Source organism: Gordonia sp. AC31 (assembly GCF_031844505.1).
GTDB classification, from domain to species: Bacteria; Actinomycetota; Actinomycetes; order Mycobacteriales; family Mycobacteriaceae; genus Gordonia; species Gordonia hongkongensis.
Genome location: NZ_JAUZVK010000021.1, coordinates 1 through 57671, shown reverse-complemented (window position 1 = coordinate 57671; position 57671 = coordinate 1). Strand labels below are relative to the sequence as shown.

The window sequence follows — 57671 nt, the reverse complement described above, 5'->3', positions numbered from 1 at the left end:
CCTTCATGGCCTGGATCGCGTCGTGATGACGCCGGGCGTGATAGGCCAGCGGGAAGTACGTCAGCCGCTCCGGCAGGGTGCGGTAGGCGAATCGTAGATTGCGATGAATCCGCTCGAGGTGACGCTGCTCGGCGTCGGACCAGCTCAGGCCCAGGATCTCCCGCACGCGCGGATCCATGACGCCGACGGTGGTCAGGTAGTTGAAGTTCTGGAACGGCACCGACGCGGTGGCAGCGGCCTTCTTCACGGCGGGGCGCAACGCCTTGGGCACCGACTTCGGGACGACGGGCGCGGCGCGCATCTGACCGATCAGTTCCAGCGCGACCGGGTGCCGGACGAGCTTGTTCTCGATGAAATCGTCGAAGTACTCGTCGAACTCCTCGAGGGTCTCGGGGTAGTTCTTCATCGGTACCTGGACGATCTTGGCGATGCGGCGGTTGTCCCGCAGGAGTTCTTTGCGCTCCTCGAGGGTGAAGTGCCGGCCCAGCACCAGCGGCGCGGCGGTCTCGATCGTGGGTAGCGCGGTGGCGATCACCCAGGCGTACGCCTCCGGGTTGAGTGCACTGATGTGCTTGCCCTCCGAGTTGCGCATCTGCAGCGGCTGGTGCAGCTTGCGGAGACGCTTGCCCTCCTCGAGAGCCTCCTGACCGCCGTAGGTCCAGCGCAGCACCGAGTCGGCGGAGCGGATCGCACGTCCCACGGGATCGGTGCGGAAGACTGAATACTTGTCGACGACATCGCCGATGACGGGGTGCATCACCTGCATCACGAACGCCGCCCCGTTGATCGGGAGGAACGTGTACATGCCGGTGAGCTTGGCGGTCAGCGAGTCCGGCGGGATCAGTTCGATCTCGTCGTCGCGGTGGTTGAGCAGCGGCTCGCCCGCCACGAAGTCACTCGCTGCGGGTTCGGACGCTGTCCGTTCTTCGTGTACCGCGGTCATGGTGCCCCCAACATCGGTCTCGGATACTACTAATTCGACAACATTCGTAGTCAGATTAGCGCAGGCGTTCCCGAAAACCCACCTTTTGTCGGATTTCGGCTACTGAAGCGAGTCGGCTCCGGCGTCGGGGCCGATGACCACGGTCCGCGTGGCGAGTTCGCGGTGGCGAACCGTGAAGATCCGCGTGCCCTTCTTGCGTCCGCTGCGGACCTCGCTGAGATCGAGTCCGTCGGCCGTCAGACGCGCGTGGGTCGTGTCCACATCGGTCGACCGCCATGCCACACCCCAGAGCAAGACCGGCGACGACGGCACCGGGTCGGCCGGCGGGCGGGGCGCGGCGACGACCTCGACGATCAGGTCGTCGCGCCGGAAGAACAGCTGACGGGCGTCCTGCCCGATCGGCTGGTCGAGACGGAAATCGAGGCCGAAGGTGCCGGCGAACAGCGCGACGGCGACATCGCGGTTGTCGCAGGTGAAGACCAGATGGTCGAGGCCGGTCAGATCGCCGTCAACGGCCGCCCCGGATTCGGGTCGTTCGGCGATCCCGACCGGACTGGTCTCACCCAGCGCTCCGAGGACGGTGTCCGCGAGCGGATACCCGCGCCGGCCGAGTAGACGCCGGGACGCCGTGATGTCGTCGACCGTGAAGTACACGTCGTGGGTGTCGGGCTCGCCGGCCGACAGCCGCATCGAGAGGGCGACGTTGCCGAGGTTCACCACTCGCCGGCCGTCGGCGCCCGTACCGACCTCGTGTCCGAGCAACCGCTGGTAGGTCTCGGCGGTCGTCGACGGGTCGTCGCTCGCGAGATCGACGAGTGCGTGCGGGCCGGCGGGCGGAATCGTCACCGCTTCTTCTTACCCTTCCGACGACGAGCCGGCGCCGGCGGCACCCGTCGATGGATCAGTTGCGCCGAGCTGGTGATATGCCAAGCGCGACAGGAGCACTCGTAGTAGCGCAGCTCCGGGGCGGTACCAACGAGGTGGCGACGGAGTCGATCGATGCCCTCACGAGCGTCGGCCGGTGAGGCGAACGGCAGTTTGTCAGGCGTCGGGCAGGCCGGATAGTCGATGCCGGCGCGGCGCCGGCGTCGAGGTTGCTCGCGGAACGCCGTGCGTGCCTCGACATCGCGATAGAACGCTTCGAGATCGTCATCGGAGAAGGGCACCCGTCGATTATCCCCCGAGCCGCGTGCGGGCTGGGATCAGCGGGCCATCCACAGCCGACGGCGGATGACCTGGCGCATGCGGCGCAGCTCCGCAGCGGTCAATCCCGACGGCGGGTCGGAGTCGACGAGGCGGTCGACCTGGGAGAAGAAGTCCCGATCGGTGAGGCCGAACTCCTCGACGATCTGCCGGGAGGAGCCCCCGCCCAGGGAGTACCAGTCCGTCTCGAACTGGATCATCTGCTGCTGTTTGCTGTCCATGAAGACCACCGAATCTGCGTTTTCGACCTGAAACCCGGACTTGTGCCGCGGAGCCACTCGGCTTCGGCTCCTGCGTGACACACGTCACCGACGTCGTCATTTCTACACCTGTCGACCGACAGAAGACAGCAGGCGGCCCATGCTGATTCCAAAGGTCCCGCAGATGTTCATCGCACGTTCGAAGACGGCCGCGGAGAAGCTCAGACCGCCAGTCGATCGCCGGTCCCGGCACGCGCTTCGCGCCGGTTCGCGCGGATGCTGCTGGCGAGCGACGCGCCGATGAACGCCACGCCGACGAGCCCCGTGATCACCTCGTTGATCTCGATCTCGACGCTGATCAACAGGATTGCGGCCAGCGCGCCGATGGCCCAGTGCGCACCGTATTCGAGGTAGCGGTACTCCCCCAGCGTGCCCTTGCGGACAAGGTAGATCGTGATGGACCGCACGAACATCGCGCCGATGAATCCGAGCCCCAACGCGATGATGATCGGGTCGGAGGTGATGGCGAAGGCGCCGATCACCCCGTCGAAGGAGAACGACGCGTCCAGGAGCTCGAGATAGAGGAACAGGAAGAACCCGGCCTTGCCGGTGGCGACGGTGACCGGGTGCGGACCGGAGCCGTCCGATCCGGACCTGTGTGAGTCGGGCCCGTCTGATTCCGGCCCGTCCGATCCCGGCTCGGCCATGAACAGCGAGCTGAGCCCGTCGACGGTGATGTAGGTGACCATGCCCAGGATCCCGGCGATCAGGACGGTCGCGCGGCTCTCGTCCGGCGCCAGGAACTCGGCGGTGAGAACCAGCGCGAGGGCGGCCAGTACGACCGCGAGCTGGTCGAGCTTGCCGAGCGTGGCGAGCGGCTTCTCGAGCCACGTGAGCCAGGTCTGCGGGCGCTCGGCCAGCACGAAGTTGAGGAACAGGAGCAGGAGGAACATCCCGCCGAACGCCGCGATCTGCGGGTGGGCCTCGGTGAGGATCGTCTCGTAGCTGGGCTGGCCGTCGGCGAAATGCGTCTGCCCCTCGGGCGGCGGGTTCATCGCCAGGTCGAGCGCCTCGACGGGGTTGAGACCTCCGGTGATCCACACGATGACCAGCGGGAACAGGAGACGCATGCCGAACACGGCGATGAGCACGCCGACGGTGAGGAACATCTTCTGCCAGAACGCGCTCATCCGTTCGAGGATCGTCGCGTTGATGACCGCGTTGTCGAACGACAGGGACACCTCGAGCACGCCGAGGATGGCGCACAGGGCGAGGCCGGTCCAGCCGAGGTAGAGGTAGGCGACGACCAGCGCCACGAGCGTGACGACGAGCGAGGGCGCGAAGATGCGCGCGGTCACCGCAGCTTCTCGGCTTCCCGCGCGAGTTCGAGCAGCGTGTCGGTGAGGTCGGCCAGCACGTCGTGTCCGGCACCTTCGGCCACCGCGGTGCCGAGGTCCTCCGCGGCGCACCGCAGCGCGAACATCCGGTCGCCGAAGTCGGCGGCCTCGGCCGAGGAGAGGATCACCGCGTCGTCGGGAATGGACGTGCCCTCCAGCAGCGTTCTCTGCTCGTAAGCACGCTGCCTGCACGATCGCTTGCAGTACTTCCGCCGACGCCCCATCTCGGAGTCCACCATCGTGCGGCCGCACCAGGCGCAGGCGTACGGCCGACGCCGACGCGATGCGCCCGTTTGTACGCCGTGCGTAGTGCCTGGTTCCACACCGAGACCGTACCGCTGTCACGACCGGCCCCGCTCGCTGCGCTCCCGGCGGCGGCACACACTCGCCCCGCTCGCTGCGCTCCCGGCGGCGGCACACACTCGCCCCGCTCGCTGCGCTCCCGGCGGCGGCCCCGCGGACCGCGGTGGACAACACGGGTCGTCGCCGGTGGCGAACCCACGCAGGAATGCGCGTAGAATGTTCCTGTTGACGACCCGAAAGTCGCGCGCAGCGTTGCGCGCGAACCTGGAATGCAACAGAGATCTCCCGGCAGACCGGGAGATCCGACGAAGTTGAGAGGAACCCTTCATGGCAGATCGAGTACTTCGGGGTAGCCGCCTCGGCGCGGTGAGCTACGAGACCGATCGTGACCACGACCTCGCGCCACGACGCATCGTCCAGTACCGCACCGACAACGGCGAGATCTTCGACGTGCCGTTCGCCGACGACGCGGAGGTCCCGTCGAAGTGGCCGTGCAAGAACGGCATGGAAGGCACCATCCTCGAGGGCGCCGAGCCCGAGGAGAAGAAGACCAAGCCGCCGCGTACGCACTGGGACATGCTGCTCGAGCGTCGCAGCGAGGAAGAGCTCGAAGTGCTGCTCAACGAGCGCCTCGACCTGCTCAAGCAGCGGCGCAAGGGCATCACCAACTGACACCCGCCGGGCGCCCGACGCCCGGAACCGAACAGACCCGGCAGGACATCCCTGCCGGGTCTGTTCGTCTGCTCAGCGGATCATCGCGTCCGGACGAGTCCCCAGCGCTCGAGGCGGCTCTGGACTCCCCAGCGGGCGACCATCGTGAACGCCTCGGACATCACGCCGCCACTCATCTTGGACACCCCGATCTCACGTTCGGTGAAGGTGATCGGTACCTCCCGGACGTCGAAGCCGGCACGCACCGTGCGCCACGCCAGGTCGATCTGGAAGCAGTAACCCGCGGACTCGACGGTGTCGAGCTGGATCTTCTCCAGCACGATGCGGCGATAGGCGCGGAACCCGGCGGTGATGTCGTGGACGCCCGCACCGAGAGCCAGACGGGCATAGGTGTTGGCACCGCGGGAGAGGAACTCCCGGCGCTTCGGCCAGTTCACCAGCTTGCCGCCCGGGACATAACGGGACCCGATCACGAGATCCGCGCCGTCGTTGACGGCGTCGAACAGGCGGTGCAGCTGCTCAGGCGCGTGGCTGCCGTCGGCGTCCATCTCGACGATGACGGCGTAGTCGCGGTCGAGTCCCCACGCGAAGCCGGCGAGGTACGCCTTGCCCAGGCCGTCCTTGTCGACGCGGTGCATGACATGGACCCGGGTCGCCGCGTCGGCGCGAGCAAGGTCGTCGGCGACATCGCCCGTGCCGTCCGGGCTCGAGTCGTCGACCACGAGGACATGCGCCCCTGGCAGCACGTCCTGTAGACGTCCGATGATGAGCGGCAGGTTGTCGCGCTCGTTGTACGTCGGCACGACGACGAGTGCGCCCGTGCCGTCGGCGCCGACCACGCGTTGCGGCGCGTCGTCGGGCCGCCGCTGCCCTGCCGTGGCGTCAATCCCCGATGCCATCGAGCTCCTTCGTGTCACCGGTCGCCCGTGCGGCGACCCTGCGTGGCCTGAGTGAGAACCTAGTACGCGAGCGCAGCGCAAACAAAAGCCCGGCCACCGCCGCGATGATCGCGATCACCTCCGGCCAGGGGCCCAGGCGGGTCGCGAGGGTCATGTCCTCATGGAGTGGCAGACGCCCGGTCAGCACGTCCGCGGTGAATATGCCGGACTGCTGGCTGATGGATCCGTCCGGCTCGATGACGGCGCTCACCCCACTGGTGGCCGCGACGACCACGGACCGCCCGTGTTCGACGGCCCGGACCTGTGACATGGCCAACTGCTGATACGTCATCTCGGTCCGGCCGAAGGTCGCGTTGTTGGTGGGAACGAACAGCATCTGCGCGCCGTCCCGGACGGATTGCCGAGCGGCCCGATCGAAGGCGACCTCCCAGCAGGTCGCGACACCGACGGTCACCGTCCCCGAGCGACCGGGCACATCGACCACCGTGGGTCCGGTGCCGGGGCGGAAGTCTCCGGCCATGTCCGCATACGACGAGAACAGGCGGAAGAACGGCCGCCACGGGAGGTATTCGCCGAACGGCTGGACGATGTGCTTGTCGTAGCGGTCGACCGGGCCCTGCGCGCCGTCCCAGACCAGGACCGAATTGGTGGGTCGGCCATCGGGGTTGCGGATGAGCGTGCCGACCAGGATCGGCGCGTCGACGGCCTCGGAGGCCGCGGTGATCCCGGCGGCCGCGTCTGCGTTGTCCAGCGGCGAGATGTCCGAGGCGTTCTCCGGCCACAGGACGAAGTCGGGCTGCTCTGTCTGCCCGGTGTCGATCGCCCGGCCGTAGGACATCGTGGTGCGGACATGATTGTCGAGGACAGCGCGCCGCTGGGCGTTGAAATCCAGACCCAGTCGCGGGACATTGCCCTGGATGGCACCGATCCGGGCCGAGGACGTCGCGATGTTGCGGTCGAGGCTGGCGGGGGTCGCCGCGATGGCCGCGATCGGTGCGAGCAGCGCGATGGCCACCGCGGCGGTCGCGATGCGCACCACGCCCGAGGAACGTTCGGTGGACGGCCCCGGGCCGTCGGCGTACTCGGGGTCGGAGGCGGTCGTCGTGCGCCGGTACGCCCGGGTGAGGATCACGAGCAGCCAGGCGACCGCGGAGCCGAACAGCGCGACACCGGCCGACAGCCCCGGAGCGCCGAGCACCGAGGCCAGCGGCAGCAGCGGCCCGTCGACCTGACTGAATGCGGTTCTCCCCCAGGGGAACCCGCCGAAAGGGAAGGCGGAACGGAGCGCTTCGACGAGCACCCACGACAGCGTGAACCACACCGGGGGCACCGGAAGCCGCATCGTCAGGGTGGCGATCGCGCCGAACAGCGCGAGGTAGACGGCGAGCACCGCGGCCAGGGCGAGCCACGGGAGCGGACCGACGTAGACGCCGATCCACGGCAACAGCGGCACGAAGAACGCCAGCCCGAAGACGAAGCCGATCCACGCGCCGGTGCGCACCCGGGGCGACCCGACGAAGAGTGCGGCGAACAACAGGCCGAGGCCGAGGACCGCGAGGAACCACCAGTTGCGGGGTGGGAACGCGGCCCACATCGCGACACCCGCGGCGGCGACGGTCCCGGTACGTGCGAGCCAGGACCGTGAGATCCGGGATCGGGAGACCCGCGGGGGACTCACCCGGCGTCCCGGTCGTACAGGGTCCGGCCCCGGTGCACGGTGCGTACGCAGCGCGGCAGCGCGGCCCCCGGTGAGACGTCCGGCAGCGCGGGCACCCGCGACCGCGGATCGGTCGACCAGCGCTGGACCTTCTCGTGGGATCCGGCGACGACGAGCTCGTCGACCTCCCACACCGCGTAACTCGCCGGGGCGCCGGGCGTCAGGGTCCCGGTGACACCGTCGTTGACTCCCCCGGCCCGCCAGCCGCCGCGGGTCGTCGCGGCGAACGCGCCGCGCGCCGAGATCGCGTTGGTCGGCTGATGATGGTGCACAGCGGCCCGGATGGTCGACCACGGGTCGATGGCCGTCACCGGCGCGTCTGACGAGAACGACAGCGCAACACCGGTTTTGGCCAGCATCGCGAAGTCGTTGAGGGTGGCCGCGCGGCTCGCCCCGAGACGGGCGTCGTACAGGTCGCCGGGACCGCCCCATTCGGCGTCGAACAACGGTTGCATGCTGGCGATGACGCCGCAGCGGGCGAGGACCTCGGCGTCGGCGGCGGTGACCATCTCGGCGTGTTCGAGCCGGTGCGCACAGCGGGCGAGCGCGGGCGTGCCGAGTTCGTCGGCGAGTTCGGCGAGTGCGCCGACGACCACACCGGTCGCGGCGTCGCCGATGACGTGGAAGCCCGCCTGGATGCCTGCGATCGTGCAGGCGCGCAGGTGATCGCGGATCGCCTCGGCGTCGAGGTAGCTGATACCGCTGGTGTGCGGATCGTCGGTGTAGGGCTCCGAGAGCCACGCGGTGTGGGAGCCGATGGCACCGTCGATGAACAGGTCACCGCCCAGGGCATCGGCCCGGGTGATCGACATCAGTTCGCGGGCGTGGTCGGCGTCGGTGACGGCCTGGCCCCAGTAGCGCCGGATCTCGACGGGATGGTCGAGTTCGGCGAGCGCGAGGAAGTCGTCCATGCCGCTGATGTCCGGTCCGCCGTTCTCGTGCACGGCCACCACCCCGTGGGCGGCGGCCCCGTCGAGCGCGCGGCGTTGTGCACGTTCACGATGCGCCGCGGTGACCAGCAGGCGGGCCGCGCCGCGGACGAGATGGTGGGCCTCGGCGACCAGCGGCTCCTCCGGGTGATACCCGACGGCGTCGGCCAGGTCCGGGATCAGGCGTCGCAGCGCGGTGGAAGCCACCGCGGAGTGCTCGTCGATCCGGGCGAGGTAGACCGGCCTGGTCCCGACGACGGCGTCGAGCTCGGTGGTCGTCGGGAAGCGACCGTCGTCGGGTTCGGCGCCCGCCCAGGTCGAGTCGTCCCAGCCGAGACCCCAGATGAGGTCGCCTCCGTCATGGGCGGATTCGGCGGCCACGGCCTTCTCCACCAGCCGCAGGCAGTGCGTGCGGCTCGACGCCTCGTTCAGGGTGAGGCCGTCGAGTCCGAGCCCGGTGGACGTCAGGTGGACGTGGGAGTCGACGAACCCGGGACTGACGAAGTGTCCGGCGAGGTCGATGACCTCGGCGTCGGGATGGAGTGCGCGGCCGACGTCGTCGGTCCCGACCCAGACGACGATTCCGTCGGTCACGGCCATCGCGGTCGCGTCGGGGGCCGCCGGCGAGTACACGGCGCCGCCGAGAAGCAGTTGGGTTGCCACGATCGTTCAGTGTGCCTTGCCGTCGGAGGAGGGTGGCGAGGGGTCCGGGTGCGTGTGTTCCGGGACCGCGGTGGGTTGTGCTGCGCTCGGGCGCAGATCAGGACCTGTTCAGTGGCCCTGCGGCAGACCTCGGGTCCCGTACGGGGACGACGAAGATCCCGGCTCGGGCGTGTCGGACTCCACGACCGTGCCCTCGACGACGGTTCCGCCACGTCCTGCGCCGTAGACACCGGTGGCGTACATCCCGGCCCGGTCCATCGCGGTCGCCACACGGCGGGCACCCACCGCGGCGACGGCCGGACGCATCACCCGACGGGTGGGCGGGAACAGCAGTAGGGTCCCGGCCACGGTCGACACGACGCCCGGAACGACCAAAAGGATGGTCGACACGGCGACGAGCGCGGTGTCGGCCAGCGGGGCGCGGGCGTCGACCTCGTTTCTCGACGCGCGGCGCAGCTCGTCGAAGACCTTGCCGCCCTGCCAGCGCAGGACGACGAATCCGAGGACCACGGCGGCGAGGCTGATCAACACCGCCCAGCCGAATCCGAGGGTCATGACCATCGCGACGAATGCGGCGATCTCCAGCACGGCATAGGCCGCGAACCAGCGGAGAGCCATCATGCTTCACCTGTCCTTCGGTGCCCTTCGGCACCCGTTGACGTCAGGGTCTGCGTGGACAACGAACGACGACGCGGTTTTGTCCCGGGGGGTGGTTTCGACAAGCTCAACCAGCGCTGGGCGGCTGAGCCGGCGGTGGGCGGCTCAGCCGGCGGTGGGCGGCTCAGCCGGCGGTGGGCGGCTCAGCCGGCGGTGGGCGGCTCAGCCGGCAGAGGCGTCCTCGCCGCGGCCCTCGATGTCGCCCTCGGTCTGGAGGTAGACGGTGCGCAGGGCGTCGAGGAGCTCGGCCGGCGGTTCGCGCCACATGTCGCGCTCGACGGCCTCGAGGAGACGTTCGGCGATGCCGTGCAGTGCCCAGGGGTTGGACTGCTGCATGAACTGCTGGTTCGTCTCGTCGAGGACGTAGGACTCGGTGAGTTTCTCGTACATCCAGTCGGCGACGACGTCGGTGGTCGCGTCGTACCCGAAGAGGTAATCGACCGTGGCGGCCATCTCGAACGCACCCTTGTATCCGTGGCGCTGCATCGCCGAGATCCAGCGTGGGTTGACGACGCGGGCGCGGAACACCCGGCTGGTCTCCTCCGACAGCGTGCGGGTGCGGACGGAGTCGGGGCGGGTGCTGTCGCCGATGTAGGCCTCCGGCGAGGAGCCGGTCAAAGCGCGAACGGTCGCGACCATGCCGCCGTGGTACTGGAAGTAGTCATCGGAGTCGGCGATGTCGTGTTCGCGGGTGTCGGTGTTCTTGGCCGCCACGGCGATCCGCTTGTACGCGGCGCGCATGTCGTCGACCGCGGGCACCCCGTCGAGGTCGCGTCCGTAGGCGTAACCGCCCCACTCGGTGTAGACGCGGGCCAGGTCCTCATCGCTGCGCCAGTCCCGTGAGTCGATGAGTTGCAGGATGCCGGCGCCGTAGGTGCCGGGCTTGGAACCGAAGACACGTGTCACGGCCCGACGCCGGTCGCCGTGCTCGGACATCGCGGCGCGCACGTGTGCCGCGACGAAGTTCTGCTCGTCGGACTCGTCGTCAGCGGCCGCGGCGAGCGCGACCGCGTCGTCGAGCATGGTGACGACGTGCGGGAAGGCATCCCGGAAGAAGCCAGAGATGCGGACGGTGACATCGATGCGGGGACGTCCGAGTTCCTCGAGGCCGATGAGCTCGAGCGAGGAGACCCGCCGCGACATCTCGTCCCACACCGGCATGACCCCGAGCAGCGCGAGCACCTCGGCGACGTCGTCACCCGAGGTGCGCATGGCGCTGGTCCCCCACACCGACAGCCCCACCGACGCCGGGTATTCGCCGTGGTCGGTCAGATAACGCTCGAGAAGGGAGTCGGCCATCGCGCGGCCGGTCTCCCACGCCAGCCGTGAGGGCACGGCCTTCGGGTCGACCGAGTAGAAGTTGCGTCCGGTCGGCAGCACGTTGATCAGCCCGCGCAGCGGTGACCCGCTGGGTCCGGCCGGGATGAACCCGCCGTCCAAGGCGTGCAGCACCCGCGGGACCTCGCCGGTCGTCTGACGCAGGCGCGGGACGACCTCGGTCGCCGCGAAGGTGAGAACATCCCCGACCGCGCTGGGCAGTCCCGCGGTGGCCGCGGCAACTGCTTCGGTCGACCAGTCGTCCTTCGCGCAGGCGGCGACGAGTTCGCGGGCCTGCGCCTCGACGGCGTCGACGGAACCGCGTTCGGCCGAGCCGTCTTCGACGAGTCCGAGGGCCTCGCGCAGGCCGGGCAGGGCCGACGTGCCACCCCAGAGCTGGCGTGCGCGCAGCATGGCGAGGACGAGGTCGACCTCGGCGTCGTCGCGCGGGGGCTCGCCGAGCACGTGCAGCCCGTCACGGATCTGCACGTCCTTGATCTCGCACAGCCACCCGTCGACGTGCAGCAGCATGTCGTCGAAGACCTCTTCGTCGGGCCGTTCGGTGAGCCCGAGATCGGAGTCCATCTTCGCCGCGGTCAGCAGTGTCCAGATCTGCTGGCGGATCGCGGGCAGCTTCGCCGGGTCGAGTGCGGAGATGTTGGCGTGCTCGTCGAGAAGCTGTTCCAGCCGGGCGATGTCGCCGTAGGACTCGGCGCGTGCCATCGGCGGGATCAGATGGTCGACGAGAACCGCATGAGCGCGGCGCTTGGCCTGCGTCCCCTCGCCCGGGTCGTTCACCAGGAACGGGTAGACGAGCGGGAGGTCGCCGAGGGCGGCGTCGGTCCCGCAGTCCGCCGACATGCCGAGGTTCTTGCCGGGCAGCCACTCGAGGTTGCCGTGTTTGCCGACGTGCACGATGGCGTCGGCGCCGAAGCCGGTGTCGTGCGCCGCGATCCACCGGTACGAGGCCAGATAGTGGTGCGACGGCGGCAGATCCGGATCGTGGTAGATCGCGACCGGGTTCTCGCCGAACCCGCGCGGCGGCTGCACCATGATCGCGATGTTGCCGAAGGTCAATGCCGCGATGACGATGTCGCCGTCGGGATTGTGCGTGCGGTCGACGAACAGGTCGCCCGGAGCGGGTCCCCAGTGCTCGGTGACCGCCGCGCGCAGTCCTTCGGGCAGGGTGTCGAACCACGACCGGTAGTCGCGCGCGGACAGGCGGATCGGGTTGGCGGCGAGGGTCTCCTCGGTCAGCCAGTCGGCATCCTGACCACCGGTGGCGATGATCTGGTGGATCAGCGCATCTGAATCATCGTCGGCGAGACCGGGGATCGCGTCCGGGCCGGCCTCCGGGCCGATGTCGTAGCCGGCATCGCGCATCGCGGCGAGAAGGCGCAGCAGGCTGCGCGGGGTGTCGAGACCGACGGCGTTGCCGATCCGCGCGTGCTTGGTCGGGTAGGCCGACAGCATGACCGCGATCCGCTTGTCGGCGGCCGGGGTCCGACGCAACCGGGCGTGCGCGGTGGCGATCCCCGCCACCCGTGCGCAGCGCTCGAGATCCGGCTGGTACCAGGGCAATCCGTCGTCGTCGAACTCCTTGAAGGAGAACGGCACGGTGATGATGCGGCCGTCGAACTCGGGCACCGCCACCTGGGTGGCGACGTCGAGTGGCGACAGGCCGTCATCGCTGTCCTCCCAGTCCGCGCGGGACCCGGTGAGGCAGAGACCCTGCAGGATCGGGATGTCGAGGGCGGCGAGACGTTCGATGTTCCACGCCTCGTCGTCGCCGCCGGCCGAAGCGGTGGCCGGGGTGGCGCCACCGGCGGCCAGCACCGTGACCACGAGGGCGTCGGCGGTACCGAGCAGTTCGAGGAGGTCGTCGGGCGCAGTCCGCAGCGAGGCGCAGAAGATCGGCAGCGCACGGGCCCCGCGGTCCTCGATCGCATCGCACAGCGCGGCGATGTACCGCGTGTTGCCCGCCAGGTGCTGGGCGCGGTAGTAGAGGACCGCGATGGTCGGGGCGTCGGGCCCTTCGTGGCTCGTCGCTTGCGCTCCTCGCACCTCAGGGAGCAAAGAAGGGTCGGCTTCCGCTCCTCGCGCCTCAGGGAGCGGAGAGGAGGCGGCCGGAGAACGTTCGAGCACGCCCCACGCGGGCGTCTGCTGCGGGAGTTCGAAACCGTTGCCGGTGAGCAGGATGGTGTCGGACAGGAAGTGGTGCAGATTCACGAGGTTGGCGACGCCGCCCGCGGCGAGATAGTCGTGGGCCTGGGCGGCGACGCCGGAGGGCACCGTGGAGTGCGCCATCAGATCGGGGTCGGGCTGCTGCTCACCGGAGCAGACGACGAGCGGCTTGCCGGTCGCCTCGACCGCAGCCAGCCCGTCCTCCCAGGCGCGTACACCGCCCAGGATGCGCACGACGATGAGGTCGGCGTCGGCGGCGAGACGCGGGATGTCCTCGATCAGGATGCGAGAGGGATTCGCGCCGCGGTAGGACACCGACGCGTCGGGCGACGCGTTGCCCTCGTCGGCCGCCGAGGCCGTGAGCAGGTCGGTGTCCGAGGTCGAGAGCAGCAGGATCATCGTGTCTCCTCGCCGGGTTGTCGCGCCCGGTGCGTGTCGGTGCCGTGGGTGGCGGGTGCAGTGCGAGGGACTGGTCTGACTTCCGGATGTCCGGCCGATGCCGACCCCCGGTCACAGTGGCGCGACCGCGCCGGAATCGCACCGGCTTCAGCCCGCTCGCGGTGCGTTCAGCCTACGGCCACCGCGCCCGCCGGTCGTAGGCTGGTGGGATGAACCAGCCAGCCCGGGCCGCCACCGACCGTTGCCCAGGCGTCTTCGACACGCACCCGGCGGCCGACGGCGCGTTGGCCCGTGTCCGGCTGCCGGGCGGACGGATCCGTCCGGACCAGCTGGAGATGCTCGCCCGGGCCGCCGCCGACCACGCCGACGGGCACCTGGAGCTGACGGTGCGCGGCAACCTCCAGCTGCGCGGGATCACCGACGTCGAAGCCGTCGCGCAGGCCGTCGTCGCCGCCGGGCTCGCGCCGAGCAGCAGCCACGACAAGGTGCGCAACATCGAGCTCAGCCCCCTGACCGGCCGCATCGGCGGCGTCGCCGATGCGCGTGCGCTCGCCGCGGCCCTCGACGACGCCCTGCGGGCCGACCCGGCCGCCGCCAACCTGTCCGGCCGCTTCCTGTTCGGCATCGACGACGGGCGCGGTGACATCGCCGGACGACGACCCGATGCGTGCGCGGTGATCCGGGGCGGCACTCCCCTGGCCGCGGATGTGCTCATCGGCGGGACGGCCGTCGGATCGGCCACCGGTACGGAGGCGATCGTGCGCGCGCTCATCGCGGTGGCCGCGGGTCTGGGCGAGGTCTCGCCCGGCGCCTGGCGGGTCCGCGACCTCGACGACGTCTCCCGGCGCCGGCTCACGGAACTCATCGCCTCGACGCTGGATCCCGTCATCGGGGCCGACCCGGACGCGGCACCGGTCGCTGCGGGGGAACCGATCGTCGGTTGGTTCGACCAGGACGACGGCGCGGTGCTGCTCGGCGCGGTCGTCGAACTCGGACGCTTGCCGGCCCGACTGGCGGAATTCATCGCGGGTGTGCAGGCGCCGGTCGTGATCACCCCCGACCGCGAGATCCTCCTGTGCGACCTCGGCGAAGGCGTGGCCGAAACCGTTGTCCGCGTGCTCGCACCGATGGGTCTGATCTTCGACGCCGCTTCGCCATGGGCGCAGGTCAGCTGCTGCGTGGGAGCCCCGGGTTGCTCGTCCGCGCACGCGCCGGTCCGGGACGACCTGATGGCCCGGGTGCAGGACGGCGACCCCGTCGAGGAGCGTGAACACTGGGTGGGCTGCGCCCGTGGCTGCGGGTCGCCGGCGGAATCGCACCTGTCGGTGCAGGCCACGCCCGACGGCGGATACGAACGGCGGCGCCGTTAGGCTCGTTCCCACCATGACCGAGTACCTGCGTGACGGCGCCGCGATCTACCGCCAGTCCTTCGCCACGATCCGCGCCGAGTCCGATCTCTCCGCGTTCGCACCCGACGTCGCGACCGTTGTCGTCCGCATGATCCACGCGTGCGGCCAGACCGACCTGACGCGCGACGTGGTCGCGACGCCCGGTGTCGTGGCCGCCGCGCGCGGGGCCCTCGAAGCCGGCGGCCCGATCCTCTGCGACGCGAACATGGTGGCGTCCGGGATCACGCGTAAGCGTCTCCCCGCGGACAACGAGGTGCTCTGCCACCTGTCGGAACCCACTCTTCCGGCTCTTGCCGAGAAGATGGGAACCACGAGGACCGCTGCGGCACTGGAGTTCTGGCGGCCGCGCCTGGAAGGTGCGGTGGTCGCGATCGGCAACGCGCCGACCGCACTGTTCGCGCTCCTGGACATGATCGACGACGGCGCACCGCGTCCCGCCGCCATCGTCGGGGCACCCGTCGGTTTCGTCGGCGCGGTCGAATCCTGCGCGGCACTGGCCGAACGCGACGACCTCGAATTCATCACGGTCACGGGCCGGCGCGGCGGGTCGGCGATCACCGCGGCCGCGGTCAACGCGCTCGCGACCCCGCAGGAATGATGGTGGACCTTATGAACTCTGACAGCACCGCAGCCGGACAGAAGTCAGGTCCGGGCACGCTCTACGGCATCGGACTCGGCCCGGGTGACAGCGAGCTGATGACCGTCAAGGCCGCCCGCCTGATCAGCACCGCGGACGTGATCGCGTATCACTCTGCGCGACACGGCAACAGCATCGCGCGATCGGTGGCCGCACCCTACCTGCGTGACGGCCAGACCGAGGAACGTCTCATGTACCCGGTCACCACCGAGACGACCGACCACCCCGGCGGGTATCAGGGCGCGCTCGACGACTTCTACGCCGAGAGCGCCGAACGTCTCGCGGTGCACCTGCGCGCGGGTCGCGATGTCGTCCTGCTCGCCGAGGGCGATCCACTTTTCTATAGCTCTTATATGCACATGCACAAACGCCTGGCACCGCATTTCGACGCCGAGATCGTGCCCGGCGTCACCTCGGTGAGCGCGGCGTCCGCAGCGTCCGGGGTCCCGCTCGTCGAGGGCGAGGAGACGCTGACCGTCGTGCCCGGCACCGCGTCGACCTCGGAGCTGCTCTTCCGTTTCCGGTCCGCGGACGCGATCGTGGTCATGAAACTCGGTCGGACCTTCGAGCGGGTGCGCGACGCACTCCGCGAGGCCGGGCGTCTCGACGAGGCCTTCTACGTCGAGCGCGCCTCGACGACCGTCGAGCGGGTGCTGCCGGCCGCCGACGTGAATCCCGCGGAGGTGCCGTACTTCTCGATCCTCGTCGTCCCGGGACGTCGCAACAATCCGAGGTTCGAGCCGGAGCCCGTCCCCGGTGAGCTCGTCGTCGTGGGGCTCGGACCGGGTCACGACAGCTGGACCACCCCGGAGGTCCGCGCGGAGCTGGCCACGGCCACCGACCTCGTCGGTTACACCACCTATCTCAAGCGCGTCACCCCGCGGCCGGGGCAGCGAGTACACGCCAGCGACAACCGGGTCGAGGCCGAGCGGGCCGAGTTCGCGCTCGACCTCGCTCGACGCGGCGCTCGCGTCGTCGTCGTCTCGTCCGGTGATCCCGGCGTGTTCGCGATGGCCGCCGCGGTCGCCGAGGTCGCCGCACAGCCCCGGTGGCACGAGGTGCCCGTCCGTGTGGTGCCCGGCGTCACGGCGGCGACCGCGGTCGCCGCTGCCGTGGGAGCGCCCCTCGGGCATGACTTCGCGATCATCTCGCTCTCCGACCGGTTGAAGCCGTGGTCGGTCATCGAACGGCGCATCCGAGCCGCACTCGGCGCCGACCTGGTGATCGCCATCTACAACCCGGGCTCGGCGAGCCGCACCTGGCAGGTCGGGGCCCTCAAACACACTCTCTCGCAGACGGTGTCGCCCGATCGCGTCGTCATCCTCGGACGGGACGTCGGTGGTCCGGAGCAGCAACTCATCACGACCACTGTCGCGGACTTCGATCCCGCGGTCGTCGACATGCGCACGATGATCATCATCGGGTCGTCGGCCACAAAGGTCGTGCCGCGCGCGGCCGGAACGTTGGTGTTCACGCCGCGCAGTCACCACCCGGTCGACAGCGACGATCACACCGCCGACCACTCAGCCGGACAGCTCCTCGAGCCAGTTCCGGGCGGCACCGACATCTGAAACGACCGGCGTGTCGGGTTCGGCGGGCCGGTCGACCATGATGACCGCGATGCCGAGTTCGGCCGCGGCCGCCAGCTTGGCGGAGGTCAGCGTTCCGCCGCTGTTCTTCGTGACCAGCAAATCGATGTCGTTGTCACGCAGCAGCTCTCGCTCCGACCGGTGATCATAGGGCCCCCGCGAGCGCAACACCTCGTGATGCGGCGGAAGCGCTCCGGTCGGGGCGTCGACGACCCGGATCAGGAACCACGCCGAATCGATCCCCGCGAAGACACCGACGTCCTGGCGCCCGGTGGTCAGGAAGACGCGGCGGCCCCGGGCGGCCACCTCCCGCGCGGCAGCGGGCAGGTCGGGCACACGGATCCACGTGTCGGTGTCGCCGGGCACCCACGGATCCCGGCGCAGCCGCAACAGCGGGACACCCGCATCGGCGGTGGCTCGCGCCGCGTTGCGGGTGATGGTCGCGGCAAACGGATGGGTCGCGTCGACCACTGCCTGAATGCGGTTGCTCTGCAACCACTCCCGGAGTCCGTCGGATCCGCCGAACCCGCCGATGCGCACCGGACCGACCGGTAGACGGGGGTGTTTCACCCGGCCGGCGAGGGAACTGATGAACGCGATGTCGGTGTCAGCGAGGGTCGAGGCGAGCGCACGCGCCTCCCCGGTCCCGCCCAGGATCAGGACGTGCGGAACAGGATCCGGCGGGCTCTGGTCGGTCACGACGTCGAGTGGCGATCAGCGCGGAGTTTGGTCATCCGCGCATGCGAGTACAGATAGCTGTCGGTGACGTCCGACCGGCGCGGACCGAGCACGTGACCGACGAAGATGACCGCGGTCCTCCGGATGTCGGCGGCGTCGAGGGCCTCGGGCAATCGGTTCAGCGGACACCGCACGATCTGCTCGTTCTCCCGACTGGCGAAAGCGACTGTGGCGGTGGGGCAGTCATCGCCGTAGTGCGGGGTTAGCGCCGCCACGATCTCCTCGGCCCGATGGGCTGCGAGATGCAGCGCGAGTGTCACCCCCGTCCGGGCCAGGGTCGCGAGATCCTCCCCCGGCGGCATGTCCGTCGACAGGGTGGAGACCCTCGTGATCAGTAGGCTCTGGCCGACACCGGGGATGGTGAGTTCGGTGTCGAGTGCCGCCGCGGCAGCCGCGAACGCCGGGACACCGGGCACGATTTCATGATCGATTCCACGCGCGATCAGTTCCCGCTGCTGCTCGGACATCGCCGAGTACACCGAGAGGTCACCCGAGTGCAGACGGGCCACGTCGTGCCCCTTATCGACGGCCGCCGCGATGACATCGATGATGTCCGACAACGGCATCCGGGCCGTGTCGACCAGTTCGGCGCCGTCGGGACACAGGTCGAGCAGTTCCGAGGGCACCAGTGACCCGGCATAGACACAGGTCTGACACTCCCCCAGCAGCCGCGCTCCGCGCACCGTGATGAGATCGGGCGAACCCGGGCCGGCCCCGATGAAGTAGACGGTCAACGGAGCGCCTCCAGCGAATCCGCGGCGGCAGCGTGGGGTGCCGTCTTCGCGACGGCCCACTGCACGATCGGCAGCGCGGGGCGCCAGGTGTGCATCGTGCCGAGCGGTGCGACGGTTTCGACCGACAGGCGTCGTAGGTCACCGCCGTGTCGGGCGTGCCAACGCGTGACGAGCGTCTGGTTCTCCACGGTCACCGCGTTCACGACGAGCCGCCCCGAGTCCGGCAGCCTGGCCCAGACGAGCGAGAGGATCGCCTCGTCCAGTCCGCCACCGATGAAGACGGCATCCGGCTGCGGCGCGTCGGACAGGTCGTCGGGAGCCGGGCCCCGCACCGACAGCCGATGCGCCACCCCGTGCCGGGTGGCGTTGCGCCGCAACCGATCAGCGCGATCGGGATCGCGTTCGAAAGCAACCGCCACTCCCCGGTCGTCCGCGCGCAACCACTCGATCGTCACACTGCCCGACCCGGCCCCGATGTCCCAGAGGATCTGCGCGCCGCCCGGTTCCAGCGCACACACGGAAAGGGCACGGATCGTCGACTTGGTGATCTGTCCGTCGTGTTCGTAGGTGTCGTCCGGCCGCCCCGGGAGCCGGGACCGGCGGGGTCCGACGCAGTCGAGGGCGACGATGTTGAGCGGGTCGCCGGCCCGACGGCGCCAGGTCTCGGCGGTACCGGCGGCGATCTGTTCGGCCGGCCCACCGAGCTGCTCGAGGACGGTCATCGTGGACGTACCGAAACCGGCGTCGACCAGGATGCCGGCGAGTGCGGCGGGTGTGGTCTCGTCGCGGCTCAAGACCAGTACGCGAGCCCCGTCGGTGACCTCGCCGAGCACGACTCCCGGCTCGGCGCGCACCGCACTGACGATCCGGGTCGTGGCGAGGTCCCAGCCCAGACGCGCACAGGCGAGGCTCGCGCTCGACACGGCCGGATACACCCGTACCCGGTCGGCACCGACGCGCGCGATGATGCTCGCACCGACGCCGTGGAACATCGGGTCGCCGCTCGCCAGGATGTGGATCGTGTCCGGGTGAACGGCGTCCGCGGCCTCGCTCTCGACCACTTCTGCGAGGTGTTCAGACATCGGCGACCGCCACGGTCGCAGTTCGGCGTCCAGTTCGGGCACCGCGCCGTCGAGGAGCGCCAGTTGCCGCGCAGCGCCGTAGATCACGCGGGCGCGGCGAAGTTCGTTGCGGACGGTCTCGCCCAGACCGGACCAACCGTCGGCGCCGATACCCACCACGACGAATGCGGACATCACCGCAGCGGATTCCGCGGAGGTCATCGGGGCAGTCTCCGCCACACGGCACGCGGCAGTAGTCGCATCCCGAAGAACAACGGACGCAACGTCCCCGGGATCCAGACCTCGCCGCGGCCCTTGCGATAGGCATGAGCCACCGCGTCGGCGACCTGCTCGGCATCCCGCGACAGCGGGGCCGGCTTCACCCCGGACGCCATCAGGTCGCGGGTCATCGCGCCGATCACGAAGCCCGGGCGGGCCAGCAGCAGGCGAGCGCCGGTGCCGTGCAGCGCATCCGCGAGTCCGCTCGCAAATCCGTCGAGGCCCGCCTTCGTCGACCCGTAGACGTAGTTGGCGCGGCGCACCCGGACACCGGCGACCGAGGAGAAGACGATGATGGTTCCGGAGCCCTGCGTGCGCAGTACCGAAGCGAGCGGGGTGAGCACGCTGATGTGGGCGTAGTAGTCGGTGTGGGCGATCTGAAGTGCATGCGGCACATCGGTTTCGGCGCGAGCCTGGTCGCCGAGGATCCCGAACGCGATGATCGCGATCCCGATCGGACCGTGTCGCTGCGCCAACGACTCGACGAGCGTTGGGTGGCTGTCGGTGTCGTTCGCGTCGAAGGCGACGGTGTGTACCTCGGTTGCACCGGCTTCGAGCAGTCGTGCGGACTCGGCCGCGAGGTCGTCGGGACGGCGGGCCGCCAGGACGACGGTCCGCCCGGATGCGAGGCGCGCCGCGGTGGCGACGCCGATCTCGCTGCGGCCGCCGAACAGCACGAGGGCACCGGACGGGTCGGTGTCCGGACGCGCTGATGCCCATCTGCTGCGTGACGCCATGGCTGCCAGTATCGCATCGGCCCCGCGACCGACCGTGTGCGGCGTCGCGGCTAGTTTGGTGTCATGCCTCGTAACGCCGCTGATCTCGGGCCCGATGCGCTCGCCTTCCTCGTCGAACGCCACCTCGGGACCCTCACCACGCTGCGCGCCGACGGCACCCCCCATGCCGTGGCCGTCGGGTTCACCTGGGATCCCGACGCCGGCCTGGCGAGGGTCATCACCTCGGACGGCAATCAGAAGGTCCGCAACACCGAGCGGGGTGGCTACGCGGCCGTCACCAACGTCGACGGCCCGCGATGGCTGACCCTGGAGGGTCCCGCCACGGTGCGTCGTGAGCCCGAGCGCGTGCGCGAGGCCGAGCAGCGCTACGCCCAGCGATACCGGGAGCCCAGGCCGAACCCGCGCCGCGTCGTGATCGAGATAAGCGTGAGTCGCGTACTGGGTTCGGCGTCGCTGTTCAGCTAGTGCCCACGTGTGAAGTCGGACGCTGCTTGACGTGGGCGCTGGCGTCGTCAGCAGGTTCGGTCCGGTTCATCGCATAGTCATCAAGGCCGGCCGGAACTTCCCGAACGGTGACGCACTCCGCACGCTGGTGTGACCGGCGATCTGCGACATCGAGGACAACCGGCTCGGGGTCCGAGGGTGACCTGACCCCAGATCTCGGACACGTTGAATCCGGCAACGAGCTGGAGGAAGCGAGTCGATCGATCTACGGCTCGACGACACGAGTGAGAGCGGTTTCGTCAGGACGCGGTGGACTTGTACGAGTCGACCCCCGAGGCCACGGTGCGTAATATCGCCGCCGATCTCGGCGACGAGCGCGGCACGCTGCGTCACTGGCTCGACCGCTACGGCACTGACCCGCAAGACCGTTGGCGGTCGAGTATTTCGTCGGGGAGACGAACTTGTGAGCCGTTCGGCGTTTGTCGCCGAAGCGGCTCGACACCTACCCGGTGAGGTGGCAATGCGAGCTTTTCACGATCGCGTGCTCATCGTTCACGGGTGGCGGAAGGCAGCCCTCGCGCGGGCAGCGCGGACGGAAGCTGATCATGCTATGCGTGGTCGGACTTGCTGAGCCGCGACTTCGCCGCTTGCGCCCCGAATCGGGCGTGTGTCGGAGACATCGCGTATCTGCCGATCGCTGACGGCACCAACCTGTATGAGCCACGATGACCGACTGCTACTCCCGACGGCCGGCCGGGTGGGCGGTGGCCCATCACATGCGCATCGACCTCGTCGGGTCAACGCTCGGCATCGCCGGCATCGGGGTTTCCCTCTATCACGAGGTACCGACAACTCGCTCTCGCCGAATAGCGTTGAATGACATAGCTTTTGAGATTGACGCGCGTCCATTTTGATGTACACTCGAACGTACATTCGCAGCAACGGTTCTCGGGGGAGGTGACCATGTCTGATGAATCCGCGACGCCGCAACCGCGTGCCGTCGAACTGGTGGCCGACCTCCACCGCATCCTCGACGAACTGCAGACCGTGGACCTGGCGCCGTGTACCGATACCGAGTTGGCGGATGTGGCGGCCGACACCGAGAAAGCGATCGCACGGTTGACCGTGGCCGGTGACCGGCAGATCGATCAGGTCGAGGCCCGCGACCTGCCCCGCAAAGCAGGCTGTCGGACACTCATGCAGTACATGACCCACCGGCTGCGGGTCTCCAACCCGATGCGGCGTCGTAAGCAGATGGATGCCACCGCCACCCGCACCAGCCTCGGCGGCGAGGTCCTACCACCTGAACATCCGTGCCTCGCTGAAGCGTTCGCCGCGGGTGCGGTCGGCTCCGCGCACGTGCAGGCCGCCTTGGACGTCCTCGACCGCATCCCGGTGGCCATCGACCACGACATCAAGGTCGCCGCCGAACGACAGATGGCCGAGATCGCCGCCGACCACATCCCTGCCGACATCACCCAACTCGGTGCCCGCCTGCTCGCTCACCTCGACCCCGACGGCACCCTGACCGACGACACCGACCAGAAACGACGCCGCGGCCTGTGGATCGGACGGCAACGCGCTGACGGCACCGCCAAGATCTCGGGCACCCTGACCCCCGCACTCGCCGCCCGACTCACGATGATGTTCGCTGTCTGGGGAAAACCCGGCCTCAACAACCCCGACGACCCGCAGTCTCCGTCCGGGCCCGCCGGCACCGCCGACCCCGACGCCCTGACAGCCGCCGCCGACCGCGACGGCCGCACCCCCGCCCAGACCAATCACGACGCCCTCGATGCCGCGCTGGCCGCCGGATTCGCCGACGGGACTCTCGGCACCTCGCATCGTGGGCTGCCGGTGCAGCTGATCATCAAAGCCGACCTCGGTGATCTGATTCGTGAAGCCGGCCTCGCGACCACTGCTACCGGCACCCTGCTGCCCATCCCGGACCTGATCGAGATGGCCGCCGACATCCAACCGTGGTTGGCGATCTTCAAAGACCACACCACCGTGCCGCTGCACTTCGGTAGGGGCAAACGTCTCGCCACGCGCGAACAACGCCTCGCGTCGTTTGCCCGCCCCGACGGTGAAGTGTGCTCGGCACCCGGGTGTGACCAGCCCGCCACCCACGTCGAACTCCACCACGCCCAGAAGGACTGGGCCAAGGGTGGTCTCACTAACATCGACGACCTCGCCCCGGCGTGCCCACGCCACAACCGCATGGTCGGCGACAAGCCCGGTCAATACACCACCCGCATCGCTCGGTCCGGACCCGACGAAGGTCGCTGCGTGTGGCGGTTGAACGCCGAACCCGGCGCGCCACCCAACCCCGACCGCCTCAACCGTCGACCCGACATACCCCGACGGTTCGCACACCACCTGAACACCGTGCGCGACGAGATCCACGGACCACCACCCCGGCCCGGCGATCACCCACGCCCAGACGGCCACACCCACATCGACGCACGCCGCTCATGGGCGACGATCAGCCACGTCATCGACGTCCGACCACCCCGACCCAAGTCCTCCGTCGTCGAAGCGTTCCTCGCCGAGCTTCTCGCCACCCACTAGTTCGCGTCCATAGATCAAACTCGCGATCAGCGAACTTCGACTCGCCCGACGGACCTCGATCGAATTCCAGCAGCCGAAATGACGTTCAACGGTCGGACAGGCGTGCCCGCCTCCCGGCGTCAGAGCGATGTCGTTGTCGTACGAGATGAACCGACGACGCGCGGCAGCAGTGTGAGTCCTACAGCCGGACGAGGTCGTGCGGGCGGTTGTTGAGCGACTCGCAGCCGTCATCGGTCACGACGACGATGTCCTCGATGCGGGCACCCCAGTGACCGGGCACGTAGACCCCCGGCTCGACGCTGAACGCCATGCCCGGGCGCAACGGAATGTCGTTGCCGCCGACGATGTACGGCTCCTCGTGCACCGACAGCCCGATCCCGTGGCCCGTCCGGTGGATGAACCGATCGGCCAGGCCGCGCTCCGCGAGGAGATCACGCGCCGCGGCGTCGATCGAGGACGCGCTCACCCCCGGCCGGACGGCGGCCACCGCCGCGCGTTGGGCCTCGAGCAGAGCGGCGTAGGCGTCGGCGATCTCGGCGGGCGGATCGTCGAAGCAGTAGGTGCGCGTGGAATCGGAGTTGTAGCCCGGCTCTACCGGACCGCCGATGTCGATCACGACGATGTCGGACCGCTCGATGACCCGGTCGGAGAACTCGTGATGGGGATCGGCTCCATTCGGTCCCGACCCGACGATGATGAAAGCCGCCTCGGTGTGTCCCTCCTCGAGGATCGCGGCGGCGATGTCGGCGGCCACCTCGCGTTCGGTGCGGCCGGGGATCAGCCAGTCCCCCATCCGCGCGTGCACCCGGTCGATCGCGGCACCCGCGCGGCGGAGCGCGTCGACCTCCGCGGCGTCTTTGATCATTCGTAGTTCGCGGAGCACCTCGGTCGCCAATTGCGGTGTGGCGCCGGTGTGTCGGGCCAGCGGGATGGCGTGGAGGGCGGGCATGGAGTCGGACACCGCGATCCGCGGCTGCGACGGCAATCCGGCCAATGCGAGAGCGTGGGCGTCGTCGCCGTCGACCCAGTCGGCCACCTCGATGTCGAGATCGCCGACCGCGGAGGACGACAGCGACGGGACCTCGAGCCGCGCGATCACCAGTCGGGGATCACCGGTAGCGGGGATCACCAGCGCCGTGAGCCGTTCGAAGGTCTCCGCCCGGGAACCGATCAGGTAACGCAGGTCCGGCCCGGGGGCGACGACCAGCGCGTCCAACTCCGCGGCGCGGGTGAGTTCGGCGGCGCGGCGGACCCGGTCGCGGTACACCTGCGCCTCGAAGAGCGGCCCGGCTCCGATCCCCTCGCCCGCCGTCGCGACCCGTGTTGCCCCGCTCCCAGATGCCATGCGACGAACACTACCGCCGACTCATGACAGAGTGTGGGGGTGACGGATTCGTTGATGCTGCTCGACGGCGCCAGCCTGTGGTTCCGATCGTTCTTCGCGCTGCCGGAGAAGATGACCAGCCCGGATGGGCGCCCGGTCAACGCGGTACGCGGTTTCGTCGACACGATCGCCAATCTCGTGGTGCGCGAACGCCCCACACGCTTGGTGGTGTGCCTCGATCTCGACTGGCGCCCCGAGTTCCGCACCGACCTGATCCCCACCTACAAGGCCCATCGCGTCGCGGTCCCCGACGGCGGGACCGACGTCGAGGGCCGGGACATCGACGTCGAAGAGGTACCCGACACGCTCACCCCGCAGGTCGACATGATCATGGCTGTTCTGTCGGCGGCGGGCATCGCCACCTCGGGCGCCGTCGGTTGTGAGGCCGACGACGTGATCGGCACACTCGCCTACGACGAGGCGAACGATCCGGTGATCGTGGTCAGCGGTGACCGGGACCTGCTGCAGGTGGTCGCCGACGATCCCGTCCCGGTGCGCGTCCTGTACGTCGGCCGCGGTCTGGCGAAGGCCGAGATGATGGGCCCGGTGGAGGTCGCTGAGAAATACGGCGTGCCGGTCGAGCGCGCGGGTATCGGCTACGCGGAGATGTCGATGTTGCGCGGAGATCCCTCGGACGGTCTGCCGGGCGTGGCCGGTATCGGCGAGAAGACCGCGGCGAAACTGATCACCGAGTACGGCAGCCTCGACGCCCTGGAGGCGGCTGCCGCCGACCCGTCGTCATCGGTTCCGACGCGGAGCCGCAAGGCACTGCTCGCCTCGGTCGAGTACCTGCAGGCGGCGCGGACCGTCGTCTCCGTGCGCACCGACGCCGAGACGATCGACAGCGGTTCGGACATCCTCCCGGCCGAGCCCGCCGACCCCGCGGCCCTCGCGGAGCTCGTCGAGGAGCTGGGTATCGGAGCGTCGGTGGGGAGGCTGGCCAAGGCTCTCGGCTGGCCCCAGGCCGGCTGAGGCCGCATGTAGCAGCCGGCTGAGGCCGGACGTGACAGCCTGCTGAGGCCGGACGTCACAGCCGGTCGAGTCACCTGGGGCGCGAGACCTCGTAGCGGCCGTCATCGTCGATGAATGTGACGGTGACCTGCTGCTGCTGCCCGCCGACGGTGACCGAGCACGTGAACGATGCTCCGGTCTCCACCCGCTGCCCCGACGGGCACTGGACGTCGGAGACGTCGCTGGCCTGGTAGTCCTCGGTGAGGATCTTCTGCACGCCGTCCTGCGCCGCCTGCTGATCGAGGTTCTTCGGTGCCCATCCGGGGAAGAGGAATGCGGTGATCAGCACGATCGCGGCGATGAGGAGCAGCGCGCCGCCGCCGACGAACATCAGCGTCCGGGCGGTCTTGTTCGACTTCCCGGTCGCCATTCCGCTGAACTGGTCGCCGCCCCCGTATTGGTTCTGCCCGTATTGGTTCTGCCCGTATTGGTTCTGGGCGTACGGGTCCTGGCCGGCGGGCTGCTGGCCGTACTGTCCGGGTGCCCCGTACTGACCCGCCCCGTACTGACCCGGTCCCCCGTACTGACCGGCTCCGTATTGCTCGGCGCCATACTGACCGCCGGGCTGCCCGTAGGGCTGACCGGCCGGTTGTCCGTACTGCCCCGGTTGTCCGCCGGGATGACCGACCTGAGTCGGCTGGGACTGAGACGGGGCCGACTGGGGCGGCTGGCCCGTCGGCCCACCCGGCTGCTGGTACGGGTTTTGCTGGTAGGGATTCTGTTGGTACGGATTCTGTTGCGGCTGACCATAACCCGGGTTCTGTGACCCGGGGTTGGCGGAGCCCGGGTTGGGGGCCATGGTGGTCGGGTCGGCCTGCGGGGCGCCCGTCGGAGTGGCGCCGGGGAGGTTCACGATCTCGGTCTTGCCGTCGGGACCGGACTGATCACCGGAGGGATTCGGCTGGGACGGGTTGGGGTTGTACGGGTCGGTCATGAGTCCCTCCCACTCGGCCGTTCACCCGGACGGGTGCCGGCGAACTGTGACGTCGCGGCAGTATCGGGGCAGGACACGCCGACACCGAATGCGGGATGAACGTTACCTCAGCGGCCTGGCACTATCAGCGAACATCGCGCGTGGCCCGGCGTCGCGTCGTCCGGTGAACCGACACCGGCCCACACTCGTCGGCGGAGGTCGACGGCGCGGTTCAGCCGAGCTCGGCGGCGACCACGCCGCGGCGGATGGCCTTGACCGCTGCCCGCGCCGTCCCACCGAGGCGCGTGTCGGAGCCCACGCCGAGTCGGATCTGTTCGAGCAGGTCCACGACCTGCCGGTTCCACCGCACGAAGTCGCCCGGAGAGAGCAGCTGTCCGCGTTCGCCCGCCAGCAACAGGGCCTCGCCGAGCGAACGACCCGACGCCCACGTGGCCACGGCGACCGAGAAACCGGTGTCGGGTTCGCGTGTCGGACTGACCCGATGACGCTGCTCGACCGCGGTGACCCGCGACCAGATCTCGACGGTCGCGGCCATCGCCGCACGCATCGAGCTGCTGCCGGGCAGGGCGTCGACCCCGCTGTAACTGTCGCGCCGGCTCTCGTAGACGAGTGCGGCGACGACCGCGGCGAGGTCGGGGGGTGACAACTCGTCCCAGACCCCGGCTCGGATGCACTCGGTCACGACCAGGTCGCTCTCGCTGTAGATACGGCCGAGCAGCTTGCCCGAATCGGTCACCATCATCGTGTGCCCGGTGGACTCGGTCGACTCGGCGACGCGCTCGAGATATCCCAGCTCGCTGAGGACGCCGACGATGTGATCGAAGGTGACCCCGAGGGTGGACGTCCGCTCCCCGATGCTGCGCTCGGCGTTGACGATGTCGCGCACCAGCCGGTTACGGCGTTCGGCGAGCCGGAACAGCTCGTCACCGTTGGACAGCTGATGTGCCGGGTGCGCGCGCAGGGTTCGCCGAAGGTTCGCGAGTTCGGTGTCGTCGGCGGCGTCGGCGCGCTTCTTCTGACGTCCGCGCGGCATCTCGATGCCGGTCGATCGCAACGCCGACGCCAGGTCGCGGCGACCGCGCCCGGTGCGTCGGTCGGCGTTCTTCGGCATCCGCATGTTGCCCAGCACCTCGGGCGGGTTGACGAAGTCGCGGGTACCGACGCGTCCGCACCAGGCGTCCTCGGTCAGTACGAGCGGCTTCGGATCCTGTGCTTGCGTGGCCGGTTCGATGATGACAGCCAGACCGCGGTGCCGGCCGACGGGTACGCCGATGACATGACCGCGTTTGAGTGCGGCCAGGTCAGCGGTGATGGCGTCGTGTGTATTGACCCGCTTGCGGTACTTCAGATCTCGTTCACGGCGGCGGATGTCCTCGCGCAAAGTGATGTAACCGAGGAAGCCCGCGTACGGACCGTCGTCCGAATCCGATTCGGCGCCACCGGGTTCCAGCCCCCGCGCCTGCGCGGCGCGGGCCAGCTCACCGTCGAGCTTGCGCAGCGCCCGTTGCGCCTCGTCCAGCTTTCGCGCCTGACCGACGACCGATCGATCGGCCTGGAATTGGGCGAACGACCGATGAAGCAGCTCACGCGCGCCGTCCAGGCCCAATCGGCCGAGCAGGTTGACCGCCATGTTGTACTCAGGCGAGAACGAACTCCGGAGCGGGAACGTCCGCGCGCCGGCGAGGCCGGCGACCTCCTCCGGAACCACCTCGGGTGTCCACACCACGACGGCGTGACCCTCGACGTCGATCCCGCGACGGCCGGCGCGACCGGTCAGCTGCGTGAACTCGCCGGGCGTCAGGTCGACGTGCGATTCGCCGTTGTACTTCACGAGACGCTCGAGAACCACCGAGCGAGCGGGCATGTTGATGCCGAGCGCGAGCGTCTCGGTGGCGAACACCATCCGGACCAGTCCGCGCACGAACAGTTCCTCGACCGTGTGCCGGAAGGTCGGGAGCATGCCCGCGTGGTGCGAGGCGAGTCCGCGTCGCAGCCCCTCACGCCATTCGTGCACCCCGAGCACGTCGAGGTCGGCCGGTGCCAATTCGGTGAGATGGCGGTCGACGATCGCGTCGACCTCGCCGATCTCGGCGGGTGTGAGGAGCGAGATCCCGGATCGCAGACACTGCGCCAGGGCGGCATCGCACCCGACACGGGAGAAGATGAAACCGATCGCCGGGAGCAACCCCTCGCGGTCGAGTCGCGTGACGAGGTTCGGCCGGGAGAGCGCGGGCCCGCGTCCGTCGCGCCGACGGGGCGCGCCGCCACGTCCTCGGCCACGGCCGCGCGACGACTCCCGCTCGTCGTCGGCCATCAGGATCCGGTGCCGGATCTGGCGTTTGAGCTCCGGATTGACGCGCGGACGCGTGCCGGCCTTGCGGGCCGGACCGGTGTCGGCCGGATCGAACAGGTCGAACAGTCGCTGCCCGACGAGCATGTGCTGGGACAGCGGCACCGGACGGTGTTCGTCGACGATCACCGAGGTGTCACCACGGACCGTCTGGATCCAGTCGCCGAACTCCTCGGCGTTGCTCACCGTCGCCGACAGACTGACGACCCGCACCGACGGTTCGAGGTGCAGGATCACCTCTTCCCACACCGCCCCGCGGAACCGGTCCGCCAGGAAGTGGACCTCGTCCATGACGACGTGGGACAGACCGTCCAGTGCCCGTGATTCGGCGTAGATCATGTTGCGGACGACCTCGGTCGTCATGACGACGACCGGGGCATCGGGATTGATCGAACTGTCGCCGGTCAGCAGCCCGACCGACTCGTGCCCGTGGACGGCAACGAGATCGTTGTACTTCTGGTTGCTGAGCGCCTTGATCGGCGTGGTGTAGAAGCACTTCGAGCCACCGGCCAGAGCCAGATGGACGGCGAACTCGCCGACGATGGTCTTACCCGCGCCGGTCGGTGCGCACACCAGCACACCGTGGCCGCCCTCGAGCGCCTCACACGCGCGGCGCTGGAAGTCGTCGAGGTGGAAAGCGAGTCTCGACGTGAACGAGTCGAGTTGGGTCACAGGACGTCGTCGAAGGTCTCGCGTGCCCGCGTCGACGTACGGGTGGCGTTGGCGACCGCGTTCGCCGGCGCCGGGATCGGCGATGCCGGGGCGATCGGTTTCGTCGGCGGCAGTGGGCTGGCCTCGTCATCGGAGAGGCCCGCCCATGCGGGCGCCTTCTTCGCCTTGCGCCGGTCGAAGATCCGCGCGAACTGGATCGCGAACTCGAGCAGCACGGTGAGCGCGAGGGCCAGTGCGAGCATCGTGAACGGATCCTGGCCCGGTGTCGCGATGGCGGCGAAGACGAAGACCGCGAAGATGAGCCCGCGGCGCCAGCTCTTCAACCGGGCGTAGGTCAGCACGCCGACGACGTTCAGCGCGATGATCAGGAGCGGGAGTTCGAAGCTGACGCCGAAGATCACCAGGACGTTGAGCATGAAGCCGAAGTACTGGTCACCGGCGAGTGCCGTGACCTGGACCTCGTTGCCGACCGTCAGCAGGAAGTCGAAGGCCTTGGCGACGACCAGATAGGCGAGCACCGCGCCGCTGACGAACAGGGTCGTCGCCATCGCGACGAACATGATGCCGTAGCGACGTTCGTGGGCGTGCAGACCCGGCGTGATGAACTGCCAGATCTGGTAGATCCACACCGGGCAGGCGAGGACCACACCCGCGGTCAGCGCGACCTTCAACCGGAGCATGAACTGGTCGAACGGACCGGTCGCCAGAAGGCGACACGAGTCATCCGGGGTCAGCGTCGCGCGCGACGACGCAGGCAGATCGCAGTACGGCCCGCGCAGCACGTCGCCGAGCGACGGGATCCCCAGGAAGCCGTGGCTGTACCAGACGAACCCGAAGATGGTGGTGGCGATGATGGCCAGCAGCGAGATGACCATACGAGTGCGCAACTCGTACAGGTGCTCGACCAACGACATGGTGCCGTCGGGATTGAGTTTTCGCTTGCGTTGCCGCGGGTCGAGGCGTCGGGGAATCGGGAGAGTGCGCACTGGCGATGCTCCGACGCGCCCCTAAGCCGATTTCTTGGCGTCGGCGTCGCGCTGCGTGGCCGGCTGGGTCGAGTCACCCGCGGGCAGCTCGCGTCGTGCCGGATCGGTCGCGGCCGCGTCGGCGGTGGCCTGCGCGTCCTTGTCGTCGTCCTTCTGCATCTCCTTGACCTCGCTCTTGAAGATGCGCAGCGACTGTCCCAGACCACGGGCGGCGTCCGGCAGCTTCTTCGAGCCGAACAGGATCAGCAGCACGATGGCGACGATCGCCCAGTGCCACCATGACGTGAAGCCCATGAGATCACCCTTCAGTTCGGAGCAGACAGTGTCCAATGCTACCCGACACACGCCGAGCCGGAGGGGCCCAGCCGTGGCCGGTCTCAGCGATAACGTCCGCGGGCGGCCTCCGCGGTGTCGGCGACCGCGGCGGCGACCGCCGGGTCGTCGACGACCCGCACGGCGCCGGCGAATCCGAGCAGGAATCGGGTGAGCCATTCCGGCGAGCCGTAGACCAGCCGGGCGCGGACGGGGAGACCTGGATCGGGCCGGTCCTCGACGGTCTCGAGGGGTTCGAGCGGGTAGTAGTCGAGAATCCACAGGTGATCGGCGTCGATCTCGATCTCGACGGCCGGGAGGTCGGGGTCCTCGGCGACGAGCACCGACTGATTCGACGCCGCCGCCTCGGCCGGCGGACGGCTCGGCTCGTCGAGGGCGGTCGCGGTGTCGACGCGGTCGAACCGGAACAACCGCACGCCTTCGGCCATCCGGCACCAGGCCTCGAGATAGGTGTGCTGGTCCATGACCTGCAGGCGGATGGGGTCGACCACGCGGTCGGTGACGCTGTCGCGTCCGGCCGAGTAGTAGCGCAGGCGCAATGCCCGCGCTTTCTTGGTGGCCTCGCGGATCGTCGTGTACGTGGGGTTCTCCCCCGACGGCTCGGCGGGTGCGTCGGACGCTCCCGCGACCCCCGGCACCGTCGCACCCACCGCCTGCTCGATCTTGGCGATCGCCCGCCTGGCCGCCGCCACATCGACGACCCCCGGGGTCTCGACCAGCGCCCGCAGTGCGACGAGAAGCGTGCTCGCCTCCACGGTCGTCAGCCGCAGTGGCCGGTCCATGCCCGCGGTGAACCCGACCGTGACGTAACCCTCGCTGAACTCGAGCTCGATCAGGTCGTCGGGGTAATAGCCCGGTAGCCCGCAGACGAAGAGCAGCTCGAGGTCCTTCGTGAGCTGCGCTTGCGTGACCCCGAGTTCGTCGGCGGCCTGAGCAACCGAGATGCCCCGGCGGGCCTGGAAATACGGGACCATCGCCAGCAGTCGGTTGAGTCTCGACGGCGCTGCCGCGGCCATCAGACGCTCACCCCCATCAGACGGTCGAGGCTCGCGATGACGAGCTCGCGCAACTCGGGCGGATCGAGGACGACCGCATCGCGGCCCACACCAAGCACCATCCGTGCCACCGCGGTCAGCGAGTGGATGTCGAGGGTCACGATGTCGCCGCGTTCGCCGTCGAAGTCGGCGGGTTCAGTCGTCGTCGCGGCCCTGCGGAGGCCGAATGCCCGGTCGGCCGCGACCCAGATCCGCGCGACCCGTCCGTCCGAACCGGCAGCGGAATCGACCGCCGCGGAGACGATCTGCTGGAGATCGGTGCCGGCCGGGACCACGACCGCGTCGGCGGCACCGACCGCGGCGACCGCCGTGATCCGCGACAGCCGGAAGGTCCGGGTGGCGTCGCGGTCACGGTCGTGGCCGACGACGTACCAGCGGCCCCGGTGTGACACGACCCCCCACGGTTCGACGCGTCGGGTGGTCGGGGCGGCCGCGGCAGACGATCGATGTTGGAACTCGACGGCACGGCGGTCCTGGACCGCGGCGAGCAGGCCGGCAATGACCTCTTCGGAGCCGAGCGATCGTGATGACCCGCCCGAGGTGATCCCCAGATCGTCCTCGGAGCGGACATCGAGCCCGGCGGCCCGGAGCTTGAGGATCGCCGTCTGCGACAGCGTCGAGACCTCGGGGGTGTCCCACAGCGCGGCGGCCATGGCGATCGCCGCGGCCTCGTCGGACTCCAGCGAGACCTCCGGCAACTCGTACGAGTCGCGGTCGATGCGGTATCCCTCGGCGCCGGCCGCCATCGGCGACCGGCCGGTCACGAGGGGGATCCCGAGATCTCGTAGCTCGTTCTTGTCCCGCTCGAACATCCGGTTGAACGCCTCGTCGGACTGCCCGTCGTCCGAATAGCCCGCGACGTTGCGGCGGATGTAGTCGGCGGTGACGTACTGTCGCGTCCACAGCAGGCAGATCACGAGGTTGAGCAGACGCTCGACTTTGGGGGTTGCCACCGAGTCAGGTTAGAACGTGGCCGTTCACCGCGTGCGGAGGCACGCTGGGTTCGCCGGTGACCCGGCGCTCACATCGAGGCGATGAGGCGATCGACGCGCTCGTCGACACTGCGGAACGGGTCCTTGCACAGCACCGTCCGCTGGGCCTGGTCGTTGAGCTTGAGGTGAACCCAGTCGACGGTGAAGTCACGCCCGGCTTTCTGCGCGGCCGAGATGAAGTCGCCCCGGAGCTTGGCGCGGGTGGTCTGTGGCGGCTCGTTGACCGCGGTCTTGATGGCCTCGTCGGTGGTCGCCCGGGCGACCAACCCCTTGCGCATCAGGACGTCGAACACGCCGCGGCCGCGTTTGATGTCGTGGAACGCCAGGTCGAGCTGCGCGATCTTCGGATCCGAGAGCTCCATCGAGTACCGGTCCTGGTAGCGCTGGAACAGCTTGCGCTTGATGACCCAGTCGACCTCGGTGTCGACCTTGGCGAAGTCGTCGCTCTCCACGGCGTCGAGCATCCGTCCCCACAGGTCCACGACCATGTCCATCTCGGGGTCTGGTCGGCGGTTGGTGAGGTGCTCGACGGCGCGTGCGTGATACTCGCGCTGGATGTCGAGGGCGCTGGCCTGCCGACCGCCGGCGAGGCGCACCGGGCGTCGCCCTGTCGGGTCATGGCTGACCTCGCGGATGGCGCGGATCGGATTGTCGAGCGCGAAGTCCCGGAACGCGACACCGGCCTCGATCATCTCCAGGACGAGAGCCGCCGAACCGACCTTGAGGAGGGTGGTCATCTCCGACATGTTCGAGTCGCCCACGATGACGTGCAGCCTGCGGTACTTCTCGGCGTCGGCGTGCGGCTCGTCGCGTGTGTTGATGATCGGGCGCGATCGGGTGGTCGCCGAGGAGACGCCCTCCCAGATGTGCTCGGCGCGCTGGGACAGGCAGAAGGTCGCGGCCTTGGGGGTCTGCAGCACCTTGCCCGCACCACAGATCAGTTGGCGCGTCACGAGGAAGGGCAACAGGACGTCGGAGATGCGGGAGAACTCCCCCGCCCGCACGACGAGATAGTTCTCGTGGCATCCATAGGAGTTGCCGGCCGAGTCGGTGTTGTTCTTGAACAGATAGATGTCGCCGCCGATGCCCTCGTCGGCCAGGCGTTGTTCGGCATCGACGAGCAGGTCCTCGAGAACCAGTTCGCCCGCGCGGTCGTGGTTGATCAGCTGGATGAGGCTGTCGCACTCCGCCGTGGCGTATTCGGGATGCGATCCGACGTCGAGATAGAGGCGAGCGCCGTTCTGCAGGAAGACGTTCGAGGACCGGCCCCACGACACGACCCGGCGGAAGAGGTACCGCGCGACCTCGTCCGGACTCAGGCGGCGGTGGCCGTGGAAGGTGCACGTGACACCGAACTCGGTCTCGATGCCCATGATTCGTCGCTGCACTTGACCAACCCTACTCGCGCGGGCCGCGGCGGACCGGTCGACACGCACCGGCCGCCGCACGCCGCGGCGTTCTCGTCACTGTTCGGAGGATGACGTCTCACCAGGGGCTTCGTCCGCCTCGGACGGTGTATTCGAGGACTGGGCCGCCGCAGCCTGCGGGAGGAGTCCTTCGACCGTGGACGTCGTGAGGCGCCGGAACGCGCGCCGCGGACGGTTGTGGTCGAGGACGGCGACCTCGAGATCGCCCGCTGCGAGCACCCGGCGTTCGGTCGGGGTCCCGCCACCGTTGTCGGCCGGCGCCGTCAGGGCGGTGACCGCGACGCCGATCGCCCGGCCGAGCTCCATGTCGGGCTCGTAGCTGTCCTTGAGGGCCGCCGCGATCGGTTCGGTCGCCCCGCCCATCACCAGGAAGCGGGTCTCGTCGGTGATCGACCCGTCGTAGGAGATCCGGTACAGCTGCGACCGTTTCGGCTTGCCCGGACGGGCGACCTCGGCGACGCAGAGCTCGACCTCGAACGGCTTCGCCTGCTCGGTGAAGACGCTGCCCAGTGCGTTGGCGTAGGTGTTGGCCAGCGACAGCCCGGACACGTCGGCACGGTCGTAGCTGTAGCCGCGCATGTCCGCGATCTGGATGCCGGCCTTGCGCAGGCTCTCGAACTCGTTGTACTTGCCCACCGCCGCGAAACCGATCCGGTCGTAGATCTCGCTGGTCTTGCGGAGCGTGTTGGACGGGTTCTCCGCGACGAACAGCACACCGTCGGCGAACGTGAGGATCACGACGCTGCGTCCCCGGGCGATGCCCTTGCGAGCGAGCTCCGAGCGATCGCGCATGATCTGCTCGGCACTGGCGTAATACGGGAAGGTCATCGGGCACCCCCCTCGTGCTCGGCGCTGCGGCGTTCGACGACGGCACGTGCCGCCGCCTCGATGTCGGTCGCGTCCACCTCCCGGGCCCCGTCGGCGCCGACGATGGCGGCCATCGGGAAGATCTTGCGGACCAGATCGGGCCCGCCGGTCGCCGAGTCGTCGTCGGCCGCGTCGTACAACGATTCGACGGCGATCGCGAGCGCCTCGTCGGCGGTCAGATCGGGTCGGTAGAGCTTCTTGAGCGAGGACTTGGCGAACACCGACCCCGAGCCGATGGCGGTGTAGCCACCGAACTCCTCGTGCCGGTCACCCGCGACGTCGAAGCTGAAGATGCGTCCGCGTTCGTTCGGATCGTCGTGGTCGATGTCGTAGCCGACGAGCAGCGGAATGGCCGCCAGACCCTGCAGGGCCGCGCCGAGATTGCCCCGCACCATCGACGCCAGCCGGCTGACCTTGCCGTCGAGGGTCAGCGGGACGCCTTCGATCTTCTCGTAGTGCTCGAGTTCGACGGTGAACAGCCGGACCATCTCGATCGCGATCCCGGCGGTGCCGGCGATCCCGGCCGCCGAGTACTCGTCGGTGATGTAGACCTTCTTGACGTCGCGCGTGGCGATGAGGTTGCCCATGGTGGCCCGGCGGTCCCCGGCGAGGACGACCCCACCCGGGTATGACACGGCCACGATCGTCGTGCCGTGCGGGATGTCACCGGCGCCGTCGGCGCCGCCGGCGAACGACCCCACCCGGTCGACCTGGGCCTGCGGGAGTTGTTCCGGCGCATGCGTCCGGAGGAATTCGGTGAACGACGAGATGTCGGCGCCGGCGAACGAGCCGGGGCGGAACTGGGACAGCGGGGGCAGTGAACCGAACCTGTCGCTCACTGGCCGCCCTTCTGGACGTAGGCGCGCACGAAGTCCTCGGCGTTCTCCTCCAGCACGTCGTCGATCTCGTCGAGCAGGTCGTCGGTGTCCTCGGCCAGCTTCTCGCGACGTTCCTGTCCGGCGCCGGAATCGGGGCCCACGCCCTCGTCGTCGCCGCCGCCACCACGCTTGGTCTGTTCCTGCGCCATCTGCTGCCTCCTTGAAACCGATCGCCCCTTGGCGGGCTACCGCGGTCGAGGGAGTCGGGATCGGGTGTCGCTGTCGCGGCGCTGATCCGGTGTCTCGACCCTGCGGAATCGTGTGCTCCCACACTACCTGTGGGGACGACAACTGTGGCGGAACGAAGCACATGCCGTCGGAGACGGCGAGGCGCCGCGGCCGGTCAGGTGGTGAGCTGATCCACCAGTTCGGCGGCCGAGTCCACCGAGTCGAGGAGCTTGCCGACGTGCGCCGCGGTGCCGCGTAGCGGTTCGAGGGTGGGGATACGGACCAGCGAGTCCCCGCCCAGATCGAAGATGACCGAGTCCCAGCTCGCCGCCGCGACGTCGGCGCCGAACCGGCGCAGACACTCGCCGCGGAAGTAGGCGCGCGTGTTCCGCGGCGGCTCGCTGATCGCGGCGAGCACGTCGTTCTCGTCGGTCAGCCGCTTCATCGACCCGCGCGCGACGAGCCGGTTGTACAGCCCCTTGTCGAGCCGGACGTCGGAGTACTGCAGGTCGATGAGCTGCAGACGCGGCGCCGACCACGACAGGTTCTCACGCTGGCGGAAGCCCTCCAGGATGCGCAGCTTCGCGGGCCAGTCGAGGATGTCGGCGCACTCCATCGGGTCGCGCTCGAGGCGGTCGAGCACGTCCGCCCACGTCTGCAGGACGTGTGCGGCGCGCTGGTCGTCGGAGTGCTCCTGGTCGTGGAACTTCTGACAACGCTCCAGATACTCCCGCTGCAGAGCGAGGCCGGTGAGCTCGCGACCGTCGGTGAGTGCGACCGTGGCCGTCAGCGACGGGTCGTGACTGATCGTGTGTACGGCCTGCACCGGCCGCGCGAGCTCGATGTCGGAGAAGTCGACCCCGGCCTCGATGAGGTCGAGGACGAGCGCGGTGGTCCCGACCTTCAGGTAGGTCGAGGTCTCGGCGAGGTTGGCGTCGCCGATGATGACGTGGAGTCGCCGGTATCGCTCGGGGTCGGCGTGCGGCTCGTCGCGGGTGTTGATGATGCCCCGCTTGAGCGTGGTCTCCAGCCCGACCTCGACCTCGATGTAGTCCGACCGCTGCGACAGCTGATAACCCGCCTCGTCGCCGGACTGGCCGATACCCACGCGTCCCGAACCGGTGATCACCTGCCGGGACGCGAAGAAGGTCGTGAGCCCGGCGATGACGGCGGTGAACGGGGTCTCCCGCGCCATCAGGTAGTTCTCGTGGGTGCCGTAGGAGGCGCCCTTGCCGTCGATGTTGTTCTTGTACAGCTGCAGTTTCGGAGCGCCCGGGACGCTCGCCACGTGACGAGCCGCGGCCTCCATCACGCGCTCCCCGGCCTTGTCCCAGATGACCGCGTCCATCGGGTCGGTGACCTCGGGTGCGGAGTACTCGGGGTGGGCGTGGTCGACGTACAGCCGCGCCCCGTTGGTGAGGATCATGTTGGCCGCGCCGATCTCGTCGGCGTCGATGATCGGTGCGGGTCCGGCCCCGCGGCCGAGGTCGAAACCTCGGGCGTCGCGAAGCGGCGACTCCACCTCGTAGTCCCAGCGTGTCCGCTTCGCGCGCGGTACACCGGCGGCCGCGGCATAGGCGAGAACCGCCTGGGTGGACGTCATGATCGGGTTCGCGGTCGGGTCGCCGGGTGCGGAGATTCCGTACTCGACCTCGGTCCCGATGATTCGCTGCATCCTTCGAGGGTAGATGTTCACTTGCCACCGGTCGCAACCACCGCACGTGCTGAGTACGGTCGACGCCGTGAAAGCATTCCGCCGGTTCACCGTTCGAGTGCCGCTGCCCGACCGGATCGCCGACCTCGCGCCGTTGTCGCACAACCTGCGCTGGGCCTGGCACACCCCCACCCAGGAGCTGTTCGCCACCATCGACCCGCGCCTGTGGTCGTCGACCGGCGATCCGGTCCGGGTTCTCGCCGACACCGACCCCACCCGTCTGGTCGAGCTGGCCGACGACGAGGGTTTCGTGGCACGGGTCGCCGAGGCACACGCCGACCTCGAGCAGTATCTCGATGCACCGCAGTGGTTCCAGAGGTATGCGGCCGAGTCATCGGGACAGGACGGTTCGGCGCATGACCGGGTGGTGCCCCCGGGAATCGCGTACTTCTCGATGGAGTTCGGCGTCTCCGAGGTCCTGCCGATCTACTCCGGCGGCCTCGGCATCCTCGCCGGTGACCACCTCAAGGCGGCCTCCGACCTCGGGCTGCCGCTGATCGGCGTCGGATTGCTGTACCGCTCCGGTTACTTCCGCCAAGGCCTCGATCACGACGGCTGGCAGATCGAGCGGTATCCCGTGAACGATCCCGCCGACCTGCCCCTCACGCTCCTCGCCCCGGGCGACGGCGCGGAGCCGGTGATCGTCGAGGTCGCGATGCCCGGCGGGGCGACCCTGTCGGCCCAGGTGTGGGTGGCGTCGGTGGGCCGAATCCCGTTGCTGCTCCTCGACTCCGACATCGATCGCAACGATGACGAGCCCGAAGGCGCCGCCCTGCGCGCGGTGACCGACCGGCTCTACGGCGGGGATCAGGAACACCGGATCGCACAGGAGATCCTGCTCGGCATCGGCGGTGTCCGCGCGCTCCGCGAGTACGTCCGGATCACCGGCCGGCCCGAGCCGACGGTGTTCCACATGAACGAGGGACACGCGGGCTTCCTCGGCGTGGAACGCATCCGCGAGTTGGTGGCCGGCGGGCTCGACTTCGACACCGCGGAAGCGGTGGTCCGCGCCTCGAACGTGTTCACCACCCACACCCCGGTGCCGGCCGGGATCGACCGTTTCCCCGCCGACCTCGTCGCCCGTTACCTCGACGCCGACTCCGACGGCAAATCCCGCCTGCTGCCCGGGCTGGCCGCGGCGACGGTGGCCGAACTCGGCGACGAGGCCGAGCCCGGCGTCTTCAACATGGCGCACATGGGATTTCGGCTCGGGCAACGCAGCAACGGGGTGTCGCAGCTGCACGGTGCGGTGAGTCGGGAGATGTTCGCCGACCTGTGGCCGGGTTTCGACGCCGCCGATGTGCCCATCGGCGCGGTCACGAACGGCGTGCACGGACCGACCTGGGTGGCCCCGGCGTGGCGCGACTTCGCCGACGGGGACGAGGACTCCGCGCCCGGGGTGTACGCGGGCCTGTCCGACGAGACGATCTGGCGAACGCACGAGGAGCTGCGCGCGGAACTCGTCGACGAGGTGCGGCGGCGCGCACTCGCGAGCGGCCTCGACCGCGGCTTCACCCACGCCGAACTGGCATGGACCGCCGACTTGTTCGACCCGCACGTGCTGACCATCGGATTCGCACGGCGAGCGGCGACCTACAAGCGGCTGACGCTGATGCTCCGCGATCCCGAGCGCATGCGCGCCATCCTCACCGATCCCGATCGGCCGGTGCAGCTGGTCATCGCGGGCAAGGCCCACCCGGCCGACGAGGGAGGCAAGTCCCTGATCCAGCAGGTCGTCCGGTTCACCGAGGATCCGGAACTGCGCGATCGCATCGTGTTCCTCCCCGACTACGACATCTCGATGGCGCGTTTCATCTACGCCGGTTGCGATGTGTGGCTGAACAATCCGGTCCGTCCCATGGAGGCCTGCGGGACCTCGGGGATGAAATCGGCGCTCAACGGCGGACTCAATCTGTCCATCCTGGACGGCTGGTGGGACGAGATGGCCGACGGCGACAACGGGTGGGCGATCCCGTCCGCGGAAGGGATCGCCGACGAACATCGTCGCGACGATCTGGAGGCGCAGGCGCTGTACACGCTCCTCGAGAAGACGGTGATCCCCCTCTTCTATCGCCGGGCGGACGACGGTGTGCCCCGCCGGTGGGTGGAGATGATGCGCCACACTCTCACTCGGCTCGGCCCGCAGGTACTCGCCTCGCGGATGGTCCGCGACTACACGACCGACCTCTACTGCCCGGCCGCCCGCGCCTACGAGTCCGCATGCGCCGACTCCTACGCGGGTGCGCGCGACCTCGCGGCTTATCGCCGGACCCTGGAGACCGGATGGTCGTCGGTGCAGGTGGCCGGGGTCGAGGACGAGCGTCGCGAGGACGGACTCTGGATCACCGCCCATGTGGCATTGGGAGATCTCGCGCCCGAGTCGGTCGCGGTGCAGGTGGTACTCGGCCGGGTCGGCGACGACGGCGAGATCCTGGCACCGACGTTCATCGACATGACCCCAGGACCCGACCGCGATGCGTCGGGCCGGATGGTGTTCACCGCACTGGTGCCGCCGTCGGCCTCCGGTCATCTCGGCTACACCGTCCGGGTGCTGCCCCGCCATCCGCAGTTGTCGTCGGAGTCCGAACTCGGGTTCGTACGCTTTCCGGCGACGACCGGTTGATTTCACACAGGACCTGAACCTCCGGCCGACTTCGCGCGCTGAGGAGGGAGCACGCAAGCGTGGGAGACGCTCGCTGAGGAGCGATCGAAGCGCGCGTGCGACCCCCGCCCTAATCCGAAACAACAAAACCGCTGGTCTGTGGCGTTCAAGCGGAGCGCGTCGAGGTCGACGAGCCTCGAAGGGTTTGGCGACGCATCTCGCCAGGACCCTTCGTGACGGCCTCCGCAAGCTCCGGCCTCCTCAGGGAGCAGAGGGGCCGAACCTCGCAAGCTCCGGGTCTCCTCAGGGAGCAGAGGGGCCGTACCTCGCAAGCTCCGGGTCTCCTCAGGGAGCAGAGGGGCCGAACCTCGCAAGCTCTGGGTCTTTCAGGGAGCAGCCGCTGTTCGGCCGTCAGCGCTTCTTCAATCGCAGCCGCGAATAGGTGAAGGCGAGCAGCAGCGCGCTGATCACCGCGAGCACGCCGTAGGCGAGTGCGGTATGCGCGACCGATGTCTCCCACAGCGTGATGCGCTGCGGCGCGGCCACATTGATGTTGTAGAGGTCCACGCTGCCGGCCGCGGCGACATACCCCCAGAACGACGGGAAGATCCACGACAGCTGTTCGAGTCCGATGCCGTCGAGTTTGAACAGGCCGCCGCAGAACACCAACTGGACCATCACGACGATGACCAGCGGCGGCATGACCTGCTCGTTGGATTTGACCGCCGACGAGATCGCGAGACCGACGAGCGTGCTCACGCAGGCGAGGACGGCCACCGCGACGAGCAACGCCAGCGGCGGCGGGAGGATCGGACCGCCGAAGTCGGGCAGCCCCCGACCGGCGAAGGTGATGCCGACCATGATGATCGTCTGCAGCACCGCGGCGACGAAGAACACCACGATCTTGGCGAAAAGGTATGCGCCGGGCCGCAACCCGACGGCGCGCTCGCGTTCGAAGATGTCGCGCTCCCCGACGAGATCGCGCACAGTCAGCGCGGCCCCCATGAACGCGGCCCCGACGACGAGCACGACGAGGATCTGGATCGCCTCCGCGCCGTCCTTCGGTGGCGGCGCGTTCGGGATCACCTCGAGGCGGGCGAACCCGCTCGAACCCGGGATCACCAAGGTGAGCAGGCCGAGCACGACGGGTAGCAGCACGAGGAAGACGAGATAGCCGACGTCGGCGAAGATGAGCCGTACCTGGCGTCGGGCGATGGTCGACGACTGGCGGGTGAAGCTCGTGTGCGGCACCGGTATCGGCGGACCGGGGGGACGCTGGGGCGGCGGCGGATTCGGCGCTCGGCGGTGCCGGTCCAGGTACCGCATGTGTGCGGTGTCCGGCTGATCGGCGACGTACGCGAATATCTCTGCCCAGTCGGAGGTGCCCATCTCCCCCTCGACCTGTCCGGGCGGGCCGCAGAAGGACGTCTTGCCGCCGGGCGCCAGCAGCAGCACCTGGTCGCACATGGACAGATAGGTCAGCGAGTGCGTGACCACGAGGACCACACGCCCGGCGTCGGCGAGCCGGCGGAGGGTGGCCATCACCTGCCGGTCGAGTGCGGGGTCGAGACCGGAGGTCGGTTCGTCGAGTATGAGCAGTGACGGACCCGTCAGCAACTCCATCGCGACCGATGCGCGCTTCTGCTGGCCGCCGGACAGCTTCTCCACGCGGGTGTCGACGTGCTCGGTCAGCTGCAGCTCGCTGAGCACCCCGTCGATGACCCGGTCCCGATCGGCCTTCGAGAGGTCGGGTGGCAGGCGCAGTTCCGCGGCGTAGCGCAATGCCTGCCGGAGCGTGAGCTTGTGGTGCAGGACGTCCTTCTGCGGCACCATGCCGATGCGGGTGCGCAGAGCGTCGTATTCGGCGTGGACGTTGCGGCTCTCGAAGGTGACCAGGCCGCTCGTCGGTGAGTTGAGCCCGGCCGCGATCTTCGACACCGTCGACTTACCCGCGCCCGAGGGGCCGATCACCGCGGTCAGCGTGCCCGGACTGGCGCTGAAGTCCACGTCGGCGAGCAGACGCTTCCCGCCGTCGACGACGAGACTGACCCCGTGGACGTGGAGGCCGTCGGCGACCGCGGCGCTCTCCTGCCCGCGCATCAGCGTGCCGCCGGACACCACGAAGTCGCTGTTGCCGATGGTGACGACGTCGCCGTCGGTCAGTTGCGCGCTCGACACCCGCCGGCCGTTGACGAAGGTTCCGTTGACGCTGCCGAGGTCCTCGATCACGAGGGCCGCCCCGCGGCTGGACACCTGAGCGTGGTGCCGGGACGCCAGGACGTCGCTGACGACGATGTCGTTGTCGGGCGTGCGTCCGATCCGCTGGACTCCGCGGAGCGAGATCGACTCGCGCTCGGGCGGTGTCGGCGCGCCGGGCAGGCGGTAGACCGCCGACACGTTCTGCTGCAGCGCCTGCAGATGCGGCGCGCTCAGGACTTCCTGCGGCATCGGGTCCACTCGGTACTGTCGTCCGCCCGGCGCGTGAGCGGGCATCTGCCCGGAGGCCGGGACGCCCGCGCCCGGGAACCCCGCCGAGCGAGGACCTGACGGCGGGTAGCCCGACTGCATCGGACGCGAGACCGGCGGACCCGGCCGGGACGGCACGCTGCGCCCGGGACCACTCGAGGGCGGTCGGCCGCCGGATGCGGGCACGTCGACCACGAGGTCGACGACCGGACCCGTGTTCACGTCACCGAGGCGTACCTGGGTCGTACCGGGCACCATGAACTCGGCCATCCGCCGGCCGTTGACGAAGAAGCCGTTGGTGCTGCCGATGTCGACGAGACACCAGGCCGTACCGCGCCACTCGATGGCGAGATGCCGACGCGACACCATCGGATGGTTGATCACGATGTCGTTGTCGGGCTCACGCCCCAGGGTGATGCGCGGAGCGCCGCCCAGTGGATGCGGCGCCCCACCGTCGACGATCACTCGTCCACGCGCCATCGATGTGCTGTTCATCGCCGACAACTCTAGTGCTTGACGGCGCTGTTCACGCGGTTCTGTCGAGCAGACAGCCGACCCCGTGGGAGTCGGCTGTCTGCTCGGTCGAGACCACTGTCGCTACAGGTACTGACCCGTGTTCGTCTCGGTGTCGATGGCCCGGCTCGCGCCCGCACTCTTGCCCGTGACCAGCGTGCGGATGTAGACGATCCGCTCGCCTTTCTTGCCCGAGATCCGGGCCCAGTCGTCGGGGTTGGTCGTGTTGGGCAGGTCCTCGTTCTCCGCGAACTCGTCGAGGATGGAGTCGAAGAGATGCTGGACGCGCAGACCCGGCGCACCCGTGTCGAGTTGCGATTTGATCGCGTACTTCTTGGCCCGGTCGACGACGTTCTGGATCATCGCGCCGGAGTTGAAGTCCTTGAAGTACATGATCTCTTTGTCGCCGTTGGCGTAGGTGACCTCGAGGAACCGGTTGTCCTCGCTCTCGGCGTACATCCGCTCGACGACCTTCTCGATCATCGCGTTGACACAGGCCGTGCGATCGCCCCCGAACTCGCCGATGTCGTCGGCGTGGATGGGCAGCTCCTCGGTGAGGTACTTGGAGAAGATGTCGATCGCGGACTCGGCGTCGGGACGCTCGATCTTGATCTTCACGTCGAGGCGCCCCGGGCGCAGGATCGCGGGGTCGATCATGTCCTCGCGATTCGACGCACCGATCACGATGACGTTCTCGAGGCCCTCGACGCCGTCGATCTCACTGAGCAGCTGTGGGACGACGGTGGTCTCCACGTCCGAGGAGACGCCCGATCCGCGTGTGCGGAAGATCGAGTCCATCTCGTCGAAGAAGACGATGACCGGCGTGCCCTCCGAAGCTTTCTCGCGCGCCCGCTGGAAGATCAGCCGGATGTGCCGTTCGGTCTCACCGACGAACTTGTTGAGCAGCTCGGGGCCCTTGATGTTCAGGAAGTACGACTTCGCCTCCTTGGCGTCGTCGCCGCGCACCTGCGCGATCTTCTTCGCCAGGGAGTTGGCCACGGCCTTGGCGATGAGCGTCTTGCCACAGCCGGGCGGACCGTAGAGCAGCACGCCCTTCGGGGGACGCAGCTGGTAGTCGCGGAACAGGTCCTTGTGCAGGAACGGGAGTTCGACGGCGTCGCGGATCTGCTCGATCTGGCGGCCCAGGCCACCGATGTCCTCGTAACCGACGTCGGGGACCTCTTCGAGGACGAGATCCTCGACCTCGGCCTTGGGCACCCGCTCGAACGCGAACCCGGCCTTGGTGTCGATGAGCAGTGAGTCGCCGGGACGCAACTTGCGACGCAGACCGTCCTCGCCGTCGACCTCGCCGAGCAGCGGTTCGGCCAGCCAGACCACCCGCTCCTCGTCGGCGTGACCGACGACCAGGGCACGTTTGCCGTCACCGAGCACCTCGCGCAGCGTGCTGATCTCGCCGACGGTGTCGAATTCACAGGCCTCGACGATGGTCAGGGCCTCGTTCAGACGCAGGGTCTGACCCTTGGTCAGCAGGTCGGTGTCGATGTTGGGCGAACAGGTGAGGCGCATCTTGCGGCCCGAGGTGAACACGTCGACGGTGGCGTCGGGGTGCACGTCCAGCAAGACGCCGTATCCGCTCGGCGGCTGACCCAGACGGTCGACCTCCTCGCGGAGAGCGACGAGTTGCTGTCGGGCTTCCTTGAGGGTGTCGAGCAGCTTCGCGTTGCGTGCGGTGAGGCTGTCCACCCGCTCTTGGAGATCCCCGGCCGGCCGGCCGGCTGCGCCGCGCGCAGACGAGTCCGCGCCGCTCCGCGACAGCGGCGACTCGGTGCCGCTCCGCGGCGGGGGCGGAGTGTAGGCGGGGACGAAGCCCTCGTCGGATGCACTGGCGCCCTCGGGAACCGCGCGGTCCCCCAGTGCGTCGTGGCGGTCAGATTCGGTCATTGCTGACTCCTCTCGCCGGCAATCACCCGATCCCTCGATCGGAATGCTCGCGCCGTATCCCTACGCTACCGGCCGAGACGGCGAATCGCCGTCCACCGCGCAATCGCCGGTGTTGACGGTGTGTTAAATGTGCGTCTTCGCAACGTATTCGCGATGTTTCACCGCGCAGCTCGGCGACTGGCCGTTGCTCCGCGACCGGGCTCAGCCCTTGCTCGGACGGCGCTGCGGACGCAGTGTGGTCGTGCCGTCGGCAAGGCGCCGGGCCGTGATCAGAAAAGCCGTGTGGCCTTGCATTTTGTGCTCGGGACGCACCGCGAGGCCCACCGCGCTCCACTCGCGGAGGAGCGTCTCCCAGGCCCGGGGCTCGGTCCAGCACTCCTGCTCGCGCAGGGCCTCCATCACCCGGGACAACTGGGTGACGGTCGCCACGTAGACCGTCAAGACCCCGCCTGGTTTCAACACGGTCCGCACGACGTCGAGCGGTTCCCAGGGCGCGAGCATGTCCAGGATGACGCGATCGAACCGTTCGTCCCGATCCACGTTCGCCAGATCGTCGACGGTGAGGTGCCAGTTGTCCGGCCGTCCCCCGAAGAAGGTCTCGACGTTGCGGATCGCGTGCTCGGCGTGGTCATCCCGGATCTCGAAGGAGACAACCTCTCCGTCGGCACCGACCGCGCGCAGCAGCGAACACGTCAGCGCGCCGGAGCCGGCACCGGCTTCGAGGACGCGGGCGCCCGGGAAGATGTCGCCCTCGAGGACGATCTGGGCGGCGTCCTTGGGGTAGATGACCTGGGCCCCGCGCGGCATCGAGAGCACGTAGTCGACGAGCAGCGGGCGCAGCGCCAGATATTGGGTACCGCTGGTCGCGGAGACGATGCTGCCCTCGGGCGAACCGATGAGGTCGTCATGGGAGATGGCACCGCGGTGGGTGTGGAACTGCTTTCCCTCGTCGAGCAGCACCGTGAACTTGCGCCCCTTTGCATCGGTCAGCTGAACCCGGTCGCCGACGACGAACGGTCCGGTGGTGGGCACTGGTGCTTCCTCTCGTGAACGATCCGAACCCGCGCGACTCGGCGCAGGGGTTCGTGGGCCGTGTGGACGTTACCCGACGAGGTGGCCCGGTCCTGCCTCGTGTCGCTGCGGGGAGGGCGCCGCCCGGGTGGCCGGCGAGCGGACCCGAGTGTCGGGACCTCGGACTGTCGGGCCCGGCGCCTACCCTGCGAAGGGTGAGCACGATGACCGGAGTCGGAGACGCCTCCCCCAGCACGACCCCGACAGGGACCCCGGGCGGCCCCGACTCGGATGCGCGAGGGATCGTCGGGCGCCCACTGGCGCTGTCGCCGTCCCGCGCTGCGGACTTCAAGCAGTGCCCGCTCCTCTACCGCTACCGTGCGATCGACCGCTTCCCGGAGACCCCCACCACCGCGCAGACCAGGGGCACAGTCGTTCATGCCGCGCTGGAGAATCTGTTCGACCTCCCGGCCGAGCTCCGCACCCAGGACTCGGCCGAGTTGCTGGTCGAAGGCGCCTGGGCCGCGATGTGCGAGGGCGACCCGGAGCTCGCGAAGGTCATCGGCGAAGGTGGCCAGGCCGCGTTCCTCGCCGATGCGCACAAGCTCATCGCCACCTACTACACGATGGAGAACCCGACCGCCTTCGACGCCGACGCGGTGGAGGAACACGTCGAGATCGACGCCGACGACATGCTCATGCGGGGGTTCATCGACCGCATCGATGTCGCGCCGACCGGCGAGATACGCGTCGTCGACTACAAGACCGGGCGGTCGCCAGGTGAGGCGTACGAAGCCAAGGCGTTGTTCCAGATGAAGTTCTACGCGCTCGCGATCCTGCGCACCCGCGGAGTCGTTCCCGCCCGGTTGCAGCTGATGTACCTCTCCGACGGGCAACAGCTGATCTATAGCCCGGACCGTGACGAGCTGCTCCGCTTCGAGCGCACCCTGCGCGCGATCTGGCAGGCGATCCGCACGGCCGTGGCCTCGGGCGACTTCCGGCCGAAGAAGTCGTGGTCGTGCAAGTTCTGTGAGCACCACGCCCGGTGTCCGGAGTTCGGGGGCGTCATCCCGCCGTACCCCGGTCCCCCGGCGGGTTTCGCGGCCTGAGCAGCCCCGACGTCCGCGGGACGCCCCCGCCCCGACCCATTATGTCGGCAGTCATAGAGTGACTCGGGTGGAGAACTCGTACTACGAACCCATCGATGCCCCGTCGAATACTGCCCGTGACGAGGGCGACTTCGAGTACTTCCGCCCGACCGAGGCGACGCTGAGCGTGTGGTCGCCGACGATGCAACACGGTGGTCCCCCGTCGGCCCTGCTGATGCGGTCGTTGCTGCGGTGCGAGCCCGACCCGGCGCAGCACTTCACGCGTGTGACCACCGAGATCCTCGGCCCGGTCGGACTGGGCGTCAACCGGGTCGCCGCCCGGGTTGTGCGGCCGGGCCGCCAGATCAGCCTCGTCGAGACCGAACTGCAGGTGCAGCAGGCCGACGGGACGTTCCGCGCCGCCGCCCGCTCGGTGGGGTGGCGGCTCCGCGTCGCCGACACCGCCGAGATCGCGAACGGTCCCGATCCCCTGACGCCCGGACCGGACGAGTCGAAGGCGGTGATCGGCTTCTCCGACGACAACGGCGAGGCGGTCGACTGGGGCACCCTCGGGTTCATCGGCACCATCGAGTCGGTCCGGGCCGAGGGGCGCAACGGCTCGACTCCCGCGGTGTGGCTGCGGCCGGCGATCCCGCTCGTCGCCGACGAGAAGACCGAGGACCTGGAGTCGATGTTCACCGTCATCGACGTCGCCAACGGGTTGGGCACCCGACTCCGCCCGAATCGGTGGACGTGGATGAACACCGACACCACCGTGCACCTGACGCGCGTCCCGAGCGGACCGTGGGTCGGCATCGACGCCCACATGATCGCCGGTCCGGACGGATTCGGCAGCACCTTCGCCGACCTCTACGACGCCTCCGGGCACATCGGCCGGTCGGCCCAGACGGTGATGCTCAGCGCGGCTCGGTAGCCACAAATCCACCACTGATCGGCAAACCCACCAGCCCGCAGCTGGTGGGTTTGCCGAAAATGGGTGGATTTGCCTCCGCTAGAACCGGCAGGACCGGATGTCCGTCGCCAGGATGGCCTTGGCACCGAGCTCGGACAGCTCGTCCATGAGGTTCTGGTGGTCCTTGCGGGGCACCATTGCGCGGACCGCGACCCAGTCCGGGTCGGCCATGGGTGCCACGGTCGGCGACTCGAGGCCCGGTGTGAGCGCCGACGCCTGATCGAGAAGCGAACGGGGGCAGTCGTAGTCGATCATCACGTACTGCTGTCCGAACACCACGCCCTGCACTCGGGCGACGAACTGCCGCTCGGCCTTGGTGAGGTCGGCGTCGCGTCGGGAGATGAGGACTGCCTCGGAATCGCACAGCGATTCACCGAACGCCACCAGGCCGTGCTGACGCAGCGTGCGACCGGAACCGACGACGTCGGCGATCGCGTCGGCGACACCGAGTTGGATCGAGATCTCGACCGCACCGTCGAGCCGGATGATGTCGGCGGTGATGCCATGACCGGCCAGGTCCTCGCGCACGAGGTTCGGGTACGACGTGGCGATGCGCTTGCCCGCGAGATCGGCCACTGCCCACTTCTGGTCGGCCGGAGCCGCGTAACGGAAGGTCGACGAGCCGAAGCCCATGGCCAGCTGTTCGCCCACCTCGGCGCCGGAGTCGCGGGCGAGGTCACGTCCGGTGATGCCCAGGTCGAGCCGGCCGGAAGCGACGTAGATCGCGATGTCCTTGGGACGCAGGAAGAAGAACTCGACGTCGTTGTTGTTGTCGAGGACCGTGAGGTCCTTGGCGTCGGTCCGGCGGCGATAGCCGGCCTCGGAGAGGATGGCCGACGCGGATTCGGAGAGCGCACCCTTGTTGGGTACGGCCACTCTCAGCATCTCGTTGTCCTTTTCGTGGAGTGCGCCTGCGGGCGCGGGGATGGAGCAGAACTGTGTCGTGTGGACTGTGTCCGGACCGGGTCAGCCGGTCACAGATGTCGGTACACGTCCTGCAGCGTCAGTCCCCGCTTGATCATCATCACCTGCAGCCAGTAGACGAGCTGCGAGATCTCCTCGCCGAGCGACTCGTCGGATTCGTGTTCGGCGGCGAGCCAGACCTCACCCGCCTCTTCGATGATCTTCTTGCCCAGGGTGTGGACACCGGAGTCGAGGGCGGCGACGGTACCCGAACCCTCGGGACGGCTCTGCGCCTTGTCGCTGAGTTCGGCGAACAGCTCCTCGAAAGTCTTCACGATTCCTCATTTTTGCATGTCGAGATGCGCGCGAGACCGCCGGTCCATGCACCGGCGACGTCGTCGAGGTCCAGCCCGACCAGACTGGTCCGGAAGACGCGCAGCCGACCCGGCTCGACCGGTGCTGCGGACTCGACGACGAGCGTCGGACATCCGGCCGCCGATGCCGCCTGGGCACCGGTCGGCGAGTCCTCGACGGCCAGACAGTCGGCCGTCGGGACACCGAGCAGTTCCGCCGCGCGCAGGTAGGGGTCGGGCGCGGGTTTGCCCACCGCCACCTCGTCGCCGCAGACCGTAGTGGTGAAGCGTTCACGCCCGATGGTCTCCAGGGCCACCTCGGCCAACTCCCGCACCGTGTTCGTCACCAGCACCATCGGGATCCCTGCCCCGGCCACCAGGTCGAGTGCTTCGGGTGCGCCGGGGCGCCACGGCAGGTCGTCGGCGAACAGTTCGGCGACCCGATCGAGGGTCCAGCGTCCGTCGGCATCGGGATCGCGCTCCGCGGCGGACAGACCGGCCGCGTCGTGCACCTTCGCCAATGCGTCCGGCAGCGAGTTCCCGAGAGTGGATTCGCGGAGTTCCGGGGACATGACGATGCCGTGCCGTGCGGCCAGTTCCGCCATCGCGACGTCCCAGATCGGTTCGGAATCGAGCAGCGTGCCGTCCATGTCCCACAGCACGGCAGCGGGGAGGCGCGCACCCGAGGGTGAGGTGGGGCCGGCGGTGGAGACGTCGGGGGCGGTGTCGGTCACCCCTGCATCATCGCAACCCACCGCTCGGTGGGCTCGTCGGCGGGGTAGAACAGCTCGATGGTCAGCTCCTCGAGGGTGACATCGCGTGGGGAGCCGAACGTCGTGAGGGTGCTGAAGAACGACAGCACCTGATCGCCGAGTGCGAGCCGGAACGGCACCAACAACTGCGGTTGTCCCCCGACTCCGGCACGGTCGCGGGCGAGGCGTCCGTCGAGCGCGGCGACGGTCGGATACCCCGAGACCTCCCGTTCGAGGTCGGCGAGGCGCGGGTCGCCGGTGATCCGCGCCATCCGCCGGAGCAACTCGAGCAGGTAGGTCGCCCACTCGTCGAAGTTGTGCGTGGCCCGCGCGAATCCGTCCGGATGCAGCGACACCCGGAACAGATTGACCGGTCCGGTCTGCAGTTCGGGCGGCAGCAACTCGAGGAGGGTGAGCGCGGTGTCGTTGGCCAGCACGACGTTCCAGGTCCGGTCGAGCGCCATGCCCATGTTCGGGTTGTGGGCGTCGAGCAATCGCTGGACCGACGACCGGACGTGGGCCATCGTGTCCGAGTCGAGCGGTTCCTCGCTGTAGCGGGGTGCGTGCCCGGCCGCGAGGAGCAGCGAATTTCGTTCTCGCAACGGAACATCGAGCCGCTCGGAGAGCGCCTCGAGCAGCGCCGGACTCGGGCGTGACCGACCGGTCTCGACGAAGCTGAGGTGACGCGGCGAGACACCGACCTCGTAGGCGAGATCCAGCTGGCTCAACGAGCGGCGAGAGCGCCACTGCCGCAGCATGCTTCCCACCTCGACGGTCATGGGGGTCATGGTAGGTCCCGGGCGGGAGCGCGGCGACTACCTCACGGGTAACGGTCGTCCGGCGATCAGGACCGTAGGCAGGACTCGATCAACTCCAACGAGTGTCCGATCGTCTGGGCGAGGACCTCTTCGGGTTCGCCGTCGAACACTTCCCGGGAGGCGCTGACGCGGCCGCGGTGGTCCAGTCCGAACCACACCGTTCCCGGTGCCGCCTCGTCGGGCTCGGGACCGGCCTCACCGGTCACCGCGACGACGAGGTCGGCGTCGAACAACCTCGCGGTCGACGCCACCATCGCGCGCGCCGCGGTCTCGCTCACGACCGGCCCCTCGGGCACATCGAGCAGGTCATACTTGACGTCCTTGTGGTAGGCCACGACCCCGCCGCGGAACCACGTACCCGCGTTCGGCGCCTTGCTCAGTTCGGTTGCCAGGTTCCCGCCGGTCAGCGATTCGGCGACCGCGATCCGGACGCCCGCTTCCATCGCGGCGTCCGCCACGCGCTTGCAGGTTTCCGAGAAGTCACTCACATCCGACATGTGTCGCTCCCTTCGTGTCCGCGTCGACCATCGCTGGTTGGTATCCACAGGGCCGCGCCCTGAAACGACTACCTGGTAGGTAGTGGTGCCGGCGGCGTGGGTGCGAGACGTTGGGGACATGACCCGCATAGAGAACGACCCCGTTCGCACACGGCACACGACGGTGTTGATCTCGCCGGCGATGGGAGTGCCGGCGCGTGTGTACCGGCGCTTGACGGAGGCCCTGACCAGAGCCGGTTTCGACGTCGTGATCGTCCCTCGGCGAGGGATCGAGGAGGGAAGCGAGCCACCGTCTCGACGTTCCGACTGGTCCTATGCCGACGAGGCGGACGATCTGGCCGACGCCGTGACCGCCGCCCGGACGGAAACCCCGGAGACGAGGGTCCTGGTGCTCGGTCACAGCCTGGGCGCACAGCTGGCTGCGATCGTGGCGTCACGGACCGATCGTGCTCCCGACGGGATCGTGGCGATCGGCGCCTCGGTCCCCCACTTCCGACACTACGGCGCACGCGGGATCCCGCTCGCCGCACTGGCCGCGTCGGTCACGCCGGTCGCGGCGGTTCTCGGCCGGTGGCCACGACGCGGCTTCGGCGGTCCGACGCCGCGCACGCTGATGCGGGAATGGGCGCGCATGGTGCTGACCGGGTGGGCGCCGTTCGCACTCGACTCCCGAATGCGGTTGCCGGCGTTGTCGATCCGGTTGCACGACGACGAGGTCGTGTCCGGCCGCGCCGCGGACGCCTACGACGCGGCGTTCGACAAGGACGCGATGTCGGAACTGTGTTACCGGGCCTCCGACGGTCCGGCCGGGGGCGTCGCGACGCACCTCGGATGGACGCGGACGCCTGACGGGATCGTCGAGCTGATCGCGCGATGGTGGGAATCTCACGCCGTCCAGGAGCCCGATCGGGACTCGACGCGGTCGCGTGTGCGCACGGCGGTTCGTTCCGCCCAGGCGCCGGTAGCGAGGTAGGCCAGCACGGCGATCGCCACGCCGCACGATGTCACCACCATCCAGAACGGTCGTGCGGTGGCGCTCAGGTCGTCGGCCACAGTTTCCACCCGTCCGGAGAACGCGATAGCACCGGACACCGCCACGCCCAGCGCCGTCCCGACCTGCCGCCCGGTGGAGGCCATCGCGGAGGCGAGCCCCGCCTGGGTCCGCGGCATGCCCGAGACCGCGGCATTCGTGATGGGCGCGTTGACCAGTCCGAAGCCGATGCCGAACACGAGGTAGGCCGTGCCGAGGTAGGTGAACGGGGTGTCGGGTCCGACGTCGAGGAGCAGCACTCCACCCGCCGCTATGCCGACCCCGCCCGTGATCAGCGGCATCCGCGTCCCCCGCGCAGCCACGAGGCGCCCGGAAACCGGCGCACTGCACGCGGAGGCAACCGCCATCGGGATCAGCATCAGACCTGCCCCCAACGGACTCAGCCCGCGGACTTCTTGCAGGTACAGGGTATTGAGGAAGAGGAACCCGCCGGTCGCCGCGAACGCGATGACCGCGCAGACGACCGCGACGGTGAAGGGCACACTGCCGAAGAACCGCGGATCCAGAAGCGGCTCGTCGCGGCGGAGCTCGTACCAGGCGAGGACCGCAGACGAGCACGCAGCGACCGCGAAGCAGCCGACGATGACTCCGGACGTCCAGCCCAGCACGTGCCCTTCGATGATCCCGAACGTCACGGTTCCCAACAGCACGAGGATCAGCAGCTGACCCACCACATCGGCCCGTCGAGGCTGTGGCGCCCTCGACTCAGGGACGTACCGCCGGCTGAGAACGAGGGCGAGCACGCACACCGGGACATTGAGCACGAAGATCGCCTGCCAGCCCAGGCCGGAGACGAGCGCACCGCCGACGACCGGGCCGAAGGCCAGACTCGCCCCGAATGCACTCCCCCACAACCCGATCGCCCGCGCACGCGCCTTCGGCTCGGTGAACACAGTGGTCACGATCGACAGGGCCACCGGGTTCAGCATCGAGCCACCGACCGCCTGGACGGCCCGGGCCGCGATGAGCACCTCCGGTGTCGGCGACACCGCGCAGAGCACCGACCCGGTTCCGAAAATCGCGAGGCCGACCCCGAAGATGCGTCTGCGACCGAGCCGGTCGCCGGTGGTGCCGCCGAGGATGAGCAGGCTCGCGACGACCAGCGTGTACGAGTCGATCACCCACTGGAGCTGAGACGGCGTGGCGTCGAGATCGGCGCCGATCGACGGCAGCGCCACGTTGACCGCGGAGATGTCGAGGCCGACGAGGAACATGCTCAGACAGCAGACGACCAGGATGACGCGTCGACGTCCGGTCGTGGACATGGAGCCAATGTAGAACGCCGACCCCGGGGCGGGCGCCGACCGGCTGAGGATCATGCTCACCGGGAACGAGACCGCGAGGCGCCGGGATCGTCGTAGTCTGGGCCCACGCCCACCGCCGAGGAGAAAGCCGAGGTCCCATGTCGAAGATCCTGGTGTTCGGACACCGCAACCCCGACACCGATGCCATCGGGGCTGCGATCGGCCTCGCCCACCTCGAAGCCGCGCTGGGCAGCGATGTCGAGGCCGTCGCACTGGGCCGGCCGAGTCTCGAAACCGCGTTCGCACTGGAGCATTTCGGACTCGACGCGCCGCGCGTCATCGAGACGGCCGCGCCGGCGGAGGTGATGCTCGTCGACCACAACGAGCGCCAGCAGAGCGTCGCCGACATCACCGACGTGACCGTTCTGAAGGTCATCGACCACCATCGGATCGCCAACTTCGAGACGGCGGCGCCGCTGTACATGCGCGTCGAACCGGTCGGATGCACCTGCACGATTCTCACCCGGATGTACGCGGAGAACGGGGTCGAGATCCCGCGCCCAGAGGCGGGCATCATGCTGTCGGCGATCATCTCCGACACCCTGTTGTTCAACTCCCCCACCTGCACCGACGCCGACCGTGCGGCCGCCGCGGAGCTCGCCGCGATCGCGGGCGTCGACGTCGACGAGTACGGCGACGCGCTTCTACGGGCCGGGACCGCGCTCGGCGACGAGCCGGTGTCGGCGATCATCGGACGGGACTCCAAGAGCTTTGAAATGGGCCCGAAGACGGTGCGGGTCTCGCAGATCACCACGGTCGACTCCGCCGAGGTGCTCGCACGCCGCGACGAGTTCCTCACGGCGATGGCCGCCGAGAAGGAGGCAGCCGGTTACGACCTCTACCTCCTGCTCATCACCGATGTGATCAAGGCCGACTCGGATCTGCTGGTGGTCGGCGAACCCGCCTCGGCGGTCGAACAGGCACTCGGGGTCACCGTGGCGGACGGCCATGCCTTCGGCAAAGGCGTCGTCTCGCGCAAGAAGCAGATCGTCCCGCAGTTGACCGAAGTGCTGGACGTCTGAGCGGTCTCTGGCCTCCCCGAGCACATCCGCAGTCGAGAGAGGACTCGTAACAACATAATTCGAGGACAACGCAAACCGGCACCCCCATTTACCACAACGCACCGACAAGTTGTCGTCGACGAATGCCGTTGCACAACAGAAACTTTCGAGTTGCGAGATGCCGGCTGTGCTGTACACTCGAACGTACATTCGCACCTACGGTTCTTGGGGGGTGGCCATGTCTGACGGATCAGCGACGCCGCAGCCGCGTGCTGTCGAGTTGGTTGCCGACCTCCACCGCATCGTGGACGAGTTGCAGACGGTCGACCTGGGGCCGTGCACCGATGCCGAGTTGGCCGAAGTGGCAGCCGATACCGAGAAAGCGATCGCACGGTTGACTGTTGCCGGTGACCGGCAGATCGATCAGGTCGAGGCCCGCGACCTGCCCCGCAAAGCCGGGTGCCGAACACTCATGCAGTACATGACCCACCGGCTACGAGTGTCCAACCCGATGCGACGCCGTAAGCAGATGGACGCCACCGCCACCCGCACCAGCCTCGGCGGCGAGATCCTACCACCTGAACATCCCACCCTGGCCGAAGCGTTCGCCGCAGGAGCGGTCGGTTCCGCGCACGTGCAGGCTGCCTTGGATGTTCTCGAACAGATCCCGCATGGAACTGACCATGATGTGAAAGTCGCGGCTGAACGGCAGATGGCCGAGATCGCCACCGACCACACACCCGCCGACATCACTCAACTCGGGGCCCGGCTGCTGGCTCATCTCGACCCCGACGGCACATTGGCTGATGACACCGACCAGAAACGACGCCGCAACCTGTGGATCGGCCGCCAACGCGCTGATGGCACCGCGAAGATCTCCGGCACGCTGACCCCCGAACTCGCCGCCCGGTTGTCGATGATGTTCGCCGTATGGGGCAAACCAGGACTCAATAACCCCGACGACCCCCACTCACCGTCCGGACCCGTCGGCACCGCCGACCCCGACGCCCTGACAGCCGCGGCCGACCGTGACAGCCGCACTCCCGCGCAGGTCAACCACGACGCCCTCGACGCCGCACTCGCCGCCGGATTCGCCGACGGGACCCTTGGAAAGTCGCACCGCGGGTTGCCCGTGCAACTGATCATCAAAGCCGACCTCAACGACCTCATCCGCGAAGCCGGACTCGCCACCACCGCCACCGGCACCCTGCTTCCCATCCGGGACTTGATCGCGATGGCCGGTGAGGTCCAGCCGTGGTTGGCCATCTTCAAAAACGCCACCGCCGTCCCCCTGCACTTCGGGCGCGGGAAACGACTCGCCACCCGCGAACAACGCCTCGTCTCGTTCGCCCGCCCTGACGGCGAAGTGTGCTCGGCGCCCGGGTGTGATCAGCCCGCCACCCACGTCGAGCTTCATCACGCCCAGAAGGACTGGGCCAAGGGTGGTCTCACCGACATCGACGATCTCGCCCCAGCCTGTCCCCGTCATAACCGCATGGTCGGCGACAATCCCGGCCAGTACACCACCCACATCGAACGCTCTGGACCCGATGAAGGCCGCTGCCTCTGGCGACTCAACGCCGAACCCGGCGCACCACCCAACCCCGAACGCCTCAACCGCCGACCCGACATCCCGCGGCGATTCACACAACACCTGAACACCGTGCGCGAGCAGATCCACGGGCCACCAACGCGGTCCGGCGATCACGCGCGCCCGAACAACCGGCACCACGACGACGCGCGTCGATCATGGTCGAGAACCAGCCACGTCATCGACGTGAGACCACCCCGACCCGGCCAACGACAGCTCCGACCCTCCCTCGTCGAAGCATTCCTAGCCGAGTACCTCGCACGCAACTGACTGCGCTACAGCGCAAGAGGACCCGTCGTAGCTCGTCGACCTCCTTCGTCCCTTGCTCGGCCCGGCGGCTATCGCTCCTCATACCTCAGTGTCTGCGGCCTGACGGCCGTCGTGGACTGCGAA

Annotated in this window: 49 protein-coding genes, 1 pseudogene and 1 riboswitch (1 of these 51 running past the window's edge); of the genes and pseudogenes, 14 read left to right on the top strand and 36 right to left on the bottom strand. The window is 68.9% G+C overall.

All coding sequences use genetic code 11. The features are described from left to right. From Q9R39_RS20210 to Q9R39_RS20185, 6 genes are all read right to left on the bottom strand, one after another. On the bottom strand, positions 1–943 hold the 5' portion of the coding sequence (locus tag Q9R39_RS20210; protein ID WP_058250453.1) for an oxygenase MpaB family protein. Its footprint begins 65 nt before the window's first position; 943 of the gene's 1008 nt are visible here — the first part of the coding sequence; its start codon is at positions 941–943; its stop codon lies off the left edge, out of view. Positions 944–1042: 99 nt separating this feature from the next. Further along, a complete protein-coding gene (locus Q9R39_RS20205; RefSeq protein ID WP_058250452.1) occupies positions 1043–1789 on the bottom strand; it encodes a VOC family protein in 747 nt (248 codons plus the stop codon). After that, on the bottom strand, positions 1786–2109 hold the full coding sequence (locus tag Q9R39_RS20200) for a hypothetical protein (RefSeq protein ID WP_058250451.1): 324 nt from the start codon (positions 2107–2109) through the stop codon (positions 1786–1788). The genes Q9R39_RS20205 and Q9R39_RS20200 overlap by 4 nt, the downstream gene beginning before the upstream one ends. Before the next feature lie 36 nt (positions 2110–2145). After that, positions 2146–2367 (bottom strand): DUF3263 domain-containing protein, encoded by a 222-nt coding sequence (locus Q9R39_RS20195; protein ID WP_058250591.1) that lies wholly within the window; start codon positions 2365–2367, stop codon positions 2146–2148. Positions 2368–2567: 200 nt separating this feature from the next. Beyond that, positions 2568–3704: a DUF475 domain-containing protein gene (locus Q9R39_RS20190; RefSeq protein ID WP_058250450.1), complete on the bottom strand. Its 1137-nt coding sequence runs from the start codon at positions 3702–3704 to the stop codon at positions 2568–2570. Further along, a complete protein-coding gene (locus Q9R39_RS20185) occupies positions 3701–3982 on the bottom strand; it encodes a hypothetical protein (RefSeq protein ID WP_058250449.1) in 282 nt (93 codons plus the stop codon). The genes Q9R39_RS20190 and Q9R39_RS20185 overlap by 4 nt, the downstream gene beginning before the upstream one ends. 391 nt (positions 3983–4373) lie before the next feature. Between Q9R39_RS20185 and Q9R39_RS20180 the strand changes: the two genes are divergently transcribed. Further along, on the top strand, positions 4374–4718 hold the full coding sequence (locus tag Q9R39_RS20180) for an RNA polymerase-binding protein RbpA (protein WP_058250448.1): 345 nt from the start codon (positions 4374–4376) through the stop codon (positions 4716–4718). A gap of 80 nt (positions 4719–4798) precedes the next feature. Here Q9R39_RS20180 and Q9R39_RS20175 read toward each other — a convergent pair whose 3' ends face one another. The 5 genes from Q9R39_RS20175 to cobN form a co-directional block, all read right to left on the bottom strand. Then, positions 4799–5617 carry a polyprenol monophosphomannose synthase gene (locus tag Q9R39_RS20175; protein WP_137810800.1) on the bottom strand — a complete coding sequence of 273 codons (819 nt, stop codon included), beginning with the start codon at positions 5615–5617 and terminating at the stop codon, positions 4799–4801. Further along, on the bottom strand, positions 5601–7211 hold the full coding sequence (lnt, locus tag Q9R39_RS20170) for an apolipoprotein N-acyltransferase (RefSeq protein ID WP_396275707.1): 1611 nt from the start codon (positions 7209–7211) through the stop codon (positions 5601–5603). The genes Q9R39_RS20175 and lnt overlap by 17 nt, the downstream gene beginning before the upstream one ends. 80 nt (positions 7212–7291) lie before the next feature. Next, the gene (locus Q9R39_RS20165) at positions 7292–8926 is read right to left on the bottom strand and encodes an amidohydrolase (RefSeq protein ID WP_311278040.1); all 1635 of its coding nucleotides are present in this window, start codon (positions 8924–8926) and stop codon (positions 7292–7294) included. 108 nt (positions 8927–9034) lie between these two features. Continuing rightward, on the bottom strand, positions 9035–9544 hold the full coding sequence (locus tag Q9R39_RS20160) for an FxsA family protein (RefSeq protein ID WP_058250590.1): 510 nt from the start codon (positions 9542–9544) through the stop codon (positions 9035–9037). A 201-nt stretch (positions 9545–9745) separates the two neighbouring features. Further along, positions 9746–13483, bottom strand: coding sequence for a cobaltochelatase subunit CobN (cobN, locus tag Q9R39_RS20155; protein ID WP_311278039.1), 3738 nt, complete (start codon positions 13481–13483; stop codon positions 9746–9748). Positions 13484–13554: 71 nt separating this feature from the next. Further along, positions 13555–13632: riboswitch (cobalamin riboswitch) on the bottom strand. 60 nt (positions 13633–13692) lie between these two features. On the opposite strand from cobN, the gene cobG reads away from it, so the two are divergent. From cobG to Q9R39_RS20140, 3 genes are read left to right on the top strand one after another with little or no spacing between them, the layout of a single operon-like run. After that, positions 13693–14853 carry a precorrin-3B synthase gene (gene cobG / locus Q9R39_RS20150; RefSeq protein ID WP_058250443.1) on the top strand — a complete coding sequence of 387 codons (1161 nt, stop codon included), beginning with the start codon at positions 13693–13695 and terminating at the stop codon, positions 14851–14853. Between the two features lie 13 nt (positions 14854–14866). Further along, positions 14867–15490 carry a precorrin-8X methylmutase gene (locus Q9R39_RS20145; protein ID WP_058250442.1) on the top strand — a complete coding sequence of 208 codons (624 nt, stop codon included), beginning with the start codon at positions 14867–14869 and terminating at the stop codon, positions 15488–15490. 11 nt (positions 15491–15501) lie between these two features. Then, complete coding sequence (locus tag Q9R39_RS20140; RefSeq protein ID WP_058250441.1) at positions 15502–17100, top strand: precorrin-2 C(20)-methyltransferase; 1599 nt, start codon at positions 15502–15504, stop codon at positions 17098–17100. On the opposite strand, the gene Q9R39_RS20135 is transcribed toward Q9R39_RS20140, so the two are convergent. Genes Q9R39_RS20135 through Q9R39_RS20120 form a run of 4 tightly spaced genes read right to left on the bottom strand, consistent with a single transcriptional unit; the run spans position 17053 to position 20667 of the window. Then, positions 17053–17817, bottom strand: a complete 765-nt coding sequence (locus tag Q9R39_RS20135; RefSeq protein WP_058250440.1) for a cobalt-precorrin-6A reductase — start codon at positions 17815–17817, stop codon at positions 17053–17055. The genes Q9R39_RS20140 and Q9R39_RS20135 overlap by 48 nt on opposite strands. Then, positions 17814–18590: a precorrin-4 C(11)-methyltransferase gene (gene cobM / locus Q9R39_RS20130; RefSeq protein ID WP_058250589.1), complete on the bottom strand. Its 777-nt coding sequence runs from the start codon at positions 18588–18590 to the stop codon at positions 17814–17816. The genes Q9R39_RS20135 and cobM overlap by 4 nt, the downstream gene beginning before the upstream one ends. Then, positions 18587–19873, bottom strand: a complete 1287-nt coding sequence (locus Q9R39_RS20125) for a bifunctional cobalt-precorrin-7 (C(5))-methyltransferase/cobalt-precorrin-6B (C(15))-methyltransferase (protein WP_058250588.1) — start codon at positions 19871–19873, stop codon at positions 18587–18589. Before Q9R39_RS20125 ends, cobM begins: the two co-directional genes overlap by 4 nt. After that, complete coding sequence (locus Q9R39_RS20120; protein ID WP_082652863.1) at positions 19870–20667, bottom strand: SDR family NAD(P)-dependent oxidoreductase; 798 nt, start codon at positions 20665–20667, stop codon at positions 19870–19872. Before Q9R39_RS20120 ends, Q9R39_RS20125 begins: the two co-directional genes overlap by 4 nt. Positions 20668–20730: 63 nt before the next feature. Between Q9R39_RS20120 and Q9R39_RS20115 the strand changes: the two genes are divergently transcribed. The 3 genes and pseudogenes from Q9R39_RS20115 (at position 20731) to Q9R39_RS20105 (ending at position 23682) form a co-directional block, all read left to right on the top strand. Further along, on the top strand, positions 20731–21132 hold the full coding sequence (locus Q9R39_RS20115; RefSeq protein ID WP_058250439.1) for a PPOX class F420-dependent oxidoreductase: 402 nt from the start codon (positions 20731–20733) through the stop codon (positions 21130–21132). Positions 21133–21420: 288 nt separating this feature from the next. Beyond that, positions 21421–21926, top strand: a pseudogene (locus Q9R39_RS24770) (hypothetical protein); the annotation flags it as partial. 148 nt (positions 21927–22074) lie between these two features. Next, positions 22075–23682, top strand: coding sequence for an HNH endonuclease signature motif containing protein (locus Q9R39_RS20105; RefSeq protein WP_058250586.1), 1608 nt, complete (start codon positions 22075–22077; stop codon positions 23680–23682). A 178-nt stretch (positions 23683–23860) separates the two neighbouring features. On the opposite strand, the gene Q9R39_RS20100 is transcribed toward Q9R39_RS20105, so the two are convergent. Beyond that, positions 23861–25027, bottom strand: a complete 1167-nt coding sequence (locus tag Q9R39_RS20100) for a Xaa-Pro peptidase family protein (RefSeq protein WP_311278038.1) — start codon at positions 25025–25027, stop codon at positions 23861–23863. A 54-nt stretch (positions 25028–25081) separates the two neighbouring features. On the opposite strand from Q9R39_RS20100, the gene Q9R39_RS20095 reads away from it, so the two are divergent. Then, positions 25082–26038, top strand: a complete 957-nt coding sequence (locus Q9R39_RS20095) for a 5'-3' exonuclease (protein ID WP_058250584.1) — start codon at positions 25082–25084, stop codon at positions 26036–26038. Between the two features lie 70 nt (positions 26039–26108). Here Q9R39_RS20095 and Q9R39_RS20090 read toward each other — a convergent pair whose 3' ends face one another. The 11 genes from Q9R39_RS20090 to dop all read right to left on the bottom strand — a co-directional run bounded on the left by Q9R39_RS20090 (position 26109) and on the right by dop (position 38414). Beyond that, entirely contained in the window at positions 26109–27011 is a 903-nt protein-coding gene (locus tag Q9R39_RS20090; protein WP_311278037.1) for a DUF4333 domain-containing protein, read from the bottom strand. A gap of 211 nt (positions 27012–27222) precedes the next feature. After that, positions 27223–30033, bottom strand: a complete 2811-nt coding sequence (locus Q9R39_RS20085) for a DEAD/DEAH box helicase (protein ID WP_311278036.1) — start codon at positions 30031–30033, stop codon at positions 27223–27225. Then, on the bottom strand, positions 30030–30947 hold the full coding sequence (tatC, locus tag Q9R39_RS20080; RefSeq protein ID WP_091344258.1) for a twin-arginine translocase subunit TatC: 918 nt from the start codon (positions 30945–30947) through the stop codon (positions 30030–30032). Before tatC ends, Q9R39_RS20085 begins: the two co-directional genes overlap by 4 nt. Before the next feature lie 93 nt (positions 30948–31040). Continuing rightward, the gene (gene tatA, locus Q9R39_RS20075) at positions 31041–31313 is read right to left on the bottom strand and encodes a Sec-independent protein translocase subunit TatA (protein ID WP_137810637.1); all 273 of its coding nucleotides are present in this window, start codon (positions 31311–31313) and stop codon (positions 31041–31043) included. A gap of 83 nt (positions 31314–31396) precedes the next feature. Beyond that, positions 31397–32368: a YafY family protein gene (locus Q9R39_RS20070; RefSeq protein ID WP_165630095.1), complete on the bottom strand. Its 972-nt coding sequence runs from the start codon at positions 32366–32368 to the stop codon at positions 31397–31399. Next, positions 32368–33360 carry a YafY family protein gene (locus Q9R39_RS20065; RefSeq protein WP_068969984.1) on the bottom strand — a complete coding sequence of 331 codons (993 nt, stop codon included), beginning with the start codon at positions 33358–33360 and terminating at the stop codon, positions 32368–32370. Before Q9R39_RS20065 ends, Q9R39_RS20070 begins: the two co-directional genes overlap by 1 nt. A 68-nt stretch (positions 33361–33428) precedes the next feature. Then, entirely contained in the window at positions 33429–34787 is a 1359-nt protein-coding gene (pafA, locus tag Q9R39_RS20060) for a Pup--protein ligase (RefSeq protein ID WP_004019052.1), read from the bottom strand. Positions 34788–34862: 75 nt separating this feature from the next. Continuing rightward, on the bottom strand, positions 34863–35654 hold the full coding sequence (gene prcA, locus Q9R39_RS20055; protein ID WP_311278035.1) for a proteasome subunit alpha: 792 nt from the start codon (positions 35652–35654) through the stop codon (positions 34863–34865). Continuing rightward, positions 35651–36532 carry a proteasome subunit beta gene (gene prcB / locus Q9R39_RS20050; protein WP_068970063.1) on the bottom strand — a complete coding sequence of 294 codons (882 nt, stop codon included), beginning with the start codon at positions 36530–36532 and terminating at the stop codon, positions 35651–35653. The genes prcA and prcB overlap by 4 nt, the downstream gene beginning before the upstream one ends. Next, positions 36529–36720, bottom strand: coding sequence for a ubiquitin-like protein Pup (locus tag Q9R39_RS20045; RefSeq protein ID WP_004019064.1), 192 nt, complete (start codon positions 36718–36720; stop codon positions 36529–36531). The genes prcB and Q9R39_RS20045 overlap by 4 nt, the downstream gene beginning before the upstream one ends. Before the next feature lie 194 nt (positions 36721–36914). After that, positions 36915–38414: a depupylase/deamidase Dop gene (gene dop, locus Q9R39_RS20040; RefSeq protein ID WP_058250430.1), complete on the bottom strand. Its 1500-nt coding sequence runs from the start codon at positions 38412–38414 to the stop codon at positions 36915–36917. A gap of 67 nt (positions 38415–38481) precedes the next feature. On the opposite strand from dop, the gene glgP reads away from it, so the two are divergent. Then, entirely contained in the window at positions 38482–41076 is a 2595-nt protein-coding gene (glgP, locus tag Q9R39_RS20035) for an alpha-glucan family phosphorylase (protein ID WP_311278034.1), read from the top strand. Positions 41077–41466: 390 nt separating this feature from the next. Here glgP and Q9R39_RS20030 read toward each other — a convergent pair whose 3' ends face one another. The 3 genes from Q9R39_RS20030 to Q9R39_RS20020 form a co-directional block, all read right to left on the bottom strand. Further along, positions 41467–44001: an FHA domain-containing protein gene (locus Q9R39_RS20030; RefSeq protein ID WP_311278046.1), complete on the bottom strand. Its 2535-nt coding sequence runs from the start codon at positions 43999–44001 to the stop codon at positions 41467–41469. Between the two features lie 117 nt (positions 44002–44118). Beyond that, positions 44119–45936 (bottom strand): proteasome ATPase, encoded by a 1818-nt coding sequence (gene arc / locus Q9R39_RS20025; protein WP_311278033.1) that lies wholly within the window; start codon positions 45934–45936, stop codon positions 44119–44121. A gap of 201 nt (positions 45937–46137) precedes the next feature. Next, positions 46138–46968, bottom strand: coding sequence for a tRNA (adenine-N1)-methyltransferase (locus tag Q9R39_RS20020; protein WP_065632207.1), 831 nt, complete (start codon positions 46966–46968; stop codon positions 46138–46140). Positions 46969–47171: 203 nt separating this feature from the next. Here Q9R39_RS20020 and Q9R39_RS20015 point away from each other — a divergent pair, with 203 nt between their 5' ends. Next, complete coding sequence (locus Q9R39_RS20015) at positions 47172–48056, top strand: RecB family exonuclease (RefSeq protein ID WP_311278032.1); 885 nt, start codon at positions 47172–47174, stop codon at positions 48054–48056. A gap of 67 nt (positions 48057–48123) precedes the next feature. After that, complete coding sequence (locus Q9R39_RS20010; RefSeq protein ID WP_311278031.1) at positions 48124–48969, top strand: thioesterase family protein; 846 nt, start codon at positions 48124–48126, stop codon at positions 48967–48969. 78 nt (positions 48970–49047) lie between these two features. On the opposite strand, the gene hisG is transcribed toward Q9R39_RS20010, so the two are convergent. From hisG to Q9R39_RS19985, 5 genes are all read right to left on the bottom strand, one after another. Then, positions 49048–49893, bottom strand: a complete 846-nt coding sequence (gene hisG, locus Q9R39_RS20005; RefSeq protein ID WP_311278030.1) for an ATP phosphoribosyltransferase — start codon at positions 49891–49893, stop codon at positions 49048–49050. Between the two features lie 89 nt (positions 49894–49982). After that, positions 49983–50246, bottom strand: coding sequence for a phosphoribosyl-ATP diphosphatase (locus tag Q9R39_RS20000; RefSeq protein ID WP_014926729.1), 264 nt, complete (start codon positions 50244–50246; stop codon positions 49983–49985). Beyond that, a complete protein-coding gene (locus tag Q9R39_RS19995; protein WP_311278045.1) occupies positions 50243–50914 on the bottom strand; it encodes an HAD family phosphatase in 672 nt (223 codons plus the stop codon). Before Q9R39_RS19995 ends, Q9R39_RS20000 begins: the two co-directional genes overlap by 4 nt. Before the next feature lie 80 nt (positions 50915–50994). Then, positions 50995–51795 carry a helix-turn-helix transcriptional regulator gene (locus Q9R39_RS19990; RefSeq protein WP_058250424.1) on the bottom strand — a complete coding sequence of 267 codons (801 nt, stop codon included), beginning with the start codon at positions 51793–51795 and terminating at the stop codon, positions 50995–50997. 65 nt (positions 51796–51860) lie between these two features. Then, positions 51861–52331, bottom strand: coding sequence for a CinA family protein (locus tag Q9R39_RS19985; RefSeq protein WP_137810644.1), 471 nt, complete (start codon positions 52329–52331; stop codon positions 51861–51863). 118 nt (positions 52332–52449) lie between these two features. On the opposite strand from Q9R39_RS19985, the gene Q9R39_RS19980 reads away from it, so the two are divergent. After that, complete coding sequence (locus Q9R39_RS19980) at positions 52450–53304, top strand: alpha/beta fold hydrolase (RefSeq protein ID WP_311278029.1); 855 nt, start codon at positions 52450–52452, stop codon at positions 53302–53304. On the opposite strand, the gene Q9R39_RS19975 is transcribed toward Q9R39_RS19980, so the two are convergent. Beyond that, the gene (locus tag Q9R39_RS19975) at positions 53217–54647 is read right to left on the bottom strand and encodes an MFS transporter (RefSeq protein ID WP_311278028.1); all 1431 of its coding nucleotides are present in this window, start codon (positions 54645–54647) and stop codon (positions 53217–53219) included. The genes Q9R39_RS19980 and Q9R39_RS19975 overlap by 88 nt on opposite strands. A 137-nt stretch (positions 54648–54784) precedes the next feature. Between Q9R39_RS19975 and Q9R39_RS19970 the strand changes: the two genes are divergently transcribed. Then, the gene (locus Q9R39_RS19970) at positions 54785–55708 is read left to right on the top strand and encodes a manganese-dependent inorganic pyrophosphatase (RefSeq protein WP_311278027.1); all 924 of its coding nucleotides are present in this window, start codon (positions 54785–54787) and stop codon (positions 55706–55708) included. 217 nt (positions 55709–55925) lie between these two features. Continuing rightward, the gene (locus Q9R39_RS19965; RefSeq protein WP_311278026.1) at positions 55926–57548 is read left to right on the top strand and encodes a DUF222 domain-containing protein; all 1623 of its coding nucleotides are present in this window, start codon (positions 55926–55928) and stop codon (positions 57546–57548) included. Positions 57549–57671 lie beyond the last annotated feature (123 nt).

What these genes read in the sequence shown, in the direction of transcription:
- Q9R39_RS19995 (WP_311278045.1), bottom strand. Translation starts at nt 50,914, where the DNA reads ATGGACGGCACGCTGCTCGATTCCGAACCGATCTGGGACGTCGCGATG.
- Q9R39_RS19975 (WP_311278028.1), bottom strand. Translation starts at nt 54,647, where the DNA reads ATGTCCACGACCGGACGTCGACGCGTCATCCTGGTCGTCTGCTGTCTG.
- Q9R39_RS20030 (WP_311278046.1), bottom strand. Translation starts at nt 44,001, where the DNA reads ATGGCGCGTGGACGAGTGATCGTCGACGGTGGGGCGCCGCATCCACTG.
- Q9R39_RS19980 (WP_311278029.1), top strand. Translation starts at nt 52,450, where the DNA reads ATGACCCGCATAGAGAACGACCCCGTTCGCACACGGCACACGACGGTG.
- Q9R39_RS20195 (WP_058250591.1), bottom strand. Translation starts at nt 2,367, where the DNA reads ATGGACAGCAAACAGCAGCAGATGATCCAGTTCGAGACGGACTGGTAC.
- Q9R39_RS19990 (WP_058250424.1), bottom strand. Translation starts at nt 51,795, where the DNA reads ATGACCGTCGAGGTGGGAAGCATGCTGCGGCAGTGGCGCTCTCGCCGC.
- Q9R39_RS20115 (WP_058250439.1), top strand. Translation starts at nt 20,731, where the DNA reads ATGCCTCGTAACGCCGCTGATCTCGGGCCCGATGCGCTCGCCTTCCTC.
- cobN (WP_311278039.1), bottom strand. Translation starts at nt 13,483, where the DNA reads ATGATCCTGCTGCTCTCGACCTCGGACACCGACCTGCTCACGGCCTCG.
- Q9R39_RS19985 (WP_137810644.1), bottom strand. Translation starts at nt 52,331, where the DNA reads ATGTCGGATGTGAGTGACTTCTCGGAAACCTGCAAGCGCGTGGCGGAC.
- Q9R39_RS20180 (WP_058250448.1), top strand. Translation starts at nt 4,374, where the DNA reads ATGGCAGATCGAGTACTTCGGGGTAGCCGCCTCGGCGCGGTGAGCTAC.
- Q9R39_RS20120 (WP_082652863.1), bottom strand. Translation starts at nt 20,667, where the DNA reads ATGGCGTCACGCAGCAGATGGGCATCAGCGCGTCCGGACACCGACCCG.
- Q9R39_RS20185 (WP_058250449.1), bottom strand. Translation starts at nt 3,982, where the DNA reads ATGGTGGACTCCGAGATGGGGCGTCGGCGGAAGTACTGCAAGCGATCG.
- Q9R39_RS19970 (WP_311278027.1), top strand. Translation starts at nt 54,785, where the DNA reads ATGTCGAAGATCCTGGTGTTCGGACACCGCAACCCCGACACCGATGCC.
- Q9R39_RS20070 (WP_165630095.1), bottom strand. Translation starts at nt 32,368, where the DNA reads ATGGCCGCGGCAGCGCCGTCGAGACTCAACCGACTGCTGGCGATGGTC.
- Q9R39_RS20105 (WP_058250586.1), top strand. Translation starts at nt 22,075, where the DNA reads ATGTCTGATGAATCCGCGACGCCGCAACCGCGTGCCGTCGAACTGGTG.
- Q9R39_RS20160 (WP_058250590.1), bottom strand. Translation starts at nt 9,544, where the DNA reads ATGGCTCTCCGCTGGTTCGCGGCCTATGCCGTGCTGGAGATCGCCGCA.
- Q9R39_RS20175 (WP_137810800.1), bottom strand. Translation starts at nt 5,617, where the DNA reads ATGGCATCGGGGATTGACGCCACGGCAGGGCAGCGGCGGCCCGACGAC.
- Q9R39_RS19965 (WP_311278026.1), top strand. Translation starts at nt 55,926, where the DNA reads ATGTCTGACGGATCAGCGACGCCGCAGCCGCGTGCTGTCGAGTTGGTT.
- Q9R39_RS20045 (WP_004019064.1), bottom strand. Translation starts at nt 36,720, where the DNA reads ATGGCGCAGGAACAGACCAAGCGTGGTGGCGGCGGCGACGACGAGGGC.
- Q9R39_RS20015 (WP_311278032.1), top strand. Translation starts at nt 47,172, where the DNA reads ATGACCGGAGTCGGAGACGCCTCCCCCAGCACGACCCCGACAGGGACC.
- dop (WP_058250430.1), bottom strand. Translation starts at nt 38,414, where the DNA reads ATGCAGCGAATCATCGGGACCGAGGTCGAGTACGGAATCTCCGCACCC.
- Q9R39_RS20125 (WP_058250588.1), bottom strand. Translation starts at nt 19,873, where the DNA reads ATGACCTCCGCGGAATCCGCTGCGGTGATGTCCGCATTCGTCGTGGTG.
- Q9R39_RS20090 (WP_311278037.1), bottom strand. Translation starts at nt 27,011, where the DNA reads ATGACCGACCCGTACAACCCCAACCCGTCCCAGCCGAATCCCTCCGGT.
- Q9R39_RS20145 (WP_058250442.1), top strand. Translation starts at nt 14,867, where the DNA reads ATGACCGAGTACCTGCGTGACGGCGCCGCGATCTACCGCCAGTCCTTC.
- arc (WP_311278033.1), bottom strand. Translation starts at nt 45,936, where the DNA reads ATGACCGAATCTGACCGCCACGACGCACTGGGGGACCGCGCGGTTCCC.
- Q9R39_RS20095 (WP_058250584.1), top strand. Translation starts at nt 25,082, where the DNA reads ATGCTGCTCGACGGCGCCAGCCTGTGGTTCCGATCGTTCTTCGCGCTG.
- cobG (WP_058250443.1), top strand. Translation starts at nt 13,693, where the DNA reads ATGAACCAGCCAGCCCGGGCCGCCACCGACCGTTGCCCAGGCGTCTTC.
- prcA (WP_311278035.1), bottom strand. Translation starts at nt 35,654, where the DNA reads ATGACCTTCCCGTATTACGCCAGTGCCGAGCAGATCATGCGCGATCGC.
- hisG (WP_311278030.1), bottom strand. Translation starts at nt 49,893, where the DNA reads ATGCTGAGAGTGGCCGTACCCAACAAGGGTGCGCTCTCCGAATCCGCG.
- lnt (WP_396275707.1), bottom strand. Translation starts at nt 7,211, where the DNA reads ATGTGGGCCGCGTTCCCACCCCGCAACTGGTGGTTCCTCGCGGTCCTC.
- tatA (WP_137810637.1), bottom strand. Translation starts at nt 31,313, where the DNA reads ATGGGCTTCACGTCATGGTGGCACTGGGCGATCGTCGCCATCGTGCTG.
- Q9R39_RS20100 (WP_311278038.1), bottom strand. Translation starts at nt 25,027, where the DNA reads ATGGCATCTGGGAGCGGGGCAACACGGGTCGCGACGGCGGGCGAGGGG.
- Q9R39_RS20140 (WP_058250441.1), top strand. Translation starts at nt 15,502, where the DNA reads ATGAACTCTGACAGCACCGCAGCCGGACAGAAGTCAGGTCCGGGCACG.
- tatC (WP_091344258.1), bottom strand. Translation starts at nt 30,947, where the DNA reads ATGTCGTTGGTCGAGCACCTGTACGAGTTGCGCACTCGTATGGTCATC.